This window comes from Anaerorudis cellulosivorans, from assembly GCF_025943985.1.
Taxonomy (GTDB): Bacteria; Bacteroidota; Bacteroidia; order Bacteroidales; family Dysgonomonadaceae; genus Anaerorudis; species Anaerorudis cellulosivorans.
On record NZ_JAPCWE010000017.1, the window covers coordinates 1 to 57,671 of the forward strand.

Annotated in this window: 41 protein-coding genes (1 of these 41 running past the window's edge); 31 read left to right on the plus strand and 10 right to left on the minus strand. The window is 40.4% G+C overall.

Annotated features, from left to right (window positions below):
• Positions 1 to 137: 137 nt before the first annotated feature.
• The 10 genes from OLM34_RS09570 (at position 138) to OLM34_RS09615 (ending at position 12,224) form a co-directional block, all read left to right on the plus strand.
• A complete protein-coding gene (locus OLM34_RS09570; RefSeq protein WP_264406922.1) occupies positions 138 to 1,595 on the plus strand; it encodes a UDP-N-acetylmuramoyl-L-alanyl-D-glutamate--2,6-diaminopimelate ligase in 1,458 nt (485 codons plus the stop codon).
• Positions 1,596 to 1,623: 28 nt separating this feature from the next.
• Positions 1,624 to 2,883, plus strand: a complete 1,260-nt coding sequence (mraY, locus tag OLM34_RS09575; RefSeq protein WP_264406924.1) for a phospho-N-acetylmuramoyl-pentapeptide-transferase — start codon at positions 1,624 to 1,626, stop codon at positions 2,881 to 2,883.
• A gap of 95 nt (positions 2,884 to 2,978) precedes the next feature.
• A complete protein-coding gene (gene murD, locus OLM34_RS09580; protein ID WP_264406988.1) occupies positions 2,979 to 4,304 on the plus strand; it encodes a UDP-N-acetylmuramoyl-L-alanine--D-glutamate ligase in 1,326 nt (441 codons plus the stop codon).
• Positions 4,305 to 4,328: 24 nt separating this feature from the next.
• A complete protein-coding gene (locus OLM34_RS09585) occupies positions 4,329 to 5,675 on the plus strand; it encodes an FtsW/RodA/SpoVE family cell cycle protein (RefSeq protein ID WP_413777218.1) in 1,347 nt (448 codons plus the stop codon).
• Positions 5,676 to 5,680: 5 nt separating this feature from the next.
• Complete coding sequence (gene murG / locus OLM34_RS09590) at positions 5,681 to 6,796, plus strand: undecaprenyldiphospho-muramoylpentapeptide beta-N-acetylglucosaminyltransferase (protein ID WP_264406926.1); 1,116 nt, start codon at positions 5,681 to 5,683, stop codon at positions 6,794 to 6,796.
• Positions 6,793 to 8,196 (plus strand): UDP-N-acetylmuramate--L-alanine ligase, encoded by a 1,404-nt coding sequence (murC, locus tag OLM34_RS09595; protein WP_264406928.1) that lies wholly within the window; start codon positions 6,793 to 6,795, stop codon positions 8,194 to 8,196. Before murG ends, murC begins: the two co-directional genes overlap by 4 nt.
• A gap of 50 nt (positions 8,197 to 8,246) precedes the next feature.
• Positions 8,247 to 8,978 carry a cell division protein FtsQ/DivIB gene (locus OLM34_RS09600; RefSeq protein ID WP_264406930.1) on the plus strand — a complete coding sequence of 244 codons (732 nt, stop codon included), beginning with the start codon at positions 8,247 to 8,249 and terminating at the stop codon, positions 8,976 to 8,978.
• Between the two features lie 102 nt (positions 8,979 to 9,080).
• Positions 9,081 to 10,418, plus strand: coding sequence for a cell division protein FtsA (gene ftsA, locus OLM34_RS09605; protein ID WP_264406931.1), 1,338 nt, complete (start codon positions 9,081 to 9,083; stop codon positions 10,416 to 10,418).
• Positions 10,419 to 10,454: 36 nt separating this feature from the next.
• Positions 10,455 to 11,747 carry a cell division protein FtsZ gene (gene ftsZ, locus OLM34_RS09610; RefSeq protein ID WP_264406934.1) on the plus strand — a complete coding sequence of 431 codons (1,293 nt, stop codon included), beginning with the start codon at positions 10,455 to 10,457 and terminating at the stop codon, positions 11,745 to 11,747.
• A gap of 27 nt (positions 11,748 to 11,774) precedes the next feature.
• Positions 11,775 to 12,224, plus strand: a complete 450-nt coding sequence (locus OLM34_RS09615) for a GatB/YqeY domain-containing protein (protein WP_264406936.1) — start codon at positions 11,775 to 11,777, stop codon at positions 12,222 to 12,224.
• On the opposite strand, the gene OLM34_RS09620 is transcribed toward OLM34_RS09615, so the two are convergent.
• Both OLM34_RS09620 and OLM34_RS09625 read right to left on the minus strand, forming a co-directional pair.
• Positions 12,213 to 12,905, minus strand: coding sequence for a hypothetical protein (locus tag OLM34_RS09620; RefSeq protein WP_264406938.1), 693 nt, complete (start codon positions 12,903 to 12,905; stop codon positions 12,213 to 12,215). The two genes, OLM34_RS09615 and OLM34_RS09620, sit on opposite strands and share 12 nt — an antisense overlap.
• A 147-nt stretch (positions 12,906 to 13,052) precedes the next feature.
• The gene (locus tag OLM34_RS09625) at positions 13,053 to 15,209 is read right to left on the minus strand and encodes an elongation factor G (RefSeq protein ID WP_264406940.1); all 2,157 of its coding nucleotides are present in this window, start codon (positions 15,207 to 15,209) and stop codon (positions 13,053 to 13,055) included.
• Positions 15,210 to 15,775: 566 nt separating this feature from the next.
• Between OLM34_RS09625 and OLM34_RS09630 the strand changes: the two genes are divergently transcribed.
• The 5 genes from OLM34_RS09630 (at position 15,776) to OLM34_RS09650 (ending at position 23,448) form a co-directional block, all read left to right on the plus strand.
• The gene (locus tag OLM34_RS09630) at positions 15,776 to 18,448 is read left to right on the plus strand and encodes a calcium-translocating P-type ATPase, PMCA-type (RefSeq protein ID WP_264406941.1); all 2,673 of its coding nucleotides are present in this window, start codon (positions 15,776 to 15,778) and stop codon (positions 18,446 to 18,448) included.
• 199 nt (positions 18,449 to 18,647) lie between these two features.
• Positions 18,648 to 18,917, plus strand: a complete 270-nt coding sequence (locus OLM34_RS09635; protein ID WP_264406943.1) for an OadG family protein — start codon at positions 18,648 to 18,650, stop codon at positions 18,915 to 18,917.
• Positions 18,918 to 18,923: 6 nt separating this feature from the next.
• A complete protein-coding gene (locus OLM34_RS09640; protein WP_264406944.1) occupies positions 18,924 to 20,825 on the plus strand; it encodes a biotin/lipoyl-containing protein in 1,902 nt (633 codons plus the stop codon).
• Between the two features lie 73 nt (positions 20,826 to 20,898).
• The gene (locus tag OLM34_RS09645) at positions 20,899 to 22,038 is read left to right on the plus strand and encodes a sodium ion-translocating decarboxylase subunit beta (protein ID WP_413777219.1); all 1,140 of its coding nucleotides are present in this window, start codon (positions 20,899 to 20,901) and stop codon (positions 22,036 to 22,038) included.
• Positions 22,039 to 22,554: 516 nt separating this feature from the next.
• Positions 22,555 to 23,448 (plus strand): AraC family transcriptional regulator, encoded by an 894-nt coding sequence (locus OLM34_RS09650; protein ID WP_264406948.1) that lies wholly within the window; start codon positions 22,555 to 22,557, stop codon positions 23,446 to 23,448.
• 185 nt (positions 23,449 to 23,633) lie between these two features.
• Here OLM34_RS09650 and OLM34_RS09655 read toward each other — a convergent pair whose 3' ends face one another.
• Positions 23,634 to 23,846, minus strand: coding sequence for a hypothetical protein (locus OLM34_RS09655; RefSeq protein ID WP_264406950.1), 213 nt, complete (start codon positions 23,844 to 23,846; stop codon positions 23,634 to 23,636).
• Between the two features lie 79 nt (positions 23,847 to 23,925).
• Between OLM34_RS09655 and OLM34_RS09660 the strand changes: the two genes are divergently transcribed.
• The 8 genes from OLM34_RS09660 (at position 23,926) to OLM34_RS09695 (ending at position 33,009) form a co-directional block, all read left to right on the plus strand.
• Positions 23,926 to 24,504 carry a LemA family protein gene (locus OLM34_RS09660; RefSeq protein WP_264406951.1) on the plus strand — a complete coding sequence of 193 codons (579 nt, stop codon included), beginning with the start codon at positions 23,926 to 23,928 and terminating at the stop codon, positions 24,502 to 24,504.
• A gap of 32 nt (positions 24,505 to 24,536) precedes the next feature.
• Positions 24,537 to 25,310, plus strand: coding sequence for a TPM domain-containing protein (locus OLM34_RS09665; RefSeq protein ID WP_264406952.1), 774 nt, complete (start codon positions 24,537 to 24,539; stop codon positions 25,308 to 25,310).
• A 16-nt stretch (positions 25,311 to 25,326) separates the two neighbouring features.
• Entirely contained in the window at positions 25,327 to 26,250 is a 924-nt protein-coding gene (gene miaA, locus OLM34_RS09670; RefSeq protein ID WP_413777220.1) for a tRNA (adenosine(37)-N6)-dimethylallyltransferase MiaA, read from the plus strand.
• A 125-nt stretch (positions 26,251 to 26,375) separates the two neighbouring features.
• Positions 26,376 to 27,533 (plus strand): diaminopimelate decarboxylase, encoded by a 1,158-nt coding sequence (gene lysA / locus OLM34_RS09675; protein ID WP_264406953.1) that lies wholly within the window; start codon positions 26,376 to 26,378, stop codon positions 27,531 to 27,533.
• Positions 27,534 to 27,539: 6 nt separating this feature from the next.
• Entirely contained in the window at positions 27,540 to 28,715 is a 1,176-nt protein-coding gene (locus OLM34_RS09680) for a glycosyltransferase (protein WP_264406954.1), read from the plus strand.
• A gap of 232 nt (positions 28,716 to 28,947) precedes the next feature.
• The gene (locus OLM34_RS09685) at positions 28,948 to 30,462 is read left to right on the plus strand and encodes a Do family serine endopeptidase (RefSeq protein WP_264406955.1); all 1,515 of its coding nucleotides are present in this window, start codon (positions 28,948 to 28,950) and stop codon (positions 30,460 to 30,462) included.
• A gap of 177 nt (positions 30,463 to 30,639) precedes the next feature.
• On the plus strand, positions 30,640 to 31,500 hold the full coding sequence (locus OLM34_RS09690) for a sigma-70 family RNA polymerase sigma factor (RefSeq protein WP_264406956.1): 861 nt from the start codon (positions 30,640 to 30,642) through the stop codon (positions 31,498 to 31,500).
• A 366-nt stretch (positions 31,501 to 31,866) separates the two neighbouring features.
• Complete coding sequence (locus tag OLM34_RS09695; RefSeq protein ID WP_264406957.1) at positions 31,867 to 33,009, plus strand: OmpA family protein; 1,143 nt, start codon at positions 31,867 to 31,869, stop codon at positions 33,007 to 33,009.
• Between the two features lie 74 nt (positions 33,010 to 33,083).
• Here the strand turns inward: OLM34_RS09695 and OLM34_RS09700 are convergent, their stop codons facing one another.
• From OLM34_RS09700 to dut, 4 genes are read right to left on the minus strand one after another with little or no spacing between them, the layout of a single operon-like run.
• A complete protein-coding gene (locus tag OLM34_RS09700) occupies positions 33,084 to 34,460 on the minus strand; it encodes a murein hydrolase activator EnvC family protein (protein WP_264406958.1) in 1,377 nt (458 codons plus the stop codon).
• Positions 34,457 to 35,302: a lipoprotein insertase outer membrane protein LolB1 gene (lolB1, locus tag OLM34_RS09705; protein WP_264406959.1), complete on the minus strand. Its 846-nt coding sequence runs from the start codon at positions 35,300 to 35,302 to the stop codon at positions 34,457 to 34,459. Before lolB1 ends, OLM34_RS09700 begins: the two co-directional genes overlap by 4 nt.
• A 17-nt stretch (positions 35,303 to 35,319) precedes the next feature.
• Entirely contained in the window at positions 35,320 to 37,077 is a 1,758-nt protein-coding gene (locus tag OLM34_RS09710; RefSeq protein WP_264406960.1) for a tetratricopeptide repeat protein, read from the minus strand.
• Between the two features lie 18 nt (positions 37,078 to 37,095).
• Positions 37,096 to 37,530, minus strand: a complete 435-nt coding sequence (gene dut, locus OLM34_RS09715) for a dUTP diphosphatase (protein ID WP_264406962.1) — start codon at positions 37,528 to 37,530, stop codon at positions 37,096 to 37,098.
• Positions 37,531 to 37,704: 174 nt separating this feature from the next.
• Here dut and OLM34_RS09720 point away from each other — a divergent pair, with 174 nt between their 5' ends.
• From OLM34_RS09720 to OLM34_RS09755, 8 genes are all read left to right on the plus strand, one after another.
• On the plus strand, positions 37,705 to 38,433 hold the full coding sequence (locus OLM34_RS09720) for a hypothetical protein (RefSeq protein WP_264406964.1): 729 nt from the start codon (positions 37,705 to 37,707) through the stop codon (positions 38,431 to 38,433).
• Between the two features lie 12 nt (positions 38,434 to 38,445).
• On the plus strand, positions 38,446 to 41,331 hold the full coding sequence (locus OLM34_RS09725) for a triple tyrosine motif-containing protein (protein WP_264406967.1): 2,886 nt from the start codon (positions 38,446 to 38,448) through the stop codon (positions 41,329 to 41,331).
• Between the two features lie 205 nt (positions 41,332 to 41,536).
• Positions 41,537 to 44,563 (plus strand): SusC/RagA family TonB-linked outer membrane protein, encoded by a 3,027-nt coding sequence (locus tag OLM34_RS09730; RefSeq protein WP_264406968.1) that lies wholly within the window; start codon positions 41,537 to 41,539, stop codon positions 44,561 to 44,563.
• Positions 44,564 to 44,584: 21 nt separating this feature from the next.
• Positions 44,585 to 46,054 (plus strand): RagB/SusD family nutrient uptake outer membrane protein, encoded by a 1,470-nt coding sequence (locus OLM34_RS09735; RefSeq protein ID WP_413777217.1) that lies wholly within the window; start codon positions 44,585 to 44,587, stop codon positions 46,052 to 46,054.
• A gap of 63 nt (positions 46,055 to 46,117) precedes the next feature.
• Positions 46,118 to 48,292 carry a glucoamylase family protein gene (locus OLM34_RS09740; RefSeq protein ID WP_264406969.1) on the plus strand — a complete coding sequence of 725 codons (2,175 nt, stop codon included), beginning with the start codon at positions 46,118 to 46,120 and terminating at the stop codon, positions 48,290 to 48,292.
• A 5-nt stretch (positions 48,293 to 48,297) separates the two neighbouring features.
• The gene (locus tag OLM34_RS09745) at positions 48,298 to 49,686 is read left to right on the plus strand and encodes a glucoamylase family protein (protein ID WP_264406970.1); all 1,389 of its coding nucleotides are present in this window, start codon (positions 48,298 to 48,300) and stop codon (positions 49,684 to 49,686) included.
• Positions 49,687 to 49,712: 26 nt separating this feature from the next.
• The gene (gene bglX / locus OLM34_RS09750) at positions 49,713 to 52,007 is read left to right on the plus strand and encodes a beta-glucosidase BglX (RefSeq protein WP_264406971.1); all 2,295 of its coding nucleotides are present in this window, start codon (positions 49,713 to 49,715) and stop codon (positions 52,005 to 52,007) included.
• Positions 52,008 to 52,018: 11 nt separating this feature from the next.
• On the plus strand, positions 52,019 to 53,755 hold the full coding sequence (locus OLM34_RS09755) for a family 43 glycosylhydrolase (protein ID WP_264406972.1): 1,737 nt from the start codon (positions 52,019 to 52,021) through the stop codon (positions 53,753 to 53,755).
• Between the two features lie 40 nt (positions 53,756 to 53,795).
• Here OLM34_RS09755 and OLM34_RS09760 read toward each other — a convergent pair whose 3' ends face one another.
• The 3 genes from OLM34_RS09760 to OLM34_RS09770 all read right to left on the minus strand — a co-directional run.
• Entirely contained in the window at positions 53,796 to 55,376 is a 1,581-nt protein-coding gene (locus tag OLM34_RS09760) for a THUMP domain-containing protein (RefSeq protein ID WP_264406974.1), read from the minus strand.
• Positions 55,377 to 55,593: 217 nt separating this feature from the next.
• Positions 55,594 to 56,352 carry a DUF3575 domain-containing protein gene (locus OLM34_RS09765; RefSeq protein WP_264406976.1) on the minus strand — a complete coding sequence of 253 codons (759 nt, stop codon included), beginning with the start codon at positions 56,350 to 56,352 and terminating at the stop codon, positions 55,594 to 55,596.
• Positions 56,353 to 56,534: 182 nt separating this feature from the next.
• On the minus strand, positions 56,535 to 57,671 hold the 3' portion of the coding sequence (locus OLM34_RS09770) for a glycoside hydrolase family 10 protein (protein ID WP_264406978.1). It continues 396 nt past the right edge of the window; only the last 1,137 of its 1,533 coding nucleotides appear in the window; the start codon falls outside the window, past its right edge; it ends in the stop codon at positions 56,535 to 56,537.

Below are 57,671 nucleotides of genomic sequence, written 5' to 3' on the forward strand. Positions count from 1 at the left end.
AAATATAGATTAATATGCAAGCAAATAGGATACTGATTTTAGTGCATTTTTGAAAAATTTAAACCGTCCCTTCCGGGTGTCACTGAATTGAAAATAAAAAGTCAGAGACTTTTCGGAGTGGACTCAAGGATAAAAATATGGAATTAAGTAAACTTATTGCGAATTGCAATGTGATTTCGATAAAAGGAGATGAAAAAACGGATGTATCGGCAATTACTTCCGATTCACGTCAGGTAAAACCGGGATCGCTTTTTGTGGCTGTTGAAGGCATTTGCACCGACGGGCATTCCTATATAGGAAAAGCAATTGAAGAAGGGGCAAGTGTGATTGTTTACGACAAACCGCTCATCGATGAATTCTTTTCGCGAGTTACCTATATACAAGTGGAAAACAGTGCCATTGCTTTGGCTATGATTGCTTCGCAATGGTATGGCAATCCTTCCGCTCATCTCAAACTCGTTGGCGTTACCGGAACCAACGGGAAAACCACTGTTGCAACCTTGCTCTATGAAATGTTTCGTCGGCAGGGTTATGCATCAGGGTTGTTGTCTACGGTATGTAACTATGTAAACGGAGAAAAATTTCCTACCACTCATACAACGCTCGATCCTGTGACTTTGAATCGGTTCCTCCGGATGATGGTTGATGCCGGTTGTGAATATGCATTTATGGAAGTTAGTTCGCATGCCATTCATCAAAAACGGGTATATGGTTTAAAATTTGCCGGTGGCATTTTTACCAATCTCACCCAAGATCATTTGGATTATCACAAAAATATGCAGGAGTACCGTGACGTTAAGAAATCGTTTTTTGATGATTTGCCTTCCGATGCATTTGCACTTACCAATATTGATGACAAGAACGGTTTGTTCATGATCCAAAACACCCAAGCTAAAAAATATACGTATTCGTTGAAAAATATGGCTGATTTTAAGGCGCGTATTTTTGAAAAACATTTTGAGGGTACCGATATCGAAATCAACGGAAAACCGCTTACTGTCCGGTTTGTGGGTTTATTTAATGTATATAATCTGCTGGCCGTTTATGGAGCGAGCATATTGCTTGGATTGAACGAGGAGGATGTGTTGAGAACGCTTACCGTTGTTAAGCCGGTTGCCGGGCGTTTTCAAACCATTCGTTCACCGAAGGGTTTTACCGCTATTATCGATTATGCGCATACTCCCGATGCCTTGATCAATGTACTCAATGCCATTCATGATGTTCTGGAGAAAAAAGGGAATATCATTACTGTGGTAGGCTGTGGAGGCAATCGCGATAAAACTAAACGTCCGATTATGGCTCGTGAGGCGTACCGGTTGAGCAACAAGGTTATTTTTACTTCCGATAATCCTCGTTTTGAAGAACCTCAAGATATACTGAACGATATGCTGGCAGGTTTGTCGGAAGACGAACGGCGTGATGTCCTCACCATTGCTGACCGCCGTGAAGCAATAAAAACGGCTTGTGCTTTGGCAAAACCCGGCGATGTGGTTCTCATTGCAGGAAAAGGTCACGAAGATTATCAGGAAATAAGAGGTGTAAAGCATCATTTTGACGATAAAGAGGAAGTGGAAAAATTATTTTTCGGCAATTGAGTCGTAAATTAAAAGCAAATTATTCACGATGTTATATTATCTTTTTGAGTATTTGGAGCAATTTGATTTTCCCGGAGCCGGTATGTTTCAATACGTGACGTTTCGCTCTGCTATGGCTGCTTTGTTGGCACTTTTTATTTCGATTTTTGCCGGCAAGTACATCATCCGATGGTTGCAGAAGAAACAGATTGGGGAAACTATTCGTGATCTCGATTTAGAGGGGCAATATAGTAAACGAGGGACACCGACGATGGGAGGAATTATCATTATTTTGGCCATTTTGCTTTCAATATTATTGTTTGGTAAATTGGAAAATATATACATTATTCTATTGATCGTAAGCACCCTATGGGTTGGAGCTCTTGGCTTTGCCGACGATTATATCAAAGTATTCAGGAAAGATAAAGAAGGAGTAAAAGGAAAATTCAAAGTGGTTGCCCAAGTCGGATTGGGATTAATAGTGGGAATGGTCATGTATTTAAGTCCCGATATCGTTGCAAGAGAGAATACCGAGATCCGTGTGAATAATGTTATTGAAAGTGTTCAATATGGAAATAAAGAAGTAAAGACAACAAAAACGACCATTCCGTTTGTGAAAAATAACAACTTCGATTATCGATGGTTGGTTTCCTTTATGGGTGATTTTGCCGATGAGGCGGTATGGGTGATCTTTGTGATTGCCGTGATTCTTATTGTTACAGCAGTTTCAAATAGTGCAAATCTTACGGACGGTTTGGATGGATTGGCGGCAGGTTCGTCGGCAATCATTGGCGTGGCATTAGGTATATTGGCTTATCTCTCGGGGCGAGTCGACTTTGCTTCCTACTTGAATATTATGTATATACCCGGTAGTGATGAGTTGATGGTTTTTGCTGCCGCTTTTGTGGGGGCTACCATCGGATTTTTATGGTATAATGCTTATCCTGCCGAAGTATTTATGGGTGATACCGGGAGTTTGACATTGGGAAGCATAATCGGAGTATTTGCCGTATTGATTCATAAGGAATTGCTACTTCCCATTTTGTGCGGAGTATTCTTTGTGGAAGCGCTATCGGTCATTATTCAGGTGACTTATTTTAAATATACAAAGAAAAAATATGGCGTTGGTAAACGGGTTTTTAAGATGACCCCGTTGCATCATCATTTTCAAAAACCGGGGAATGCCGGTATCGATGCGCTCATTCAAAAACCGATTGCACCTGTTGCCGAACCGAAATTAGTTACCCGATTTTGGCTTATCGGAATAATCTTGGCTGTTTTTGCAGTGGCAACACTTAAAATGCGGTAGTCAAAATAAACAGGATATAATAATTGAACAATATGAACGTTGATAATATAGATAAAACACCATCCGAATCTGCTATCGGTAAATCTAAGAAATTCATGGTAATTCTTGGCGGTGGAGAAAGTGGGGTTGGGTCTGCTATTCTTGCTCAGGTAAAAGGATTCGATGTGTTTTTGTCGGATAACGGAAAACTAACCGATGAACATCGTCAAACACTCATTGATTATCGTATCGATTTTGAAGAAGGGAAACACACGGAAGAGAAGATTTTGTTGGCAGACGAAATCATAAAAAGCCCCGGAATACCTAATACAGCGTCTTTAATTCAGAAAATCAGAGCAAAAGGCATCCCCGTGATTTCCGAGATTGAATTCGCCGGTCGTTATACTGATGCTAAGATGGTTTGTGTTACCGGCAGTAACGGGAAAACAACCACAGCCAGTCTTATTTATCATATTTTACGATCGGCAGGATTGAATGTGGGTTTAGGCGGTAATATCGGTAAAAGTTTTGCTCTACAGGTTGCGGAAGAACACTACGACTATTATGTATTGGAATTGAGCAGCTTCCAACTCGAGGATATGTATGATTTTAAAGCGGATATTGCGGTGTTGATGAATATCACTCCCGATCATCTTGACAGGTATGATCATAACATGCAAAACTATGTAGATGCAAAAATGCGTATTATTCGCAATCAGACCGTTGATGATGCTTTTGTTTACTGGGTGGATGATCCCATCGTAACCCGTGAAATCGAGAAATTGAAGCCTCGCGTTTCGCTCTATGGTTTCAGCGAAACAAAACGCAACAATTCCTGTGCTTATACTAAAAACAATAGGATATATATACATGTGAAAAACAATATGTTTACAATGGATCAGGAGTTATTGGCATTGCAGGGTATTCACAACTTGTATAATTCACTCGCATCGGGCATCGTGGCTAAATTGCTTGATATTACCGACGATAATTTACGCCAGTCGCTAAGTGATTTTCAGGGTGTTCCACACCGGTTGGAGAAAGTTGCAACCATTCGCGGTGTACAATATATCAACGATTCGAAAGCAACCAACGTCAATTCATGTTGGTATGCTTTACAAAGTATGCGATCAAAAGTGGTACTTATTCTCGGCGGCACGGATAAAGGAAACGATTATTTGGAAATCGAAGATCTGGTTAAATCAAAAGTACGAGCTTTAATTTTTTTAGGTAAAGATAACTCGAAGCTGCATGCTTTTTTTGATGGGAAAGTACCAGTAATCGAGGATGCTTGTTCAATGGATGAAGCCGTAAAAAAGGCTTACCGATTGGCTGAAAAGGGCGATACGGTATTGTTGTCGCCATGTTGCGCAAGTTTCGATTTGTTTAAGAATTATGAAGATCGAGGCGAGCAGTTCAAAGAATGTGTAAGAAGACTTTAGTTTTTAACAAACATGGATTCAACGATGGAAATTTCCGAACTTTCTTCTGTGAAGGAAACAGAGGAGAGGCAGGATAGTATTTTTTCAAAAATATTTAAAGGCGATAAGGTAATCTGGACAGTATTCATTTGCCTAAGCGTGATTTCACTGATAGAGGTGTTCAGTGCAACCAGTACTATTGTTTATCGTCAACAAAATCTCTGGGGACCAATTTTGCGTCATGCAACTTTTCTCATAGGAGGAGTAGGTGTGATCCTTTTTATCCATAACATTCCTTACCGGTATTTTTCGTCGCTGATTTTTGTTCTCCTGGCCTCTATCGTTTTGTTAATATTGACCCCATTTATTGGGACCACGGTCAATGGGGCCGAGCGATGGATTTCTTTTTTTGGATTCACAATACAGCCTTCTGAGATTGCCAAAATATCGTTGATCGGAACCATTGCTTTTTTGCTAAGCAAACAAAACGGCGAAAACGATGCGGTTCTCTTTAAATGGATGATTGGTCTTACAATCGTTGTATGCGGAATCATCGCCTTTGATAATTTGTCGACAGCTATTTTACTGTTTGTTGTCTGTTATTTGCTTATGTTTATCGGAAAAGTTAAATTCGTGAGACTGGCAAAAGTTGCACTGGCCGTGATTGGGTTGGCTGCAGTTTTTGTTTTTTTATTGAAAGTAATTCCTGAAGATTGGACACAAAAGGGAATTTTGAGTAGAGCCGGAACATGGCAAAATCGTATCGAAAATTTCAGTAACCACAAGGAGGAAACAGAGGAGTCTTATTTTACGATAACCGATGAGAATTATCAGGTAGCCCATGCGAAGATTGCTATTTCCAATGGCGGACTTTTAGGTAAGTTTCCGGGAAACAGCACGGAGCGTGATTTTCTGCCACAAGCTTATTCCGATTTTATTTATGCCATTATCATTGAGGAGTTGGGCTTTTTGGGAGGAGTGATTGTATTATTGTTGTATGTGATTCTTCTCATTCGTGGAGGAATGATTGCTCGAAAGGTCGACAAACTGTTCCCCAAATATTTGATTTTGGGGTCAGCTCTGATTCTTTCCTTTCAGGCATTTATTAATATGGCTGTTGCCGTTAATTTGATTCCCGTAACGGGTCAGCCGTTACCGCTTATAAGCCGGGGAGGTACTTCAACCTTAATAACGTGTGCATATTTTGGAATCATTTTGAGTGCGGATCGTTTTGGCTCAACCAAGAAGAAGGAAGAAGATGCGGTTTCGCAAAATGATGAGGATAACAATGCTAATGAAAATGATAGCGATGGAACGGATGTTGAGGTGAAAAACTCCGATAAATCGCTTGAATTGGAAGAAAAAGTTGAATTCGAGATTATTCGTCTTTGAATATTATGAAGGAGAAGGGACTTAGAGTTATTATCAGCGGTGGTGGAACGGGAGGGCATATTTTCCCTGCCATTTCCATAGCCAATGCCATAAAAAAACGGTGGAATGATTCGGAGATTCTTTTTGTTGGAGCAAAAGATCGCATGGAAATGGAACGTGTGCCTGCTGCAGGCTATGCGATTGTTGGACTTCCCGTTTCCGGTTTCGATCGTAAGCATTTGTTGAAGAATATCGCAGTGGCAATAAAATTGTTGAAGAGCATGTATATGGCGAATAAGATTATTGCCGGTTTTAAACCGGATGTGGCTGTCGGCGTTGGGGGATATGCCAGTGGACCCATCTTGCGTGCGGCTGCTTCGAAAGGTATCCCTACCCTCATTCAAGAGCAAAACTCTTATCCCGGAGTAACGAATAAGATGTTGGCTGAAAAGGCAGTAAAGATTTGTGTCGCTTATGAAGGTCTCGAGAAATATTTTCCGAAAGAGAAGATTGTACTGACGGGAAACCCTTGCCGCCAGGATTTGACGGTTTCAGAGGAAAATAAAATGAAAGGGATCGAATTTTTTAGACTCTCTCCCGAAAAGAAAACGATTCTCATGATTGGCGGGAGCCTTGGAGCAAAAACCCTTAACGAAAGCATTATGGCGGCTTTTCCAAAAATTGAACAAGCGGATGATGTGCAGATTATCTGGCAATGCGGTAAATATTATTACGATAACATAAAGCAGTTGCAGGACGAAGGAAAAATTCCTTCAAATGTTCGGCTTCATGATTTTATTTCGCATATGAATTATGCTTATTCGGTGGCCGATCTGATTATTTCGCGTGCAGGAGCAGGCTCCATATCCGAATTCTGTTTGCTGGGGAAACCGGTTATTTTGGTACCTTCGCCCAATGTGGCTGAAGACCACCAGACAAAAAACGCACAAGCATTGGTGGAAAAAGGCGCTGCCATCATGATTGCTGATGCCGATGCACTTTCTTTGCTTTTTGATGTGGCATTGGATGTTGTTAGAGACAAAGAGCGCTTGAAATCGTTGAGTAATAATATTGCTAAATTAGCGCAACCGGATTCTGCCGATCGTATTGTCGACGAGATTGCAAAAATTGTGGGGAAATGAACGAAAGCATGAAACAATATTCCAATTATTATTTTATAGGAATCGGTGGCATAGGCATGAGTAACCTGGCCCGATATTTTTTGGCAGAAGGGAAGACTGTTGGAGGGTATGATCGTGTGCAGACACCGTTAACAGAAACCCTGGAAAAAGAGGGTGCTTTTATTCATTATGAGGATAATATTGATGCTGTTCCCCGGCAATTTTTCGATAGAGAACATACGTTGATCGTTTATACCCCTGCTGTTCCTTCTACTCATTCGGAGCTGAATTTTTTCCGTTCGGCAGGATTTATGTTGATGAAGCGTGCACAGGTTTTGGGAGAGATTACCAAATTGAGCGATGCTATTTGTGTTGCAGGTACACATGGGAAAACTACGGTTTCGGGCATGATTGCCCATCTATTGCGGCAGTCGCATGTCGATTGCAATGCATTTCTTGGAGGAATCTCGAAAAATTACAACAGCAACCTGCTTTTGTCTGACAAAAGCCGCATTACGGTGGTGGAGGCCGATGAATACGATCGCTCTTTTCATTGGTTGCGACCGTGGATTGCCGTCATTACGGCGGCTGACCCCGATCATTTGGATGTTTATGGCTCTATGGAAGCTTATCGGGAAAGTTTCGAAATGTTTACGTCGCTTATTCGCCCTGACGGATATTTGATCCTAAAAAAGGATATTGCCGTAATGCCACGCTGCGAATCTACCGTTCAGGTTTTCACCTATTCCGAAAATAAGGGTGATTTTCATGCTGAAAATACTCGAATCGGAAACGGCGAAATTGTGTTTGATTTTGTTTCTCCTTTCGGTGTTATACCCAATATTCAATTGGGTGTTCCTGTGAAAATAAATATCGAAAATGCAATAGCTGCTATTGCAGCTGCCACACTTTCCGGTGTCAATCCCGAGGAAGTGCATGAAGCCATGCGCACATTCGAAGGTGCTAAACGTCGGTTCGATATCCGATTAAAAACGGATGATATTGTTTTTATTGATGATTATGCCCATCATCCTAAGGAATTGGCCGAATCCATCGATTCGATCAAGGCTTTGTATCCAACAAAGAAAATAACTGGGGTTTTTCAGCCTCATCTCTATACGCGTACACGTGATTTTTTTGAAGATTTTGCTCAAAGTCTTTCCAAACTCGATGAGGTAATTCTCCTGGATATTTATCCTGCACGCGAAGAACCTATTAAAGGAGTGACGTCGGAGATTATCTTTGACAAAATTACGACAGAAAACAAAGTGTTATGTAAAAAGTCGGAACTTCTTACGATATTAAAGGATAGAAATATTGAAGTATTGGTAACATTGGGAGCAGGCGATATCGATCGACTTTTGCCCGATATAGAGAAGCTCTTAAAAGAGAAATCGGAGAGAAATCATACGGTATTGTAATTTTTTACGGTTTCATTTTAAAGTGTAACTTTGCAATCATATAGCTTCGAATGAAGAAATTTCTGATTATATTGGTTTCGTTGGTGATAATGGGATACCTCGTTTTTGCGGTATTTTATTTTCGAAATTCATCGAAAAATCAGTTATGTACACGTTTTGAGGTTCTCATAAAAGATAGCTCGGAAAACCGATTTGTGCATGCCGACGATATTATCCGGTTGGTAAAAAACAAAGACTTGTATCCCGTCGGAAAACAAATGGATGAGGTGAATACACTTGATATTCAAACTGCAATTATGACCAATAAGCTGGTAAAATCTGCTGAAGTGTATTCCACTTCGAATGGTTCGGTAATAGCCAATATTTATCAACGAAGCCCTATTCTCCGCGTTATTTCTGACACAGAAGGCGATTTTTATATCGATAAAAATCGGGAAATAATGCCGACTTCGAGTCGTTTTACCGTATATGTTCCTATTGCAACAGGTGATATAAGTAAAGAATTTGCCAAAGATAAGTTGTATGATTTCGCCAAATTTTTGTATGAAAATCCCGATTGGGATGCCTGGATAGAGCAAATTGTGGTGAGAAAAAACGGGAAAGTCGAATTGATCCCTCGAGCCGGGGATTTTCGTATCCTATTGGGAACGTTGGATAATTATCCTGCTAAATTGGCAAAATTTGCACTTTTCGTAAAAAAAGGTCTTAATATAGTGGGATGGAATCGCTACTCCGAAATCAATCTTTCGTTCGATAATCAGGTAGTGTGTACAAAAAAATAATTTACATTTTCTCTTATGAAAATGAATGTGTGTGTAAAACAAAAATAAGTGCCGAAGCGTTTGATAAAAACAATCCGGTCTTATATCGTTTATAATTAAGGTATGATACAATCAGAATCAGGATTTATTGCAGCTATTGATTTGGGAACTTCCAAAATTACCGGAGTTGTCGGACGCAGAAATGAAAATAATGTCATTTCTGTATTGGCTTGTGAAACCATTCCGTCCGATCAATGCATTCGTCGCGGGTTGGTATATAATATAGAAGAGACGGGGGCTAAGGTTCGTAAGTTGATCAGTTTACTCGAGAACAGATTGAGCAGGAAAATCGGTAAAGTGTATATTCCTATAGCAGGACAATCGCTGCATACTGTTGATTTCAGGGAAAGAATGCAACTTCCTCCTTCAGGAATAGTTACGGCTGAGATAATTGCGCAGCTTCGCAAGGAAGCAGAGAAATACAATCCCGAGATGACCGGACGATATGCTATTGCTGATGTGGAATATTTTTTGGACGGAAAACCTGAAAAAAATCCTGTTGGCATTACGTGTTCTATCATCGAAGCCAATTATAAGATGATTGTCGGACGCCCCAACATCATCGCCAATATCCAAAAAAGCATTCGGGATAGAACCCAAGTGGATATTGCCGGTTATACCGTAGGAGCATTGGCTTCGGCAGCTATTGCATTGAATGAAGAAGAAAAGGAATTGGGCTGTGCTTTCATCGATTTTGGTGCGGGTACTACTACATTGTCAATCTACAAAGGGGGCATCTTGCGAAGAATGGTAGTTGTTCCTTTTGGAGGACGTTCCATCACAAAAGATATCTGTGAATTGAATTTCATTGAAAGCGATGCCGAACAGTATAAAATCAAATTCGGTAAAGCACACGAGAATCAGGATAATTTACTTTCTTCTCCGTTTTTCTCAAAACCGGATATCGATCTGGTGGAGCTCAATAAAGTCATACGGATGCGTATAGATGAGATTGTGGCTAATTTAAAGGAACAGATTGAATTGTCGGGATATAACGGACAGTTGGGTGCCGGAATCGTGATGACAGGAGGTGCCTCACAATTGAAGAATCTCGATATCTATCTCACGGAGAAATTGAAAATGCCGGTACGACAAGCATCGGCAAAAAAGTCTTTCATCAACAATTTCCCCGAATTGGCAAATGATCCTTCTTTGACACAGGCTTTGGGGTTGTTGTTGTTTGGAACAGAAGATTGCGAAAAAAAACCGGTCGTTGAAACAGCAGGCGAGAAAATTATGCAGGAGGAACGGGATTTTTCTAAAAATATGAGCGAACGGAAAAGAAAAGGCGATAAAAAGAAAACGGAGAAAAACAGTGAAGAGAAAAAGCGTACGGACGGTTTTTTTTCCAAAATGGGAAATATTCTTGGAGAGATGTTTTCCGAGGATGAAAATAATTGAGGATTAAAAAGATAAACAAGCATTTAGGGAGTGAGTATGGATGATACGATATTGGATTTTCAGTTAGAAACCCGCACGGAAGCGATTATTAAGGTAATCGGGGTTGGAGGGGGCGGTGGCAATGCCGTCAACCATATGTTTCTTGAAGGAATACACAATGTTTCTTTCGCTCTATGCAATACCGACAATCAGGCATTGATGGAATCGCCTGTACCCGTGAAAATTCAGTTGGGAGAACATACAACCGGTGGGCTGGGTGCCGGAAACAGACCCGATATCGCTCGCAGTGCTGCCGAAGAAAGTATCGATGCAATACGTGATTTATTGAGTGACGGTACACGTATGGCGTTTATCACAGCCGGTATGGGTGGAGGAACAGGAACAGGTGCTGCTCCCGTTGTGGCTAAAGTCGCTAAAGATATGGGCATATTAACAGTGGGAATCGTGACTATCCCTTTCGTTTTTGAAGGTCCAAAAAAGATTATCCAGGCATTAAAAGGAGTAGAAGAAATCGCTGCCAATGTGGATGCACTTCTCGTAATCAACAACGAGCGATTACGCGATATTTATCACGATTTAACGATGATGAATGCTTTTGCTAAGGCCGATGATACGTTGACGATTGCTGCAAAAAGCATTGCCGAAATCATTACGGTTCACGGCTATGTAAACCTTGACTTTGCCGATGTTTACACAACGTTGAAAGATGGCGGCGTTGCCATTATGAGTAGAGGCGTGGGGAAAGGGAGAGACAGGGTTGAAGAGGCTATTCGTGATGCTCTTCATTCGCCTTTACTTAACAATAATGATGTGTTTAGTGCGAAAAAAATACTCATTAATCTTTCCTTTGGTGAAAAAAACCCATTAATGATGGAAGAGATGAATGCGTTGCATGAGTTCATGTCGAAGTTTAGCCGTGAAATCGAGGTAATTTGGGGTGCGGCTTTGGAAGATGATCTTACCGATGAGGTTAAGATAACATTATTGGCTACCGGTTTTTCCATTACAAGTGTTCCCGGCATTGAAGAACATCGATTAGTAGAATCTCAAGCTGAGGAATTGGAACGTAAGATACGCGAAGATGCACGAAAAGAACAGGAAGAACAGGATAGACAACTAATTGAGAAGTACTATGGGAAAAAAGGACTGAAAGATCTTTTGACAACTAGCTATCGGATTGAGCCGATTGTGCTTACGACAGAAGAACTGGATGATGATAAAATTTTGGAAGCAATGGAGAGGATAGCGGTTTTCAAACGCGATGTAAATTTTAATCCTCGTGCATTTCGAAACGAAGCTCAAACCCCATCATCTTCTTTGTTCGATTAAAAAAAGAATTTTTATACTATTTTACTTATGAATTTATTCGAGACAATTAATGAAGAAATAAAAAAAGCAATGCTTGCAAAAGATAAAATAAGATTGGAAGCGTTGCGAGGAATCAAAAAAGAATTTTTGGAAGCAAAAGTTGCCAAGGGTGCTAATAATGAACTTTCGGATGAGGCTGCTGTGGCTATTTTGCAGAAAATGGCAAAACAACGGAGAGATAGTGCCGATATTTATTTGTCGCAAAATCGTTCTGATTTGGCAGAAACCGAATTGGCTCAATTAAACGTCATTCAGGAATTTTTGCCCCGACAGATGTCTCCCGATGAACTGGAGGAAGCAGTGAAAAAAATTATCGCCGATGTTGGAGCGACTTCCATGAAAGATATGGGTAAAGTGATGGGCGTTGCCACTAAACAGTTTGCAGGAAAAGCCGAAGGACGCTTGATCTCTGAAACCGTAAAGAAACTACTCGGTTAATTCCTTCTTCATCCGTTTGTCAATGTAATTGCTTTTACGGGCTTTCTTATCCAATTTTTCCAATGCTTTCAGTTGGTTTTTCCCGGGTTCGAAATCGCTCGACAAAAGCAAAACGGAGAGGGTTTCGTCGTCCACTTTTTTCAATCTGAAAGCAACAGTTCGGTTTTCAATGATATTGTTTTTTACCAATCTAACAAGAAAATCGCTGGTCGGATCATAAGGGAATGAAATATTATCGTATCCCATATCCGATACTTTTATCTTTTGAACTTTAGGATTCTTTTTGAAAAGAATTTTCCCCTCGCTATTGGTTACGCCTCCCTGCAGTGTTTTTCCCGATGAATTTACTAGCTCAACCAGTATTCCCGACAACGAAAAATTGCGGTTGTCTGTTACCTTGATCCCTACCGAGTCTTCTTTTGATCCCGCAAGCGGCTGGACAGTCGATTTTTCACCTGAATATTCCCCCGTCATTACCAACAAATAATCGCCCATAATTTCATAACTGCCTTCACCCACTTTGTTGGTTATCATGTTTCCCATTTCATCCATGTCGAAATATACTTTTCCATTCTCAAATTTAAGCACATCATTACCTTCCTTGAATACACCTTCATATTGTTGGGTATATGTCGGTAGAGTAATCGCAAGAAAAAACAGGATGTCACATATTTTCTTCATTTTCGACCGGTTTATTGTGTGTAATTAAAATGAGGTTTATATTATTTCTTTTGTAAAGTACACAAAGGCTTTTTATTTACTCCCCAACCGAGTAACATGTTGCTCGGTTGGGGAGTACAACGTTTCAGTATGGTTGTTTGAAAAGACTTACTCTTCTTTTTCTCCTGCTTCGTATTCTTTCAGCAATTTCTCCTGAATATCCGAAGGCACAAGTTCATAACCGGAAAACTTCATGGTAAAGGAAGCGCGTCCGCCGGTTAGCGAACTTAGTGAAGTAGAATATGAACTCATTTCTTTTAGTGGAACTTTGGCTTTGATTCTCTCGAAATGTTTATCACTTTCCATACCCATAATCATAGCCCGTCGTGTTTGAAGATCACTTATCACATCTCCCATATATTCCGATGGCACAGAAACGGTGACATCATAGATGGGTTCGAGAATTTTGGGCCCTGCATTTTTGAATGCTATGCTGAAGGCATTACGTCCGGCAAGCATGAAAGAGATTTCGTTGGAATCGACAGGGTGCATCTTGCCGTCATATACGATAACGCGAACGTCACGCGCATACGATCCCGTTAAAGGTCCTTGTTCCATGCGGCTCATAATTCCTTTCAAAATAGCAGGCATGAAGCGGGCATCGATGGATCCTCCCACAATACTGTTTACGAAAACCAATTTACCTCCCCATTCAAGCTTTATTTCCTGAACATCGCGTGTTTGAACTTTGTATTCTTGCCCGTTGAATTTATATACTTCCGGGATCGGCATACCTTCTGTATAAGGTTCTACAATAAGGTGGACTTCACCAAACTGTCCGGCTCCTCCCGATTGTTTTTTGTGCCGGTAGTCGGCGCGAGCTGCTTTGGTGATCGTTTCACGATAAGGGATTTTCGGTTCAAGAAATTCAACTTCGATTTTATCGTTATTTTCTAATCTCCATTTGAGCGTTTTCAGGTGAAATTCCCCCTGTCCGGAAACAATGGTTTGCTTCAATTCTTTCGATATTTCCGAGATCCATGTGGGATCTTCTTCGTGCATTCGGGTGAGTGCCTCGTTTAGTTTTTCGGCATTGGCTTCGTTTAATGGTTTAATGGCCCGACGATAGCGGGGTTCGGGATATTTGATGAAATCGAATCGGTTGTCGGCACCTTTTGCATTCAAGGTATCGCCGGTGCGCACGTCTTTTAATTTTACGGCGGCACCGATGTTGCCTGCCTGCATTTCTTCAACTTTAGTGCGGATTTGTCCGGCTACCGAAAAAATTTGAGCCAAACGTTCTTTGGAGCCCCGATTGGCATTGGTCAGGTCATCGCCTTCTTTTATGGTGCCCGACATGACTTTGAAGTAGGAAATTTCTCCGATATGGGGCTCAACAGTAGTTTTAAAAACGAAAAGACTGGCAGGGGCATTGGGGTCGGGTTTTACCTCCTTGCCTTCGGTGTTTTTCGGCGCAGGCATCTGATCCGGTGATGGTGCTACAGCACTCAGAAAATTCATCACCCGGTGCACTCCCATATTTTTTGAAGACGAAACACAGAATACGGGGAAAATGCTACGATCGATTAACCCCTTTTGGATCCCTTCTCTCATTTCTTCTTCCGATAGTGTTCCCTGCTCGAAATATTTTTCCATCAATCCTTCATCGTTTTCAGCTGCTGCTTCCAATAGTGTTTTATACAATTCGTCAGCTTTGTTTTTTTCACTATCCGGAATGTCCATTACGTCAGGAGCCGTAGCATCCGTTTTCCATTTATACATTTTTTGTTTCAGTACATCAACAATGCCTACAAACGAGTTTCCGCTGCCGATTGGATATTGGATTGGAATCACCTTGTTTCCCCACATTTCTTTCATGCCGGCGAGGGTATTGTCATAATCGGCTTTTTCGTTATCCATCTGATTGATGACAAACACAACCGGTTTATTCAAGTCTTCTGTATAGTGAAACTGATTAATGGTTCCTACTTCAATTCCGTTGACGGCATGAATAACCATTAATGCAGTGTCGGTAACATTGAGCGAAGTGATGACACCGCCAATGAAGTCGTCCGATCCCGGGCAGTCAATGAAATTCATCATTTTGTCTTTCCACTCAATGGAAAATACGGTAGGAAACACCGAATAGCCATATTCTTTTTCTACGGGAAAATAATCACTGACGGTATTCCCGTTTTCAACCGTACCGCGTCGTTTTATAAGACCACTCTCGAAAAGCATAGCTTCTGCGAGAGTGGTCTTTCCTGATCCCGAATTGCCTATGATAGCAATATTTTTAATGTCTTTCGTTTGATATACTTTCATGATCTGACTGTTTATAAAAATTGTTTGGAGTTACAAAATTAAAACGACTTTGCATCTTGCATAAAGCAAAGTCGTATCACAAAAATAACGCTCGCAAGTTAAAAAAAACCGGGCAATTCAAGAAATATACAATAATGTTAAAGAATTATGTTTTATAACATATAAATAGGATTGATTCTATTTTGTGTGCCTTGCTATAGGTTTTTTATATGTCGCTGAAAACTATATGTTCTATAATATATAGTATTTTTGCAATACCTTTTAAATCATATAGATTCAAATCGATTATTTTTGTAATTTTGTCGGATTAAAGAATAAATAACGCTTCTGCCCATCAAGTAAGGGTAGATGCAAAATGTGTTTCTTGGAATAAGTAGGCATGATAAGACCGGTATTTATTCAATATACATTGTTTTTGCAAAAGATAAGGTTGCTAATGATTAAGCAATTATGGATGTCAGGTGTAGATCCGGGCACCATGTAAAACCTTGTATATTTTTTGTATGCCTTAAAAAAATACCTTTCTATTCCATTTATTTATTCAACGGTTTAAAATAGTATTTTAAATGAAATATTTCTATAATCAATCTATTGAAGAGATACTTCAACAATTCGGTGTGTCTGCCGAAAAAGGATTGTCGGCTGCTGAAGTGAAAAAACGTCTCGAAACTTATGGCCCGAATCGTCTTCAATCCATAAAGCAAAAATCCACTTTACAAATCTTTCTCGATCAGTTTAAAGGATCGATGGTGATGATCCTTTTCGTCGCTGCCATTATTTCGGGAGTAATTGGTCTGCAAAACGGTGAAGGATTTTTAGATACGATAGTTATTCTTGCCATTTTGGTGGTTAATGCCGTGATCGGAATGGTAGAAGAGAAAAAAGCGCAATCTTCCTTAGAAGCGCTGAAAAAGATGAGTGCGCCGCGTTCTAAAGTGCTACGCGAGGGAGAAATTGTCGAAATTTCTTCTACAGAGATCGTTCCCGGCGACATTGTTGTGTTGGATACGGGAGATATTGTTCCTGCAGATATGCGACTCTTAGAAGCGGTAAACCTGAAAATCCAGGAATCGGCATTGACCGGTGAATCTGTTCCGGTAGAAAAAAACGTCAAGACGTTGAATATTGAGGACGTGCCGCTTGGCGATCGCACGAACATGGCGTTCTCAACGTGTGTAGTGACTTATGGTCGAGGGAAAGGGATTGTTGTGGCGACAGGAATGAATACTGAAGTTGGCAAGATCGCTCATCTCCTTCAACATGCCGAAGGAACTGAAACGCCGATGAGTAAACGGTTGGAACAGTTGGGAAAAATATTGGGATATGTCGCTCTTATCATCTGTGCTGTTATTTTTATTATAGGACTGCTTTACGGTAACAATTGGCTTGAAATGTTCATGATGGCAGTGAGCCTTGCGGTTGCTGCCATTCCAGAGGGGCTTCAGATTGTTTCTACGTTGGTGCTTTCTATTGGGGTACAGCGGCTCGTCAAGCTTCATGCCATTGTGCGCAAGTTGCCTTCGGTCGAATCATTGGGGAGTGTTACGGTGATTTGTTCCGACAAAACGGGGACACTTACCCAAAATAAGATGACGATAGTAAAAGGATGGACAGTCGGGAACGAAATCGATTTTCGTGAGAAGGGGGTTTTCGAACGTTCGGATTCAGATGGTAAAATATTGTTGCATTCAGCATTGTTGTGTACGGACGCTCATCTGAGAATGTTTCCTGACGGGAGTCACGAAAACTCGGGCGATCCCACCGAGACAGCTATTGTCGACATTGCGCTGAATTTCGGTATGAATAAGAATGAGGAAGAGAAAAAATATCCCCGGGTTGGTGAGGTGCCTTTCGATTCCGAACGGAAGCGCATGGCTACCATCAACAGAATGGAAAACGGGCAACTGCGTGTTAATGTGAAAGGCGGGGTTGATGAAGTCTTGAGTGTTACCTCTTTCATCCTTGTTAAGGGCAAGGTTCGTCCGATTACCCAAGAAGATATTGAATCAATCAGAAGACAAAATGAGAGCATGGCGCAAGATGCTTTACGTGTACTTGCTGTGGCGTATAAAGATATTGACGAACTTCCAGATAAAGTGACTGTTGAAACCGTCGAAAATACGTTGGTTTTTGCAGGGTTGATCGGCATGATCGATCCTCCCCGTCCTGAAGTGAAAGAAGCGGTGAGTAAATGCAAAATGGCCGGTATACGTCCGGTAATGATCACGGGAGATCATAAGATTACTGCTCTTGCCATTGCTAAAGAGATCGGGATTTACCGTGAAGGCGATCAAACCGTCACAGGTTCAGATTTGGAGAATATGTCCGATAGCGAATTGTATCGCAATGTGAAATCGTATTCGGTTTATGCCCGTGTGGCGCCGGTGCACAAAGTGCGAATCGTGAAAGCATGGCAATCTTATGGCGATATTGTTGCCATGACGGGTGATGGGGTAAACGATGCCCCTGCTTTAAAGCAGGCCGATGTAGGTGTTGCAATGGGTGTTGTGGGAACTGAGGTGGCAAAGGAAGTGTCGGACATAATCCTTACCGATGATAATTTTGCTACCATTGTCAATGCCGTCGAAGAGGGACGGCGTATTTACGACAATATTCTCAAAGGCATTCAATATTTGTTATCATCCAATGTTGGTGAGGTCCTGCTCATCCTTATTGCCTCGTTGCTGAATCTTGGCAATCCACTGACGCCGATTCTTATTCTTTGGATTAATTTGGTAACAGACAGTCTCCCCGCGCTGGCATTGAGTATGGATCCTGCCGAAAATGATATTATGAAACGTAAACCGCGAGATCCCCAAAAGGGAATTTTCAGTCGGGGAATGGTTTGGCGCATTATTTATCAGGGAACAACCATCGGGTTGATTTCACTGGCAGCTTATCTGATCGGATTTAACGATGGGGGTCAACCCTTAGGACAAACCATGGCTTTTGCCGTACTGGGATTTGCCCAGTTGATTCATGTTCGGAATCTGCATTCCAACAAAATATCATGTTTCAAAATCAGTCCGCTCCTCAACAAACCGTTGATAGGTGCCATTGTTGTTTCGGCAGCGTTTATGGCTTTGATTCTTCTGATTCCGCCCGTCATGAATATTTTTGGCACAGTCGTCATGGACGGAATGCATTGGACTTATGTATTACTGCTCTCGTTAGTCCCTGTTGTTGTGGTCGAGTTGATGAAATTGTTGAAATTAAACAGTTCAAAAGACGAATATTAAAATCGTGCCGTTTTTTTGTCATTAACGAATGTAAAGGGATTAAAATTCAGCTTAAATAAATGATAAATTTACACTTACCTTGTTCTTTGAATGGGCAAGGTAAATTTTTTTTTATTATTTTTGAAGCCGTAAAAAATTGATTTTTCATCAAATTACTTATTTTTCTTTTCAATTTTAAATATATTAATCGATTTATCATATGGCGAATCTGAATGAAGCTCTTTTTCTTCTGGTTGTAGGAATGCTTACGGTTTTTGTTATTCTTTTGTTGGTAGTGGCGGTGGGAAATTTTATTATAGGAGTTACTAATCGTTTTCTACCAACTCCACGTATACCAAAGAAAAACGATACCGAAGGTGATAAGGGTATACATCCCAAAAAAATGGCAGCCATTGTTGCAGCGGTGGATGTCGTTACCAAGGGAAAGGGCAGAATAATTAACATAGGGAAAACAAAAAGTACAAAATAACTAATTATGGCAAAACAGATAGGATTTAGTCTTTTATATCGCGACATGTGGCAGTCGTCGGGAAAATATGTGCCACGAGTAGATCAATTGAAAGCCGTAGCTCCTGCTATTATCGACATGGGATGTTTTGCTCGTGTTGAAACCAACGGTGGAGGGTTTGAGCAGATTAACCTGTTGTTTGGTGAAAATCCAAATATTGCAGTGAGAGAATGGGTGAAACCTTTCAATGAGGCGGGTATTCAAACACACATGCTCGAAAGGGGATTGAACGGTATCCGCATGACTCCTGTTCCTGCTGATGTGCGCCGACTGATGTTTCAGGTGAAGAAAAAACAGGGTACCGATATTGCCCGTTCGTTTGACGGATTGAACGATGTCCGCAACTTGGAGAATTCCATCAAATTTGCAAAGGAAGCGGGGATGATTTCCCAAGCTGCGCTTTGCATTACCGTTTCACCTATCCATACTGTAGCATATTATACACAGTTGGCCGATACATTGATAGAAATGGGTGCGGATGAAATTTGCATAAAAGATATGGCCGGCATAGGACGACCGGTATCGCTGGGCAAGATTGTGAAAAATATCAAAACGCGTCATCCTCACGTTCCTGTGCAGTATCACGGTCATGCCGGTCCCGGTTTTCAGATGGCATCGATTCTTGAAGTTGCACTGGCCGGCATCGATTACGTTGACGTAGCTATGGAGCCGCTTTCTTGGGGTACTGCTCATGCCGATGTGCTTGCCGTGCAGGCAATGCTGAAGGATGCCGGATTTGCTGTTCCCGATATCAACATGAAAGCCTATATGAAAGTACGGTCGCTTACACAAAGTTTTATCGACGATTTTCTGGGTTATTACATCAATCCCAAGAATCGGTTGATGAATTCGTTGCTTATCGGCCCCGGTTTGCCGGGCGGAATGATGGGGAGCCTGATGGCCGATTTGGAAAATAACCTGGAGTCGCTTAACAGATGGTTGGCAAAAAACGGCAAACAGGAACTCACGCTGGACGATTTGCTGATAAAATTGTTCGATGAGGTAACCTATATTTGGCCGAAGGTGGGATATCCTCCATTGGTGACACCGTTTAGTCAGTATGTGAAAAACCTTGCCCTGATGAACGTGATCCAGATGGAAAAAGGCAAAGAGCGCTGGTCGATGATTGCCGATAACATTTGGGATATGATTCTTGGTAAATCGGGTAAACTGCCCGGTAAGGTTGCTCCTGAGCTTGTGGCATTGGCGAAAGAACAAGGAAGGGAATTTTATACCGGCAATCCGCAGGATTTGTATCCTGATCAATTGGATGAATTCCGTGCCGAGATGAAAAAGAACAATTGGGACTTTGGCCGTGATGACGAAGAACTTTTTGAGTTAGCCATGCATCCCGAACAGTACAGAGCATACAAAAGTGGCGAAGCTAGGGCGGCATTCGAAAAAGATTTGGCCGAGAAAAAAGCAGCTGAAAAGCAAAGAAAAGGAGAGACACCTGTCGTTTCGCTTCAACAAAATAATGAGTATAAGCCGAAGAAGTTAATCATCACTATCGATGATGAGGAATATGAGGTAAATATTTCTTACTCGGATGAGGATGTGAATGATAATAAGGGAGCCGATAAATCGGCAAAGGATGTGAAACCTGCCGAAAAATCCTCATCTACTCCAAAAGGGAAAATCAAAACGCTTGTTACACCTCTCGAAGGGAAATTTTTTTTGACGAAAGATCCCTCCGAAAAACCTATTAAAGTAGGCGATAAAGTTAAAAAGGGTGATGTAATCGGATACGTAGAATCCATGAAGACCTATAATACGATTGCTGCCGAAGAGGAGGGGACCGTGGTAGAAATTTGTGTATCGAATGGTGATTCTGTGTTTGAAGATGATGTGATTATTAAATTGCAATGAGGATATGGGGGATATTTTTACGGGTTTGTCTGAAATGACGGCTTTTGGGGCTATAGACTTCAAAACCGTTGTAATGTGGATTATAGCATTTGTTCTCTTATATTTGGGGATAAGGAAGCAATATGAGCCACTTTTGCTTGTGCCAATTGGCTTTGGAGTGTTGTTGGCAAATTTGCCCGGCGCCGGATTGGGAATAGTGGATGCATCAGCTGTTCATTATGAAGATGGTACCTATATGAATCTGCTGGAAATAGCAAACGAATACGGCATCATGAATTTTCTTTACTACGCGCTCATTAAAACCGGTTTGCTTCCCCCTATCATTTTTATGGGCGTGGGTGCTCTTACCGATTTTGGGCCAATGTTGCGTAATCTCAAATTATCTTTTTTTGGTGGTGCCGCACAGTTGGGAATTTTTTCGGTGCTGATCGGTGCAGTTTTGATTGGTTTCAATTTGAACGAGGCCGGCTCGTTGGCAATCATTGGCGGAGCCGATGGGCCTACGGCTATTTATACCACTATTAAGTTGGCACCTCATTTGTTGGGGCCCATTGCGATTGCTGCTTATTCTTACATGGCACTGGTGCCGGTGATTATTCCCTTGGTTGCTAAACTGTTGATGACCGAAAATGAATTTAAAATACATATGCGCCACATGGATGAATTGTACCCTCCCAAACATGCGATCAAACATTTGAAAGTGGTGAAGATTGTTTTCCCTATCGTATTGGGTGTGGTTGTGGCTGTTTTTGTTCCTTCGTCGGCACCCTTGCTCGGTATGTTGCTGTTCGGAAATTTGGTTAAGGAAATCGGAACTTCCACAAGTCGTCTGGCTGAAGCAGCGTCAGGTCCCATCATGAATACGGCAACCATTTTTCTTGGTTTGTGTGTGGGGGCTACCATGACGGCCGAGGTATTCCTTTCGCCACAAACATTGGGTATTGTGGTCGGTGGATTTTTGGCTTTCGCCATATCGGTTGCCGGCGGCATTTTGGGAGCGAAGGTCTATAACATGTTTTCGAATAAAAAGATCAATCCGCTTATCGGGGCAACCGGTTTGAGTGCCGTACCGATGGCTTCGCGTGTGGCAAACGAAATGGCATTGAAATACGACAAATCGAATCATATTCTGCAATATTGTATGGCAAGTAACGTTTCCGGAGTAATTGGATCGGCTATTGCCGCAGGGGTATTGATTTCGTTCTTGGCATAAGAGAAGAATCGATTCCGGAGTTATTTTTTCATTTCTCAAATTTTGTTTTGGCCATCAACCGTTTTTTATTCTCTTTCAGAATTTCCGAATGGGTTGCAAGAAGTTTTTATCCTTTGCAGGAAAACGTGATGGGCGGGCAAAAAAATTTAATTCCTTGCCTGAAAAGTGGATGAGATTGCTTGAAAATTTCATCCCTTTTCTGAAGCCCGTGTTAACTGAAATAACTTAAATCCTCCATCAGAAACCCGATTTGTACGTCTTACATCTATTAGTAATATTTTGTTTTATAAACATCCATTATCGATATATTTTTCTGTCAAACAGCTAAATGTGCAACTAAAATAATATTAAAATGATATTTCATTTTCTTTGCTATAACATAAATATTCTATACCTTTGAAAGGTAGAAAGTTGTCCGATAGATAAGGAAAAACAATGAAGGCAAAAACTATTTTAAATCTGCATTTATCAGGAACACAAGCAATGAGTCCTTAATTAAAATAATAGGATGATAACATGAGATATAACGATTTGCCTATCGATTTTAAATATCTGATCGTAAATGAGAAAGACAGAAGTTTCGGCTTAACCGTAAATACGGTCGGGTTTCAGCCTGTTGCTCCCAACACGGTCTATCCTTCCACGCAACATCCCAAAAGCTATTATTTTGACCCATGTAAAGGACGAATTCTTTCAGAGTATCAGATACTGTATATCAGCAAAGGGCATGGCTCTTTTATGTCGGAAACCACCAAGAAAACGAATATAGATAAGGGGCAAATTATTTTTCTTTTTCCCAATCAATGGCATACCTATTGTCCTTCGCCGGAAACAGGATGGAACGAATATTATGTCGGATTTGAAGGACAAGTCATTGACGAAATGGTAAAAAACGAATTTATCGGCCCTAATAAACAGGTTATTGATATTGGTGTGAATGAAGATTTGGTAAATCTTTATTCTTCTGCTTTACAAGTAGCTAAAGATGACAGAATAGCGGCTCAGCAACATTTGGCCGGCATTGTTTTACATATTATCGGCATGATATTATCGTATTCGCAGAATAAAGATTTTGAAAACAACAATATGAGCCAAATTGTTGAACGTGCCAAAATCATTATGAGTGAAAATATGCATAGAGGTATTAATGTAGAAGAAATTGCATCGAAATTGGGGATAAGTTATTCGCGATTCAGAAAAGTATTTAAAGATTATACAGGCTATGCTCCTGCACAATATTTTCAGGAATTGAAATTAAGAAAATCAAAAGAATTGTTGGCTGAAACGAACCGATCTCTAAAAGAGATTGCTTATGAGTTGAATTTCAATTCTTATGAATATTTTATCTTTTTCTTTAAAAAAAGAGTAGGAATTACCCCTTTGGAATACAGAAATTTAGGGAAATTATAATACCATATCGGCTCTATCAGCCTTTTTTGAGCCTATCATGAATACTTATCAGGTTTGTATATTTTTTACCGATTCTATGCCTTTTTTACGTGTATTCCGATTTGTGGCGACAAGTCTTGTATAGATCTCAACCACCTTCTTTGTCTTTATATCGTCTTGTATTTTACATTTACTGTAAACTTATTTCAGGACAGACATACCTTCTCCGCACCAAGTCCGTACCAAGGCTGCACCATCCTCGCTCCAAGGTCGCTCCAAGATTTTGCTTTTTTTGCTGCAAAAATGCAGGTGTTTTTTACGATAAATCTGCATAATCCGATGTTTTTCTCCCTGCCTTGAAGCAAGCATGAAGCAGCCCGGAGATATTTATTTAGGGGTTGCGCTTCGATTTTGAACATAATTCTTTTGTCATCGGATGTTTTTGTATATTTGTCGAAAATTATGGACGAAAATTATTTGGTAAAATTCAACAACACAATGAGAAATATTAAAATTCTTTTTTCGGTAATCCTTTTGGGTGCTATCTTTTCCGGTTGCGGATACAACACGATGGTTGAAAAACAGGAAGCCGTAGCCTCGCAATGGGGTAATGTGCAAAATGCATATCAGCGCAGGGCCGATCTGATTCCAAATCTTGTAGCTACCGTGAAGGGCTATGCCGAACATGAACAAGAAACCCTTACGAAGGTGACCGAGGCTCGTGCCAAAGCTACTCAGATAACGATAGATCCGGAAAATCTTACGGATGAGAATATCCGGGAATATCAGCAGGCTCAGGCCGAGTTGAGTGCGGCGTTGAGCAGATTGCTTCTCATTCAGGAGAATTATCCCGAGTTGAAAGCCAATCAGAATTTTCTTGCTCTTCAGGACGAACTTGCTGGTACAGAGAATCGAATCGCTGTTGAACGGAACAGATTCAACCAACTGGTAAAAGAGTATAATGCATATATTCGCAAATTCCCTCAAATCATCTATGCCGGTTTGTTTGGATTTAAACCCAAAGCCTATTTTCAAGCTGTCGAAGAAGCTCAGACAGCTATAAAAGTTCAATTTTAGCCAAAAAGTTGGCAACTTCAGTAAATTATCTGATGAAGATATTAAGTAAAATTAAACATCGATTTTGGTTATTCATTTTGTTTTTCGGCGTAGCTGCGGTCTATGCTCAGGATATTCCTAAACCGATGTATCCTCCTTGTTTGGTAAACGATTTTGCCCGTCTTTTCTCGCCGGAAGAAACGCGCGCTTTGGAGCAAAAACTCCGTGCTTACCACGATTCCACTTCTACTCAAATTTATGTGGTTACCGTGAATGATTTGGAAGGGTATGCCGTTTCCGATTATGCTTTCAAAATAGGCGAGGAGTGGGGTGTGGGGCAAAAAGGCAAAGATAACGGAGCGGTAATCCTCATTAAGCCGAAAGTTGGCAACAGTAGAGGGCAAGTCTTTATTGCAACGGGTTATGGTTTGGAGGCACGTTTGAACGATGCGTATGTGGGTAGGATCGTGCGCGATAGGATGATTCCCTATTTTAGGGAAAACGATTATTTTGGTGGCGTTAACGCTGCTGTAGATGCCATAATAGAGCGTTTGTCGGGAGAATTCGATGCAGATGAGCAGCAGGATAACGAGGGTATTCCCATTGGTCTTATTGTTGTGTCGGTTATTGGTCTCATCGTTATTCTTCGTTTGATTTTTGGCAATAACCGGCATATAAATAATGGTGGGAGTAACCGTGGAGGGGGTCGTTTTATTTTCTTCCCGCCTTTCGGTGGCGGAAGCAACCGTACCGGAGGGTTTGGAGGCACTTTTGGTGGAGGCGGAGGCGGTCGTTTCGGAGGCGGAGGTGCCGGAGGTAGTTGGTAAATCAATGGGAAAGATAATGTTGAATATGTTGCCGCTCATTACTATTCTTGGACCTACCGCTACCGGCAAAACCTGTTTTGCCGCTCATCTGGCTTACGAACTGGATGGAGAAATTATCAGTGCCGATTCACGACAGGTTTACAAGGGTATGGATATCGGAACAGGTAAGGATTTATCGGATTATGAGATAAATGGCCGGCATATTCCCTATCATTTGATCGATATTCGTGAAGCGGGTGAAAAATATACGCTTTTTCATTTTCAACATGATTTTCATCAGGCCTATTCCGACATTCTTTCGCGAAATAAAACCCCTATTTTGTGCGGAGGAACAGGATTGTATATCGAATCGGTGTTAAAGGGGTACCGCTTACCGGATGTTCCTGAGAATCCCGAATTGCGAAAGCAATTGGCTAATAAGTCGCAGGAAGAACTGACAAAAATGTTGAGCTCGTACAAAAAATTGCACAATATTACCGATACAGATACCAGGCAGCGTACCATACGGGCTATTGAAATTGCCGATTTTCAAGAAAAGCATGACATCGATTGCGCAGCATATTTGCCTGTTGAAAGTGTAATCATCGGCCTTTCGGTAGATAGGGAATTACGGCGCAAAAAAATTTCGGAACGGTTGAAAAAACGCTTGGATGAGGGAATGGTTGAAGAAGTTGAAAAACTTCTGGCGAGAGGCTTGTCGGCTGACGATCTTATATATTACGGGTTGGAATATAAATATATAACGTTATACCTCTTGGGAATGTTGTCATATGAGGAGATGTACTCGAAATTGGAAATCGCCATACATCAGTTTGCCAAGCGACAAATGACTTGGTTTAGGGGAATGGAACGCCGCGGTTTTACCATTCATTGGATTGATGCTACATTGCCAATGGAAGATAAAATAGCCTGTGGTTTACAGTTGTTACAGCATTTATGAAAAGGCTTTTCATTTATAATTGTCCAAAAAATAGTACATTTGTAACTCAAAAAATGATTGCTCGATTTTTTTAAACTTTTCGGCAACCAATGATGTTGTTTTATTTACTGATTATACGCTAAAGAATGATTAAAGGTCAATTTCCGATTGAGAAGTTTCGTTTTCTTGAAACCCCATTTTATTATTATGATATCGATTTGCTTCGTCAAACCTTGGATATCATAAAAAAAGAAACGCAAGGGAAAAATTATCATATTCATTATGCCGTCAAGGCAAATGCCAATCCTCGCATTTTGAGGGAGATTTCCTCTTATGGCTTTGGAGCTGATTGTGTAAGCGGAAACGAAATTCTTCGGGCTGTTGAATGTGGATTTTCTCCATCGAATATTGTTTTTGCGGGTGTCGGGAAAACCGATAAAGAGATTAATTTGGCTTTGGATAGCGATATTTTTTGTTTCAATGTGGAGTCGTTGCCCGAAATGGAAACCATTGAAGGGTTGGCTTCAAAGAAAGGAAAACGAGCACGCATTGCTTTGCGTATCAATCCCAATATTGATGCTCATACACACGAATACATCACAACCGGCTTGAATGAAAATAAATTCGGCTTGAATGAACAAGATTTGCCGAAAGCGTTGAATTTTATTACAGGAGCATCGCATATCGAACTGATCGGAATTCATTTTCATATTGGATCGCAAATCACGGATTTGTGCGCTTTTGAAAATTTGTGTGTCAGAGCTATGGGTTGGAAACACTGGTTCGAAAACCGAGGTGTTCGCCTTCAGCTTATCAATGTAGGGGGGGGATTAGGAATTAACTATAAGCACCCGAATCATTGTCCCATTGCTAATTTCGAATCGTATTTTCGCCTTTTCGATAAACACATGAAGTTAAACGATGACCAATCCATTCATTTTGAACCGGGAAGATCAGTGGTCGCTCCTTGTGGCTCGCTTATTGCACAAACAGTATATGTAAAAGAAGGACTCAGCAAAAAGTTTTTAATTATCGATGCCGGCATGACCGATCTTATTCGTCCGGCTTTATACCAGGCGTTTCATCATATCGAAAATATGAGTTCGGAAGAAGAACCGACTTGCTATGATGTCGTAGGTCCTATTTGCGAATCAAGTGATACTTTCGGCAAAAACAGGGAGATCAACAAAGCAAAACGGGGCGATTTGATTGCTATTCGATCTGCCGGAGCCTATGGAGAAGTGATGGCATCGCAATACAATTGCAGGAAATTGCCCAAATCGTATTTTTCGGATCAAATTTAATCGGATATGAATTTTTTGCTTTCGTCGGTGTTTGATTTCTCCATCATCGATTGGATTATTGTTGCTGCTCTTTTGCTATTTTTTATCATTCAGTTTCTTTTTTATTTTCTTCTCTATAGAAAACCTTATTCTTATCAGTCCAAAAAAGGGAAAATTTCGCTATCGGAAAATGATTTGCCATCGGTTTCGGTTGTGATTGTTTCGAAAAACGATTCTGAAAATCTGGCAAAGCATCTCCCTGCTATTCTCAATCAGGATTATCCCGATTTTGAAGTTGTGGTTGTAAACATGGGGTCGACCGATGAAACCGATATGGTTTTAAAGCGTTTGGAACAGACGTATAACAATCTCTATCACACGTACGTTCCGCAAGAAGCCGAAGAGCTGAATGAAAAAAAACTGGCATTGACAATAGGAATTAAAGCTGCAAAAAACACTATTTTGCTTTTCACGGAACCTTATTGTCAGCCGGCATCCAATCAATGGATTAAAGAATTTGCAGAAGAATTTGCCAAAGGGAAAGAAGTGGTTTTGGGCTTTTGTAAACTCGATATTCCGAAAAAAGTTCCTATGCGTAAGTTCATTCATTACGATAACCTGATACAAGGGCTGAAATATTTATCTATGGCAATTGTTCATCGACCGTTTATGGGCATTGGAAGAAATATGGGATATATTCGAGAATTGTTTTTCAGACAAAAAGGATTTTCTTCGATCTTAAATTTCGAAGATGGCGAAGACGATCTGTTTATTAATGAAATAGCAAACGGTAAAAATACCGGAGTTGTTATATCACCCGAAAGCATGACTATAAGCGATGTTGTGACCAGTTTTTCGGTTTGGCGTGCGTTAAAATCGAAATATTTACACACAAAACGATTTTACAAGGGCTTTTTTTCTTCTATTTTCGGTTGGGAAACCTTTTCCAAATATGGTTTTTATCTTTCTGTCATTTGTGCTGTTTGTTGGGGACTGCTAAATACCAATTTTATCCTTCTTTCCATTGGAATCGTATTGTTTATTGCCAGATATTGTTTTCAGGCAATTATTATCAACCGTAATAGCAAACTTTTTGGTGCCGGTAAGCATTATCTCGATCTTGTTTTTATGGATATCTTTCAACCTTTCAACAATTTCAGGTTTAAGAAATATGCGGAGAAAAAAAGAAAAAAATTCCGATGATAAAGAATTAAACAAAATGTCAGGGAATGCGTTAAATATAAGGGAATGACAATGTGTCATTTAAACCTTTGATGATTTAAAATGTCGGTTAAAGCGGGTTAAGTGTGTAGGTATTTGGTTAAAAGTGTTAAAAACAAAGAGATATAGAGATAAGGTGTATGTTTTTTGTTATTATTTTTGAGTGCTGAATGAAGCAACGAAGCAATAGAGTGATCATTTAAAATAGAAAGATATGAAAGCAAATAATACCAAAAGAGTATTGGGCATTATTTTAATTGCCGTATTGAGTTCTGTCATAACATTGTTTGGTTATGACCAGATAAACAAAAAAAGAAGTAGAGCCGTTTCGGGAAATGTTGGAGAGTATGTGAGTTCTTTTGGACAAGATAAAAATGTTGTTCTGACCAACCTAACAGCATCTCAAGGATATTTCGATTTTACAGAAGCAGCCGAAAAAGCTGTTCATGGTGTCGTTCACGTGAAAACGAAAGCAGTGCGAGAACAAGTGGTAATTGATCCTTTCGATTTCTTTTTCGGTTTCGGGGGAAGACAGCAGATAATCCCTCGCGAGCAAGTAGGTTTCGGATCGGGAGTCATTGTTTCGAAAGATGGTTATATCATTACCAATAATCATGTTGTTGAAGGTGCTACAGAGGTATCGGTAACCTTAAATGACGAGCGTGAGTTCACAGCAAAAGTTGTTGGTGCTGATGCACAGTCGGATATAGCACTTCTTAAGATTGATGGTGATAATTTTCCTTATCTGTCTTTCGGTAATTCCGATGCGTTAAGAGTAGGTGAATGGGTTTTAGCTATTGGCAATCCGTTTAATTTGACATCGACTGTTACTGCCGGAATTGTCAGTGCAAAGAACCGGACCAACATCGTGGGTGAAAATATGGGCCTTCAATCATTTATTCAGATTGATGCAGCTGTCAATCCCGGAAATAGTGGAGGAGCATTGGTTAATACAAAGGGAGAATTGGTGGGTATCAATACCGCTATTTATTCGGAAACCGGCAATTTTACAGGTTATGCTTTTGCCATTCCGATTTCCATAGCCGGAAAAGTGGCAGCCGATCTTAAAGAATATGGAATTGTGCAACGTGCCGTATTGGGAATTCAAGTACCCAATATTGAATATCTTAAACGATATGATCCCAAGAGGGCAAGCGAATTGGCAAAGATCCAAGGCGTAATGGTCGAGGACTTTTCCGATAGAAGTCCTGCAAAAGCTGCCGGCATAGAAAAAGGCGATATTATTAAAGCCATAAATAATGTGCCGATTCGTAATTTTGGAGAATTGCAGTATCAACTGAGCAAGTATCGGCCGGGAGATAAAGTGAAAGTGACTGTTGATAGAAAAGGCAGCGAAAAAACCTTCACGGTGGAATTAATCAATATGCAAGGCAGCACCGAAATCATTAAAAGGCCGGATGCATTAAAAATATTGGGAGCTACTTTCAAAGCATTGTCCGACGAACAGAAAAGACGATTGGGAATAAGTAGCGGAGTTGAGGTTACTGATGTAACCAAAGATGGAATATTCAATAAAGAAGGCATCAAAAAAGGATTTATCATTATGAGGATAAATAATTCTCCGGTAAATAATGAGGATGATGTTGCGAGAATTGTTGCCTCTGTTGCCGCACGAGGCGTTGATGAAGACAAAGTTATTTTGATAGCCGGCTTTTATCCGCCTAATGGAAGAACGCAGTATATTGCGATTGATCTATCTAAAAAATAAGTAAGACATGATAGAAGAATTTGAAGTTTTTGCAAAACAAAAAACGGACAAAAGTGTTCTTAATGACGAAGGATTCAGTGTAAATACTGTATCCTTCGGTGCGGATCTAGGAAATATAAATAGATGAATATAAGGATATAAAAATAAAAGAATAAAAAATTATAGGATAGCTGGAGAATGAGACAATTAAAGATTACAAAATCAATAACAAATAGAGAAAGTGCTTCTCTCGATAAATATCTCCAAGAGATTGGGAGAGAGGATTTAATTACTGTTGAAGAGGAGGTAGAATTAGCACAGGCAATCAAAAAAGGCGACAGACAAGCATTGGAAAAACTAACGCGCGCCAATCTTCGTTTTGTCGTATCGGTTGCCAAGCAATATCAAAATCAAGGACTCAGTCTTCCCGATTTAATTAATGAAGGGAACTTGGGATTAATAAAGGCTGCGGAGAAATTTGACGAAACGAGAGGATTTAAATTCATCAGTTATGCTGTATGGTGGATTCGCCAATCCATCTTGCAGGCTTTGGCTGAACAATCGAGAATCGTGCGATTGCCTCTTAATCAGGTAGGTTCATTGAACAAGATAAGCAAAGCATTTCAGAAATTTGAGCAGGAAAACGAGCGACGTCCTTCTGCTGAAGAGCTTGCCGAGGAATTGGATGTGTCAGTAGATAAAGTTTCCGATTCACTGAAAGTGTCCGGACGTCATATATCGATGGATGCGCCTTTTGTGGAAGGTGAAGACAACAGTTTGTTGGATGTTTTGGTGAACGATGATGCGCCGTCTGCAGACCAAACGTTAATGAAAGAATCGCTTCACAAAGAAATCGAACGTGCCTTATCTACGTTAACAGAACGGGAAAGTGATATCATTAAAATGTTTTTTGGTATTGGTTGTCAGGAAATGACGCTCGAAGAAATCGGAGATAAATTTCAATTAACCAGAGAGAGGGTTCGTCAAATTAAGGAGAAGGCGATCAGGCGACTTCGCCAAGATTCCAGATGCAAATTGCTGAAAAGCTATTTAGGATAAACAGGGATAGTATAAAAAAAAGTGAATAATATGTAGAATTGTAAAATTGAATGCTCTAACATCTGTTTATAAGCATTTTTTTTGCTGAAAATATTATTTACTTAAAATTTAATTTTATCTTTGCATGATATTCGGTATTCATGGGGAAAAATGTCGTATGAGTACACGATTTTAAAATGATGAGAACCGAAACGGAAGATATAAATTTATCATATTTTTCTAACAGTATCGAACATTTTAAAAAGGTATATGTTATATATATTGGAACAAATAATGAAAATCCCGCTCAGACGGGTTTGTAGATGAAAATAATTATCGAGTTATTGAAATTAAGAATTCAATTGTTCAAATTTAAATTTTAAATTTATGAAAAAGTTTGGTTTACTTTTAATCTCTGCTCTTGTAGCATTTGGAATAAGTGCTCAAGAAGCTCAGAATGTTTCTAACGGTACTGTTTACCTGAAGAATAAGGCTAGTGACAACTGGTTTATGGGATTGTCAGGTGGTATTAACACCTACAATATGAAGGATTTTGACAATTTCGGCGATCGAATCGGATGGATTGGTCAACTGACATTTGGAAGATGGAATTCGCCGATTTGGGGTTTCCGTTTTGGTATTGACGGTGGAGAACCGGTAATCGATTACGAGAACGACACAAAAATGAAATGGATTGGCGGTCATGCCGAAATCATGTATAACATGACCAATGCCATTATGGGTTATAAACCGGATAGAGTTTATAGTTTCGTACCTTATTTGGGTATAGGGTACATGTATGGCATGGAAGATTGGTTTGAAAAGCCAAATCCTGATAATGATCTTTTTAAAGATCAAAATCAATCGTTAACTTTCAATGCCGGTATCATCAACAATTTCCGTGTAGGTAAAAACGTAAATCTTTTCCTTGAAATCGGTTACCGATTGATGAACGAATCTTTCGATTTCGGTGCTACTCCTGAGGGAGATTGGGAATATGATGCTATGTTGTCAGCATTGGCAGGCGTTCAATTCGGCCTTGGTGGAAAACAAGACTTCACACCTGCTGAACTGATGGATTATAGCCTAATCAACGATTTGAATAGTCAAATCAATAGGCTGCGTGCTGAAAATGAAGAGCTCGGTAAACGTCCCGTATCGTGTCCGGAATGTCCGGAATGCCCGGAAGTACAACCGGAAGCAACCGTTTATGTGCCTAATGTAGTATATTTCCGTATCGATTCTTATAAGATTGACAGAGCTCAGCAAGTAAGCATCTATAATACGGCTGAATATCTGAAACAAAATCCGGATGCTAAGGTTAAGATTGTTGGTTATGCCGATAAATTGACCGGTTATCCCGAATATAACTGGAAACTATCCGAAAAACGTGCTAAAGCTGTAGCTGATGCATTAATTAAAGAGTACGGAATTGACAGCACCCGCGTAAGTGTTGATTGGAAGGGTGATACCGAACAACCTTATCCGCAGAATGACTGGAACCGCGTAGCTATCTTTTTCACTGAATAAGCATTAATTTGGACGAAGAGGGGAAATTCCCCTGAATATATAAAAACCGTCATATTGAAAAATATGGCGGTTTTTTAATGTCTAAGCCACGGTTGAGGATCTAGTTTGTTCGTCTTTTGCCAGAGCTGAAAGTGCATAGTGGAAATGCCTGTGTCCGGATCGGTATAGATCTTTCCTAATGCTTGGCCGGTTTTTACTTTATCTCCTTGTTTTACATAGGGATCAATGATGTTGGCATAGAATGTATAATAGTCTCCGTGGCGAACAATCATACAGGTGTTTGATCCGGGGAACGAGAATACTTTTGATACTTCCCCCTCAAATACTGAACGAATAACGGCGCCTTGTTGTGCTTGAATATCGATTCCGTTACTATTGATAGATACATTCCATTCGCTGCTTCTGTTAATGCCGAAGTTCGATACAATGGTCGATATTCCGGTTACGGGCATAGGTAATTGCCCTTTATTGGCTGCAAAATTTTTAGAAAGATTAAACGTCTCGGCCGAAGCAAGATGTGCCTCTTCAGTATGGGATTTTTGTGTTGGAGATTTTAATTCTTCATGTTTTTCCTGCGACGTTGTTTTTCCTTCTTCGCTTTTGGCTTTGCTGTTTTTTGCTATTTGTTCCGGTTTTTTCCGCTTTTCTTCGGTTTTTTTTGCTTCGAGAACACGCTGCTTTTCGGCTTCTTCGGCACGGCGACGAGCTTCGGCTTCCCTTTCCTGACGGGCAACTTCTTCGGCTATTAATTGTTCGATTCGGGCATTCAATTTAGCTGCTTGTTGGCGTTTAGTTTGAAGAGTTTTTTGTAATTCCCGTTGTTTGCTTTTCGCTTCAGCCATTTCTGTTTGGCGCATTTTTTCTTCGTTGATCAGTTTATTTTGTTCATTTTGCAACGCAAGCAACGCATTTTGTTTATCGGCTTTAGCTTTTGCAAGTTCACTTTTTTTCTCTGCCAGTTCTGCTTGTTTCTTTTTGATTTCTTCTGCTTGTTTTTTTTGCCATTTTGAATAATCTTTCAGATATTGCATCCTACGCAGGGATTCTCCCAACGTTTTTCCGGAAAGTATATAAATCAATTTGTTTTCCGCTCGTTGGTTATTCAGCATTCCTTTAATTGCTTTTGCATAGTTCTTTTGTTTTTTCTCTAATTCATCATTGAGTTTTGCAATTTCCTTTTCCAATTGTTTTTGTTCTTTCTCAAGAGCAACAATTTCGTTTTGATATACCGTAATCAGTTCTCTCCTTGTTGTGAGTCGTTTATTGATAAGATTGATGCGTTGCAGAAGGGTTGTGGTATGTTTTTTAACGTCGAGAAAAAGCTTATTTGTGTTTTGAATTTCTTCCTGTAACAATTCTCGTTGTCTTTGTAGCGTTTCGATTTGTTTAGTTTGAGAAAATAAAGGAAAGCTGAGAAGAAACAGAAACGGTATGATAACGGTTTTTTTCATGAATTGTTTGCCGTAATGATTTTTTCGATTTCAGAAAAATTAACTTGAGTATAATTATTGGGTATGGTAATCGATAATTCTATAGGTTCGTCGAGTACTATATTAGAATAGTTGATTTCGATATCTAATTTGCGTTTCGGAGAACTTACTTCAATTTTCATATTATAAGGGAAAATTTGTGATCCAACTCGTGCAAAATCACTATAGCTCCATTGCAGCGAATAATTATTTATAGGATCGAGCAAATGACAAAATGTGATTCGATCATCGGCATTTACAGAGAAGAAATGTTCGATATTCGTCTCTTCATTTATTGATTGCAGGTAATAATTGGTTGTAGTTTTTTTATACGCAAATTTGGTATAATCGGTTGGTGAAGTAATGTAGTCTGTTTCCGAAAAAAGCCGGTTTGTCAGCAATGATTGTAATGTATGATAATTGAACCCTGCTAAAAAGTGGTTTTCAAGTTCTTTTAGCGATTCTTTTACATAACGTTTGTTCATTCGATCGAGAATAATAAGGGTATCCGTATCTATATAAAAACGAAATATTTCTACTCCAAAAAGCGGTTGAACAGATAGTTGAAGCATTTGATCATTTATAATTTTCAAATGTGCTTTTGAAGCTAAGGTGCGTTTCCCATTGCTTAATGAAATGTTCAAGTTTGATGAAAAAGAAGAAAAAACCAATTGTTTAGACAATATATCTGAAAAGAGTTCACTATCGGCTTTTTCTATGGTATGCAATGAGGGACGGATGATTTCCTTTTTGGTTTTGCACGAATTTACGCTCAAGAGAATTACGCTTGATAAAAAAATAAGGTAATAATTGGCTGCTTTCATTTTTTGAAAGTAAGAATTCATTTTGCTTCGATATATTTTCCGGTTCGAATCTTTTCGTCAAGAGTTTTGGAATCGCTCCCTAATTCTTTGGCTTTTTTCCATTGCTCCACCGCTTTTTCGGGTTCTCCCGTCATATACAGCACATCGCCATAATGTTCAAAGATTTCGGCAGAAGGCTCTTCTTTACTGTATTTAACAGCATTTTCTATATAAATCTTAGCCGTAGTATAAGCTCCCTGTTTAAAGAGAACCCATCCATACGTGTCCAAGTAAGTAGGATTTGTCGGCTCCGCTTTCACTGTTATGCTGCTCATTTGTTCGGCTTTATCCAGATCTTTTCCTTCTAAGGACAAATAATAACTGTAATTGTTTAATACCGGCAGATTCCGAGGATTGAGTTTTAACGCTTTTTCGTAATTCTTGAACGCCGCTTCTTTGTTCCCGAGAAAATAATTCAAATCACCTATTTGGCCATAAAAATCGGATTTAAGCATTGGATTTTCAATTTTTGCCGATTTCAGCCCTTCTTCAAATACTTCCAATGCTTCTTTATATTTTTTTTGTTGGTATTTTGCGCCTCCCAAGTAAAAGTAAAATTGAGGAGCTTCGGGAATATGTTTTATAGCTTCAGTGGTAATTTCTATCACTTTATCGATGCTGTCGGGTAAGACAATGCGTAGCATTTGTTCGTATCCGGCCGGATCGGTTGGATTGGCTTTTGTATAAATTTCAAATTGCTTCATCGCTTCTTCTTTATTCTCTTGCAGCAACAATACGTTTCCATAAATAAGGTTTAGTAGTGTATTACGAGGATACTGATCGAATAATGTTTCGAAAAGAGAGTTTACCAATTGCATATCGCGTTTGTTTTGCCGAAGGATATCAATGTAGCGGGTAAGCAATTGAACTTTCGTATCCACATCTATTTCAGTACCCATAATGGCTTTTCGTAGTTCTTCTTCAGCAGCTTCTTCATTCCCCGTTTTTTCATAATAATTGACCATAGAATGTATCAGATTGGGATAATCCGGGTCAATTGCTTTTGCCTGATTGTAATAATATATGGCTTTATCCGGTTGGTTATCCTGCAAATACAGATCCCCTATAAGAACAATATAACGAGGATCGTCAGGATTTTGAGCGATGATATTTTCAATTTCCGTGAAAGCTTTTTCTTTTTGGTTGAGCATGGAATACAGCTGAAATTTATTGAGGGCTGTAGTTTCTGAAACTCCGGAAATTTTTTCCAATTCGTTTAGTACTTCTACGGCTTTTTGCAGCTCACCACTGTCGGCATATGCCTGCGAAAGTTGCATATAGAGCTCCAATTTGGAAGGGTATTCTTTTAGCAAAAACTGATAAATAGCTATTGCTTCCTGATTATTACCCGATTCTTTGCTCAAACCGGCAAGCATCGTGTTATAGTAATAATTTTTCGGATCGTATTTTACGGCTTTTTTCAAAAAAACCAATGCTTTGCTCTTTTCATCGAGCACATTATAAAAAGTTCCCAATTCTGTCAACACATTAGCATTGGTTGAATCGATCGAATAGCAATGCTGTAAATAGTCAAATGCCTCATCGTATTTGCCTTGCACTTTGGCATTGATCCCTTCATAAAAATAATAATCGAATTTTCTTTGTTCTTTTTCGTTCAGAGCTATTCCTTTCTTTTCGTTGGCAGGTTGTGTAGATTGAGCAGTTGCAAAAAGGGCACAAAAAAGAAAAAAAGCAAGGGTAAAACTAGTTAAAAAGAATAATTTTCTTTGATGCATTATGTAAACAATATAGCGTTAATTTTTTCCTGTATGACCAAATCCTCCTGATCCTCTATTGGTTTCTTCCAATTTGCAAACCTCTCGCCATTCAACTCGTGAATGTTCAGTGATGACCATTTGGCAAATGCGATCTCCATCGTTAATCGTGAATTCTTCATCCGATAAATTAATTAGGATTGCACAGATTTCCCCTCGGTAATCGGCATCGATGGTCCCCGGTGAATTAACGACTGAAATGCCGTGTTTAATAGCCAAGCCGCTTCTTGGACGAATTTGTGCCTCATACCCTTCCGGTAGTTGGATGAATATACCCGTTGGTACCAGTGCACGTTGTAAGGGCTTCAAAACAATAGGTTTATCGATATTGGCACGGAGATCCATTCCTGCCGAATGAAGGGTAGCATATTCCGGTAAAGGATGTTTGGATTGATTGACAATTTTGACCTGCATTTTTTTGATATTTCTCTAACAGTGAAAAAAGATAAGATTTTTTATTATGCGAATTTAGGTATTTCTACTCAAATAATTATCAATTTGATGAAATTTAAGGAAGTTCATTTTCTCTTGCTCCTTTTATGGCACTTATTTTTCATGAAAATATAAAAATGCTTATCTTTGTGAGAGATGAATGATCAAGACGATATATTAGGCAGATTGCGTCAGACATTGAATGAGCAAGGGATTGATTCTTTTCATATTCTTGAGGAGCTTGTTCCAATTGAGGAACAAATGGAGTATTTTCGTCATTTCGAAAGATTGAGAAGAGAAAATGCACCTTTTGTTTGTGACGAGGAAATCGCGATACTTTTTTCACCGGATGCCTCCATTGAAAGAAAAAAAAGAAGTCTTTCGTTATTAGCATCCATTCCCGATGTTGCAGCATATCGTGCCATTGAAACTTATCATAGCAGCCCGTTAGAACCCGAGCTGAAAAACTGGTCGGCAATGGCATTGGTTAGCAGTCGCATTGTCCTTAATTCCAATCTTTCGGGTAAACAGCAGGTGTATATTTCTTCCGGTTTGGGAGGACACGATAAAAAGCTTCGTTTTTTTGGGCTGTTTACTACGCCAAACAGAGAAAATTTTACCGAGCTTCAGAAAGGGATCGTTGAAAGCGAATTTCGTTTCCAATTGGAACAAGCCAATGTTGATATTGAGAAATTCGAAATCAAAGATCATTATTTTATCATTTTGATGCTTGTTCCTTTTGAAATCGATATAAAGTCGATTCTTCAAGCTGCTATAAACGAGTGCAATCAATATGGAAATTTTCTGGATACAAAGTTCTTGTTCACTAATGTGAAAATACTGGGTGACGAAGAAATTGCTAATTTGCTGAAGAAAAAAGATTAAGGAAACCGTTACATGTTGCCATTTTTTTCGTATAAAAAACAATATTTTGTTTGTTTAGCAATATTTTTTTTATTCCTTTTTACTACCGTGCAGGCACGAATTCCTTCATTTGTGCCGCCCGTTTATAATTACACCAGCACTATTTATAATGCAGAAAATCAAAATTGGGCAATAGCTCAGGGTAAAGATGGTGTGATTTATATTGGGAATAACAAAGGCTTGTTGACTTTTGACGGCGTTAACTGGAATTTATATCGTTTGCCGAATAATTTGGGAATTAAATCGATCTTTATCGATAAAAACCGCAATCCCGAAAGAATATATGTAGGGTCTTTCGAAGAGTTTGGTTTTTTTGAAAGAAATGCAGCAAATCGTTTTATTTATCATTCGTTCAAACCTTTAGTGAAGAACTATCAATTTCATAATGATGAGGTTTGGACCATTCAACAATTAAACGATACCCTGTTTTTTCAGACTTTTTCTTCTTATTTTGTTTACAATGAAAAATGGCCGGAAATTAAATATTTCAAATCTGATCCTGCACCTTTGTACTTTTTTTCGATTAAGGACACATTGTATGCTCAATACATTAATGAACATTTCTATCGATATAACGGTAATGATTTTGAACTTTTGTTAACCCACGAACAACTCAAAAATGATGAGATTGTATCGGTACAACCTTTTGGAAAGAATTTGCTTCTTTTTTCTTCGAAAAGCGGGATATTGGAATATTCGATTCATTCGAACACGCTTTCTGAATGGAAAACAGCTGTGGATAAAGAATTGAAGAGAGCAAGAATAAATAGGGTTGTATCGATAGCCGATTCAATTTATATTATCGGAACGTTAAGCGACGGAATTTTTGTTTTAGATATGAAAGGCCAACTGAATTATCATTTAAACCGAAACAACGGGCTTAACAATAATACTGTTCTTGGCCTTTTTTGCGATAATGAAAACAACGTATGGGTGGCATTAGATAACGGGGTAGCCTATGTTCAGACAAAATCTCCCATCTCCTTTTTCGAACCCGTCGATATTCAGATTGGACTGGTTGAAGATTTGCTTATCGATAACCATACGTTTTATTTGGCCACCAACCAGGGAATTTATAAGTATTCCGAAACATTGGATAAAATAATTGCTTTGCCGGGATTTGAAATTCAATCTTGGTTTATTCGGAAGTTTAATGACCAAATTATTATAGGTAATAATGAAGGAACTTCATTCCTAAAAGATGACAAGAATATTCCTGTGATAAATTCGAGTGGCGGAGGGATGGACATAAAAGCAGTCAATCTTTATGGTCGCGACCTGTTGTTAGAGTCTACTTATTCCGATTTACAGATGTTTAACCAAATTAACGGGCAGTGGGTATTCAGCCATAAACTCGATAATTTTTCCGATCTGATCAATCGTATTGAGGTTGATCATACCGGAAATGTTTGGGCTGGTCACATGTACAAAGGCGTCTATCGATTACGGATTGATGAGCAATTACAAAAAATTGTCGAAAAAGAATATTTTTCCACGCTCGATTCCCTGCAAAATTATCCAAATCCCATTCGGGTAATGAAATTGCGCGGGAGAATTATATTTGCCGATGGGCATGCTTTTTATACGTATGATGATATTGCACAAAAAATCACTCTCTTTGATCAATTAAACCAAGATCTTTCGGAATTGGCCGATACACATCGAGTGGTTATGGTGAATGACAGTTTATGTTGGTTTGTTCGAAACAATGAATATTCCCTTATTCGTTATAAAGACGGGCATTATAAGATCCAGGAAAAGATCCCTTTCAGTATCCTGAATAATCCTCCGAATATGGGACGCGGTAATGTTTATGTAGATGATAACGGAATATCCTATTTTTGTTTGAACGGCGGAATAGGGAAATATGTTCCCGTGAAAAAAACAGATCAAAAAATGTGGCCTCGTTTTGCTTTGTCTTGGGTGTCTTGTTATAATCGCAAGAGCAATCAAGTAACCTATTTGCCTCTTACTAAAAAGAATGCAATTTCTTATAAAAATAATAACCTGACTTTCCAATTTCAATATCCGGACTATTCGAGGAAACCCATTAAAATTGAGTGCCTTCTTGAGGATTATGACTCGGAGTGGATGACTCTTCCTCCCGACTTGAGTGTAAATTATGCGAATCTTCCCTCCGGAAATTATATGTTGAAAGCAAGGGTGATAAGCGAGGACGGTCGCGAGTTATCCCAATATACGTTTCCTTTTCAAATAACAACTCCTTGGTATAAAACAGGTTGGGCTATTTTGTTTTATGTCTTGGCGTTTATGATGCTTACCGGTTGGATTATTAATCAATATCTGAATACCGTTATTCGACGCAAAAATAAAGCTTTTGCCCAACGGGAAAAAGAAAGGATTGCACAAGTGGAAAGACAGGAGAAAATCATAACCGCTTTGAAAAACGAACAGTTACAAGCCGATTTAACCCATAAAAGTAAAGAATTGGCCAATGCCACAATGCTTATCATTAATCATGAGGAATTTCTGAATAGTCTCAAAAAAGAGATTCAGCATAATATCCTTTCAGGGAAGATTCAGCGAACCCAAGGAAACGAACTGATTAAAATGATTGAAAGTAATTTTTCGGAGAAAGATGAATGGACGGTTTTTCAGGATAACTTTGATCTTATTCACGAAAATTTTTTCAGAAAACTTAAGGAGAGATATCCGTCGCTTACTTCTTCCGACCTTAGATTATGTGCACTTCTTCGGCTGAATTATTCATCTAAAGATATTGCAAAGATGTTGAACCTTTCCATTAGAGGCGTTGAAGCTGCCCGATATCGCCTAAGAAAAAAATTAGCCCTTGAAGAGAAAGACGACTTGATCGCTTTTATGATTAATTTCAAATAAAACACTTCGTTTTCGAGTCAAGGTTTAACTTTTCAAAAAATCTAATAGACAATGAATTATAAGCTTTTGTGAGGTGATAAAGTATACTTCAAAAACATGTTATATAACATATAGTATTTTCAACGAACCATAAATTTTGCTTTTGGAATATGCAATCATTTTCTTTGTTTCGAAAAATTCAGTTAACAAGTAAATGATTGAACTTATGAAATTCAAATTAATTTTTATTTTCACATTACTTCTCGTTCCTCTATGCTCTTTTGCTCAACAGCGCATAAGAGTTTCCGGAGTAGTGACAGAGAAGGCTACCGGTAATCCTGTTATCGGGGCTACCGTAATGGTTAAGGGAACAACTATTGGAACGGTTACCGATATGGACGGAAATTATACATTGGAAAATGTTCCCGAGAATGCCACGATTGTATACAGTTATATTGGCATGCTCACAGTGGAAGAGCAAGTAAATGGGCGTTCCACGATAAATGTTGCTTTAGCGGAAGACGTTCAAGCATTGGAGGAAGTGGTGGTAATAGGGTACGGCACCAGTAAGTCAAAAGATCTAACAGCTCCTATAGCGGTTGTAAAGTCAGAAGACATTATTAAACATGCTACAACTTCTCCCATGAGTTCCCTGCAAGGAAAAGTTGCCGGTGTTTTGATAAATAACACCGGCCAACCTGGAGCAGGACCCGATGTCAAAATTCGCGGAATAGGTTCATTTGCCGATACCCAGCCTTTGTATGTGGTGGACGGCATGTTTTATGATAACATCAATTTTCTGAATAACAGCGATATTCAGGATATATCTATTTTAAAAGATGCTTCCGCCGCTTCTATTTATGGAGTTCGGGCTGCGAACGGTGTTGTTATTGTGACAACCAAAAAAGGCATACTCAATGCAAAACCTACGATTACTTACGATGGATATTATGGCGTTCAAAGTGCCACAGATGTTCTTAAAATGGCCAATTCGCAACAGTATGCCACTATGCAGCTGGAAAAAGGAAGCGAAACGGATAAGGCTGTTCTGCTTAAATCTATCGAACTGTATGGCGGAGACAAAACTAATATCATTCCTGCTGTAAGTACCGACTGGTACGACGAATTGCTGCGGACAGCACAAATGCAAAATCATTCGTTGGATATTACGGGAGGATCGGATAAAGTAGCCTATTCTGTAGGTCTGAATTATTTATTTCAAGAAGGGATAATGGATGCCGTAAATGATTATGAACGTTTTAATATTCGTACCAAATCAGATTATTTTGTATCGGATTGGTTAAAGGTCGGAGCTAATCTGATTTACAGCAATGCAAAGAAAAGGGATCCCAACAATTTTGCATGGGAATCGGCTTTTATTGCTCCTCCCATATTCCCTGTTTATGATGAAAAAAATACGGCAGCTTATCCTGAGAAATTTGCTGCACCTGCACAAGTAGGATACTCGTCTTATTTCGGTAATCCTGTTGCTGCTGCATATTATAATAATGCAAAAAGCAATAAAAGTCAGTTTTTACCTACTTTCTACGCAGAATTGTATCTTTTACCTCAAAACAGGTTAACTTTTAAAACCTCTTATAGTCAGGATATTTCTTTTGAAAACGGAAGAACATATACCCCGGAATTTCGTGTTGGAGGAGGTCAAGAAAACACAGTTTCTCGTTTAAACAAATACAACAATAATGTAAGGAACTGGATTGTTGACAACACGTTGACTTATATGCAGGATTTTGATAAACACAATGTTACTGCAATGTTAGGTCAATCTTTTAGAAGCGAAAGTTATCGTAATTTGTGGGGTGAAGCAACTGGTGTGCCCGGCGATTTTGAAGAATATCTTTATCTTTCTCAGGGGAATGCCGATGGAAGAAAAACAGGTGATGACGGTTATACCTACAAAGGGCTCTCTTATTTTGGTCGTGTAACCTATAATTATGCTGGCAAATATTATCTTTCTGCCACTATGCGGGCTGATGGAAGTTCCAAATACCAGGAAAAATGGGGGTATTTTCCGTCTTTTGGTGTTTCGTGGAATGTGAGTGAAGAGGATTTTATGAAACAACAAAATTTCATTGATTACCTTAAACTTCGTGCAAGCTGGGGAAAATTGGGTAACGACAAAGTACCGGCAAGTGATGGGTTTGCCTCAGTAACCCAAAACTTGAGTACCTCGGGTGTTTTTGGCAACGGCATCATTCCCGGATATACTAACCTTATTTATTTCAGTTGGTTGCGATGGGAAGTGATAAACGAAACCAACATCGGTTTTGAAACCAATATGCTTGCCAATCGTTTACACCTTGAAGCCGATTATTATTACCGTATGACCGAAAATGCCGTTATTGATGCTCCACTTCCCATGGGTGCCGGCTCGTTGTTGGGAAATTATGGAAGAATCCTTAATTCAGGTATAGAATTGACATTGAATTGGCAGGATAAAATCAACCCCAACCTCTCTTACTTTGTGGGAGGAAATATCACAACCATTAATAATAAGGTGAAAGATTTCAATGGCTTGCCTTACCTCTATGGCGGATCTGCCGAATTTAGGACGATTTCAAAAGTGGGAGGACCATTGAATGCTTATTATGGCCATAAAGTTGTGGGAGTTTATCAAAATCAAGAAGAGATTAATAATGATCCTATTGCTGTGGCAAACGGTTTGAATCCCGGCGATTTTAAGTACCAGGACATCAATGGAGATAAAAAGATCAATGATGAAGACAGGGTAATTCTTGGTTCGTATATTCCTGATTTTAATTACGGTTTGAATGCAGGGTTAACATATAAGAATTTTGATTTCTCTGTGGTTATGCAAGGTGTTTACGGAAACGAAATTGTTAATCAGAAGAGAGGACTCAGAAGATGGCAAGGAGATATTAATTATGATGCCGATATGGTTGTAAACAGATGGACCGGTGAAGGTTCTACGAACAAATATCCTTCGGCGAAAGGGACAGTCAATCCTTGGAATATATCGAAATTCAACTCATTTTTCATTGAGGATGGATCGTATTTTCGTATTCAAAATATTCAGGCAGCCTATACTTTCCCGAAAAAAGAAATGGGATCGTTCACCATGCCGACCATCCGTATCAGCCTAACGGCTGAAAGACCCTATACCTATTTCACTTCCAACGGATTTACACCTGAAGTTGGCGGAATAGGGTTCGACCGTCAGGTATATCCTTTATCGGCAACATATACCGTTGGCTTGCGAATTGTTTACTAATCATTAAAAACTTGAATAACAATGAAAAAAATTATATCGATTAAGGGAATATTCATCGTTGCGTTCGTTTCCCTTATCCTATTCATGAGTGGATGTTCCGATTTTTTGGACAAGTTGCCCGAAAATACGGTTGCACAGGAAGAAGTGGATTATACCAATCTGAACAACATGTATATGCCTGTTTCCGGCGTATATGCGGTAGCGGCTTTCAAGTTTTCTTTTTGGGGTGCTTATGGCTTGATTGCAATAAGGGGTGATGATGTGAATAAAGGTTCGGCCCCAAATGATCAGATAGAATTCAATTATGCCAAACAGTTTCAATACGATAGGATTAGTGGTTTTTGGGCATTAAATGCCACTTGGGAAGGGCTTTATAATGTGGTTACTACGGCAAATGCTGCATTAGAATCGTTGGACAGATACAAGGAAAACATTACAAGCAGCTCCGATATGGAAAAATACAATCAATATACGGCTGAAGTGCGTTTTTTAAGAGCAATGGCTTTCTACAGGATAACCCAATATTGGGGCGCAGCACCTATATTGATAGATAATCAGGCTTTGACTATTGAAAAAAATTCGATAGAAGAAGTACGGCAATTCATTCAAAATGAAATGGATTATTGTATTGCTCATCTTCCTAATCTTCGGCCGAATGAAGTTCCCAATAAACCGGGTGCGGTTACCAAATATTCGGCATTGATGCTGAAAGCAAAAGTGGCACTTTTGGATGGCGATTATACTACTGTGCTGAATGCAACTCAAGAGATTATCGATAGCCAGAAATTTAGCTTATATCCCGATTATTATCAACTGTTCAAGATCCCGGGCAAATTATCGAATGAATCTCTTTATGAATTGCAGTTTACCGATTTTGGCGCTGGCAGTGGGGATGCGGTGACTTCCGATGCGTGGTTTGCTTTTCAAGGACCAAGAAACGGCATCAGTCCGATTCAGGGATGGGGATTTATGGTCCCGACGCAAGAAATCCGCTCGTTTATGGCTGAAAGGAATGATTCTGTTCGTGCAAAGACGACTTTCCTTTATGCCGGTCGGCGCACGCCTTCGGGCGATACCATTCCTCCTGGAAATCCGGGTGAACCCGATTGCTATAACGGCAAGGCCTATACACCTGCTAATCAGATGACACCCGGAAGAAATGCATACGGCATGAACAACAATATCCGGGTATTCCGTTATGCCGATGTGCTCTTGATGAATGCCGAAGCAAAAGTTCGCACCCAACAGAATGGCGATGAGCCGTTTAATTTGGTGCGTGCCAGAGCAAAATTGTCCCCCATTGCCAATGTAACGCTCGATCAGATATTGGATGAACGTCGTGCGGAGTTCGCTATGGAGTGGGGCGAACGTTTCTTCGATCTTGTTCGTACAGGCAAAGCTCCAGACGTCCTTCCGGGATTTGTACACGGAGAAGGCGAATATTATCCTATTCCGCAGAATCAAATCGATTTGAATCCGAATTTAAAATAATATTATCCGAAAGAGAGTGATGCCTACAACAGGCAGGCTCTCTTTTTCTTTTTTTTATGTTTTATGAGGTTATTTTTTTGTGTACTATCGGGTTTATTGCTTTTCCCTGTTTTTTTGAAAGCCTGCGAACCATTGTTCGACTATGTTTTTTTCGACAACAGTCTGATGAAGGGACGTTATTATTACTCTAAAACCGATTATCAATCCCCTTCATGGTTAAAAAATGCACAACAGAAGTTACTCGTGAATGAGGAAGAGTTTTACTCACCGGGAAATTCACTGGAATTACAATATGTGTCGGCAGAAAATGGAGATTGGTGCGCTGAGGTGCAGTATCGTCCTGTAAGGGGAAACGATCATTTCAAAAAACCGGCTGTTTTGTCTTTTCAGCTGAAGATTGACGGATGCTTTTCTTCTTTGGTGTTGCCGAAAATAGGGTTGCGTTATAAAGACAGCTCCTTGACAAATTTTGTTTCGTTGGAAAATTATATTCCGCATGTAGAGTCAGGTAAATGGCAGAATATTTCCATTCCATTGATCGATTTAGGATGTAGCGATATAGATAGCAATCGCATCAAAGACTTAGCGGCAGTTGTTTTCCGTCAGAATCAATCCGACAATCAGACACACCTGCTTTATGTTGACGATATCGAATTTTTACCCGTGAGAGGAGGATATTTTTTTCCTTTGAAAATACCCGAGCTGAAAGGAATCAAGGCTTTTGAAAGGCATATCGATTTATGGTGGGAGGCAGAGAACATCGAAAACATAAAATATATTCGCATTTATCGTTCTTTCGACGGGCAAACTTTTGTACCCATCGGTATTCAACGTCCTCGAATAGACCGATTTACAGATTTTATAGGCGAGACCGGCAAAAAAGCTTTTTACCGGATTTCGGCTGTCGATTATGCGTTGAAAGAAACGTCTTTATCTTCCGTTTTATCAGCAGAAACGAGGAAAATGACCGACGACGTTTTTTTGGACATGATCGAGGAGGCCCATTTTCGTTACTATTGGGATGGTGCCGAAAGGTATAGCGGATTGGCAAGAGAAAATATTCCGGGAAGGTCGGTGATGATCGCTGCCGGTGCATCGGGCTTTGGAATAATGGCCAATCTGGTTGCCATTGAACGAGGGTTTATAACAAGAGAAGAAGGTGTTGAACGATTTCTTAAAATCACTTCTTTTCTCGAAAATGCGGAAAAATATCACGGTGCTGTATCTCATTTCATGAATGGGCGAACAGGGAAGACCATTTCTTTTTTTGGACCGAAAGATAATGGAGGAGATTTGGTGGAGACCGCTTTTTTGACGCAGGGGCTATTGGCTGCACATCAATTTTTTGACAGAAATTCGTTCGAAGAGAAAACCATACGGGAAAGAATCGATACTTTTTGGAGAAATATCGAATGGGATTGGTACAAACAAACTGAAGACAGTCCGTTTCTTTACTGGCACTGGTCGCCTGATCAGGGTTGGATTATCAATCATCCGCTCATCGGTTGGAACGAAACGATGATTGTCTATTTGCTGGCTATCATGTCACCCACTCACCCCATTGAGCCGGAAATGTATTATACCGGATGGGCCAGTCAAAGCAAAAGGGCACAAGAATATAGGAAGAATTGGGGAAAAACAGAAGACGGCTCCCTGTATGTGAACGGGAAGACCTATTACGGATTGCCTTTGAAAGTGGGCGTATCCAATGGTGGACCGCTGTTTTTTATTCATTATTCTTATTTGGGATTGAACCCCCACGATTTTACCGATAAATACACCAATTATTTCGAAAACAACAAAACCATTGCCCAAATTAACTATCGGTATTGTGTGGAAAATCACGGGAAATATGTTGGCTACGGAGAAAACTGCTGGGGAATTACGGCTAGCGATTTTGCATGGGGGTATCAAGCCAATGAGCCGGTCATTTCAAGGGATAACGGAACCATTGCACCAACCGGAGCATTGGCTTCTTTTCCGTATACCCCTTCGCAATCAATGCAGGCTTTGAGAAACTATTATGATCATTACGGCCATTTTTTGTGGGGTGAATATGGATTTAGGGATGCCTTTAATTTGACCGAAAACTGGTGCTCTACAATTTTCATGGGATTGAATCAGGCTCCCATTACCGTGATGATCGAGAATTATCGCAGCGGTTTTGTATGGGACTTGTTCATGAGTCATCCCGACGTACAACGGGGAATAAGGGAAATTAATAACATCGAACATTAATAACAATGAAAAAAAATCATCTCGAATATTCGAACTCCATTTTTGTTTTACTGATTGTTTGCGTTGTCTCCTTGTCGTCATGTAACGATAATAATTCAAAAGGGAAAGCATCTTCACAAGTAGCTGATCATCCCACCGATTTTGCTTCGGATGACGAATTTTTGGATTATATTCAGAAAACACATCTCAATTATATGTGGGAAGGTGCTGAAAAAACTTCAGGATTGGCGCCTGAACGCATTCATATGGACGGTATTTATCCGCAAAACGATGCCGAGGTGATAACTACCGGAGGAAGCGGTTTTGGTATTGCCGGACTGATTGTAGGTATCGAGCGTGGGCTTATTCCGCGATCGAAAGGCGTTGCCCGCTTTCATCAAATCGTGGATTACTTGGCCAAAGCCGACCGTTTCCACGGTGTATGGCCGCATTGGATGTATGGTCCTACAGGAAAAGTTAAGCCTTTCAGCACGAAAGACAATGGGGGGGATTTGGTGGAAACGGCTTTTCTCACGCAAGGACTGCTTTGTGCACGCGAATATTTTAAAAACGGTAATGCAGAGGAAAAATGGCTTGCACAAAAAATCGACACGTTATGGCGCGAAATAGAGTGGGACTGGTATCTCAACGGTCAAGATGTGCTGTATTGGCATTGGAGCCCCGAATATCAATGGGAAATGAATTTTCCGCTTGAAGGCTACAACGAATGTCTCATTACCTATATTTTGGCAGCTTCTTCCCCTACGCACCCCATCCCCGCTTCGGCTTATCATAATGGATGGGCTCGCGGTGGTGATATAAAGAGCGATGCCGTAGCCTATGGTTATCCGCTCATTCTTAAGCACAACGGGGCTGAAGAGTACGGAGGCCCGCTATTCTGGGCGCATTATTCGTATATTGGATTGAATCCAAAAGGCCTATCCGATAGATATGCCGATTATTGGGATGTAAATTACAATCAGACCATGATCAATTACACTTATTGTGTTCAGAATCCTAAAGGTTTCAAAGGTTATGGTGAATCATGCTGGGGATTAACGGCAAGTTATTCGATTGACGGATACTCGGCTCACATGCCGATGAAAAACGATAAAGGGGTGATTGCTCCAACAGCGGCATTGTCGAGTTTTCCTTACACACCGGAGGAGTCGATGAGAGCACTCCGTTATTTCTACAACGAACTCGGTGACCGCATCTGGGGGAAATATGGGTTTTACGATGCTTTCAGTATTCATCACAACTGGTATCCAAAGCGTTATCTTGCTATAGATCAATTAACTATTGCCCCCATGATCGAAAATTATCGGACGGGGCTTCTCTGGGAATTGTTTATGCAAGCTCCGGAAATTCAGGAGGGGTTGAAAAAACTCGGTTTCATTTCAAATCCCTTATAACGGTAATCTCTATAAAAATTCGAAAAATGAAAAAAATTATACTTGTTTTTTTATCGCTGATCGGCCTTTTCTTTTTATCCGGATGTAATCAAAACAGTAAAGAGTCAGCATCGGTAAAATGGAAAAGTTTCAGTGGAGATAAACGCATCGAACAGCGTGTCGATTCGGTTCTCAAACTTATGACATTGGAGGAAAAAATCGGTCAGATGACCCAATTCTCGGCTAATTGGTCGATCACAGGACCGGTTATGTCGGACGATTTCAAACCCTATCTATATAAAGGTCTAATTGGAAGCGTTTTCAACGCCACATCGGTTGAAGGGATCAAAAGGATGCAGCAGATAGCAGTCGATTCCACACGATTGGGAATCCCCATTCTCTTCGGGCTGGATGTGATTCATGGTTACAAAACCATTTTTCCCATTCCATTGGCTGAGGCCTGTTCATGGGATTTAGATCTCATGAAACAAACGGCTCGCGTTGCAGCTATCGAAGCCGCTTCGGACGGTGTCAACTGGACGTTTGCGCCAATGGTTGACATTTCTCGCGATCCCCGATGGGGAAGGGTAATGGAAGGAGCCGGAGAAGATCCTTATCTGGGAAGTCGCATTGCCGAAGCTCGGGTAAAAGGATTTCAAGGTGAGAAAGGATGGAAATCCTTGTCGGATGTCACAACGCTTTTGGCTTGCGTGAAACATTTTGCTGCCTATGGAGCTTCCGAAGCGGGAAAGGATTATAATCCGGCCGAATTATCGGAACATACCCTTCGGAATGTGTATCTGGAACCTTATCGGGCTGCAATAGAGGCAGGCGTAGGTACGGTCATGGCTTCCTTCAATGAGGTAAACGGTGTTCCCGCAACGGCAAGCCGATGGTTGCTGACCGATATCCTTCGCAAGGAGTGGGGCTTTACGGGTTTCGTAGTGAGCGATTATACGGGTATCAACGAGTTGGTTCCACACGGTGTGGCAAAGGACGAAAAACAGGCGGCCGAACTTGCAGTCAATGCCGGAGTGGATATGGATATGACCGGCGCCACATATATCAAGTATCTTTCGAAGCTCGTTAAAGAAGGCAAAGTATCGGAAAAAACCATCGACAATGCGGCATGTCGTATCCTTGAAATGAAGTTTCTGTTGGGTCTCTTCGACGATCCTTACCGATATCTGGATGAGAATCGGGCAAAAGAAAACATCGAAAAACCTGAATTTATAGAAACGGCACGAAAGGCTGCGGCGGCATCGGTCGTTCTGCTCAAAAACGACAACAATCTTCTTCCGATAAAAAAAGATTGCACTGTGCGCATTGCACTCATCGGACCCCTTATGAACGATTCTATCAATCTGAATGGCGAATGGGCAGGCTCGGGTGACCGCAATAAAAGCGTTTCGATTCTCAAAGGACTTACGGAAGCATACAAAGGCACAAACGTGAAATTAAATTATGCGAAAGGATGTACCATTACCGAATCGAGTCCCACAAGCATCGCTCAAGCAGTATCTGTTGCACACAATTCCGATGTTATACTGGTGGCCGTAGGCGAAGATTTCAACTGGTCGGGCGAAGCAGCTTGTCGCACCGACATCCGACTGCCCGAAGCACAGCGACAATTATTAAAAGCATTAAAAGAAACAGGGAAGCCTATTGCTCTGATCGTGTTAAGCGGACGTCCGCTCGATTTGTCGTGGGAAGACTCACAATTCGACGCTATCCTCCAAGCCTGGTTTCCCGGAAGAGAAGGTGGAAATGGAATTGCCGACGTTATCTCAGGTGAATATAATCCGTCGGGACGTCTGGTCATGTCTTTCCCGCGCAATGTCGGACAAATTCCCATTTACTATAATCACAAAAATACCGGTCGCCCGGTTGATCCGGCTAATCCCGATGTGGATTACAAATCGCGCTATCTGGATGTTGCAATCACTCCGCTTTATCCTTTCGGTTATGGATTGAGTTACACGACGTATGCCATTAGCGATGCGAAGATCGATAAATCGACAATGAAGTCGAAAAACGACAAAATTATCGTTTCGGCAACTGTCGAAAATACCGGTTCGATGGATGGCGAAATGGTAGTGCAGCTCTATGTACGCGATCTGGTAGGAAGCGTTACGCGACCTGTAAAGGAATTGAAAGGATTCAGGAAAGTGGTTTTGAAAGCCGGTGAAAGCAAAACAATTGCATTCGAACTTTCATCTGAGGATTTGGCTTTTTATGGTATCGATATGAAGAAAAAGACAGAGCCCGGCGAATTCAAGTTGTGGGTTGCACAAAACTCGGCCGACAATTCGAATGAACTTTCATTTTCGGTTACAGAATAATATGAACTAAAATGAAGAAAAAGAAAATTGCTTCTGCATTGATTATCGCTTCATTTGTCGGGATTTTCGATATCGGACTTCGTGCACAACAAACCCGATCGACCACGTATTGCAATCCGCTTGATATAGATTATACCTATATGATCTACAATTCTGACCGTGATATTTCTTACCGTTCGGGTGCTGATCCGGCTGTTGTGGAATTTCGAGGCGAGTATTATATGTTCGTAACCCGATCGATGGGATATTGGCATTCGTATGACCTGTTACATTGGAATTTCATCAAACCCGAGAAATGGTATTTTCAGGGAAGCAATGCTCCTGCGGCTCACAATTACAACGATTCGGTGCTTTACGTAACCGGAGACCCTTCGGGGTCGATGAGTATTCTCTATACCGACAATCCGAAAAAAGGCGATTGGAAAGCGGTTCCTGCAATTTTGCACGATTTGCAGGATCCCGATTTGTTTATCGACGACGATGGTTCTGCTTACATGTTTTGGGGATCGTCCAATCTTTATCCTATTCGAGGAATGCGGTTAAACAAAAATCATCGTTTTTTGCCTGTCGGTAATCCGGATTCTTTGTTCAATAAGAATATGGAACGGCATGGTTGGGAACGTTTCGGAGAAAACAACAGCGATACCATACCGGGTTATATCGAAGGTCCTTGGCTTACTAAACACAATGGCAAATATTATATGCAATATGCAGCACCGGGGACAGAATTCAATGTCTATGCCGACGGTGTATACGTGGCCGATCACCCAATGGGGCCTTATGTGTATGCACCTAATAATCCTATCAGTTTTAAACCGGGAGGATTTATGAATGGAGCGGGACATGGGAGTACGGTGCTTGGACCGCAAAACACCTATTGGCATTTTGCGTCGATGGCTTTATCCTATAATGTCAACTGGGAAAGACGTCTTTGCATGTTCCCTCTTTTTTTCGATCGCGACGGGCTGATGTGGGCAGACACCTCGTATGGCGACTATCCACATTTTGCTCCGTCGGAACCCGGGAAAAAGGGTGAATTTTCCGGATGGATGTTGCTTTCGTATAAAAAACCCGTTAAAGTCTCTTCTGCTGTTGAAGATCATACGGCGCAAATGTTAACAGACGAAAACGCAAAAACCTTTTGGCTTGCCGACAGCAACAACAATAGTCAGTGGGTTGAGATCGATCTGTTGCATCCCTGTACGGTGAGAAGTATTCAGATCAATTACTTCGATTACAAATCGGATCTTTACGGTCGCATTGACGGATTACGACATCGATATACGGTAGAAGGTTCGTTCGACGGCAAAACGTGGCAAACTTTGATCGACAAAAGCAATAGCTATCGCGATGCTCCAAACGATTATGAGGAACTTGCCGTGCCACAACGCGTGCGTTATGTTCGTTATAAACACATCGAAGCACCCACACCCTATCTGGCAATTTCCGACATTCGCATTTTCGGAACCGGTGATGGCCAAAAACCGCATAAAGTAAGCGGATTCAAAGTCGAAAGAAAAGATGACCGACGTGGTGCTCTCTTAACCTGGGATGTGCAGGAAAATACTCAGGGATACAACATACGATGGGGAATCGCGCCGGATAAATTGTACAATTCTTGGCTGGTTTACAACGACAATCAATTGATGATGCGCTCACTTACGGTAGATCAACAATACTATTTCACCATCGAAGCATTTAACGAAAACGGGATTTCGGAACAATGCACACTTGTTCACGTCAAATGAAGACTTCACTATTATGAAAGAACAAAAGAGTGGCTGGCGGTCACTCTTCGTTCTTTTTGGGAGATGATGTTCCTGAAGATTTTCTATCGGAACGGAACGTTTTCTTTTCGCCTTTATACGTTTTTCCCTTTTTCTCAAATCGTGTGTTTGATGAAGATTTTTCGTCGAATCTATGTCTGGGTGGAAAATCGTTTTTTGGTCGATATTCGCGTTTTTCCCGATCGTCTTCCGACAATTTTTCCCGACGTCTGAATGGCTTCTTTTCGGTTGTCGAATTGTTATCGCGATTTCTCGCCTCGTACGATCTTTTATACGGCCTTTCGCCATCCTTTTCCGAAAACCGTTTTCCCCGATTTGATGAAAAGTCTTTTCCTTTGAAATCTTCATGAGGATTCCTTCGTGCTACCTCTGTCGTTTTCCGCTCTTTGTGTTCGCGACGAAGATCATATTCGGTATGTTCGTGGCGAACGTGATCTTCTCGCTTGCCCGAGAAAATTTCATATTCTCGCATTTCGCATTCCAGTTGACCGTTGAACAGCGGGAATCGCCTGCTTGCTTTCAGTCCGATTTTATCGAACAATTCTTTTTTGTAACTCAAAATATAAGCACGGTATCCCATAAAAACGTGCTTAAGCCGTTCGCCGATTAGCGCATAGAGTTCGTCGATATCTTCAACCTTGATGCGTTCTCCATACGGAGGATTGGTCATTAACACGCCTGCCGGTTTAGGTGCTTCAGTGTATTGCTGTAATGCTTTCACCTCCAAATCGATATATTTTTTCAATCCGGCATTTCGAATATTCTTTTCGGCAACTGCAATAGCCTTTGGAGAGATGTCGGAACCAATGATGCGATAGCGAAAGTCGCGTGCGCAGGAGTCATCATTGTAAATTTCGCTAAAAAGTTCTTCATCGAAATCGCTCCAGTTTTCAAAGGCGAAATGTTTTCGATGAATACCCGGAGGAATACCCAAGGCAATCATTGCCGCTTCAATCAGTAATGTTCCCGATCCGCACATCGGGTCGATAAAGGTGCTTTCTCCATGCCATCCCGATTTCAGGATCATGCCGGAAGCCAGCACTTCGTTAAGAGGTGCTTCGGTTTGTGCTACTCGATAGCCGCGCTTGTGCAGCGATTCACCCGAACTGTCGAGCGACAGCGTGCAGGTTTTGTGAGTTATGTGGATATTGAATACCAAATCGGGATTACTGACACTTACCGATGGACGTTTGCCGTATTTTTCCGTAAAATAGTCGGCGATGGCGTCTTTCACCCGATAAGCGACGAACTTGGAATGGGTAAAAATGTGTGAATTAACTACCGAATCCACGGCAAAAGTTTTGTCGAGCGAAAGGTATTCTTCCCAATTCATTTTTTTCACTTCATCGTACACTTCATCGGCATTTTCGGCTTTGAAGGTATAGATGGGTTTCAATATTCTCAACGCAGTGCGGCAATGGATATTTGCCTTGTACATTAAGGCTTTGTCTCCTGTAAAAGATACCATGCGGGTGCCGATTTCCACATTTTCGGCTCCAATACCGATAAGTTCTTCTGCAAGTACATCTTCGAGTTCTGCCATTGTTTTGGCAATCAGGGGGAATTTGTCGGATTCGTTCATTCGCGGAATTATCAATTATTTCGGGTGCAAAGATAGGAAATCTTTGGTTATGAGCGATATTAAAATTGGTTGAGGAAATCGGTATAGAAGAAAAGGTGCGGTTTCAAAAATTAACCGCTGAGAATTGAATAGTCGAAATTGTTTCCCGTTAAAAGAAGAAAGACAAAAAGGGTGAAATCACATTGTGATACACCCTTTTGCTTGTGTTTAATAGGTTTTAGAATCGGTATCCGATAGAGAATGAGCCGCGAATAAATGCCCACGGCCCCTTAATCTTGACATGAGCCGAATGATCGTTAACTGTAACTTCGCTCTTGATGATAGGGATGTCCAATGCGTCTTCAATATCTTCTTTTATTTCTTCTTGATCTTGTGGAGAGATTGTCTCCTGCGTTAAACCATTAAAATTACCCGAGCTTATTCCTCCATGAATTCCCAGAATAGACCAGTCCAATACAATGTTTTTTCTCGATCCCACCAACCATTGACAACCCAGAACGATTCCCCCACTGTGTGTTTTGAGTGAACCGTCGAGATCGATCGTATGTTCTTCTTCATCGGCATCAAAAGTTGTCGATAGTTGATAGAGGGAAAAACGTTCGAACCGGTAATAAGGGCCGATGTAAAAACCTCCGCCGTATCCCGAAGCCAAATAAAATCGGAGTTCGGGCGTGAACGAGAATGTGCCCACTTCAAGTGTTTTCAACGTTTCATCGTCTGTAAAATTTTCGAGATAAGGTACGCCTCCTCTCGGCATGAAATTGCAACCGAGGATTAAACTTACCTTTCTGCTCAGCATACGTTCGCCATAAAAAGCGTAATTCCTTATAGCAGCACCCAACAGATTAAATTTTATGATGTTCTTCCCATCTGTCGGCCCATACGACAAATACATGGGTTTCGTAGTCGGTTTGCCTTGCGAAAACAAGGCAAGTGAACACGTTGCTGCTAACCATAAAGCAACAAATTTTTTCATACCGCTTTGAATTTAAAGGGTGAATTCAAAGCAAATATACAGCATTATTTTCTTTTTCGGTTTAAAAATTTAATTTATTTTTCAAATTAATGGAAATATTTTGTTCGCGGTTTTATATCAGTTGTTTTGGTTAAAATATATGCGCCTTACAACGACTTTTTAATCATATTTTTTATCAAATATTAGAGCTTTACTTTTATCTTTTTTGCTTTTGATTCATTCTTAAAAGCATCTAATGCGGTAACCACATACGTGTAACTGTTTTTTCCTCCTTCGTAGGGAAGAATATAGAAATTGTCCGGCGTAACTTCTAGTATATTTTCAGCTTTACCAGTATCTGTTTTTTCGCCTTTGCGAAACCGGTAGACCACAAAATACTGAGCAGCTTCGGGATTATCCGATTGTTTTTTGTGATCCCATGTAAGAAAGTGCATATCTTCGGTAAAAACCTCGGTAAGGTTTTTAACTTTATCGGGACGTCCGTTGTGCATGTGGGTATAAGGAGGAATAAGCGATTTTGCCGGATGAATGCGGCTTTTGAGGATATCGGCTGCCTCATTGGTGTTTTCGGTGATCAGATAACCGTACCAGTAACAGTTTCCTTCCACAAATGCCATTTCACGTGATTGACGAATTTTGGTTAGCAGTTCATTTTTATCGATACTGCGTTTCAAATCCTGTCCGATATAGAGCGGGCGATCAAAACTGTTGGCGTTCCACCAGTTGAGTAAAGTCTGGTAATCGGCATTCTTGTGGCCTATTTCCCAATACAGCTGTGGTAAATTATAGTCGACCCATCCTTTTTTCACCCACAGTTGAATGTCGGCATACAGATCACCATAATTTTCCAGTCCGTTTGTTTCGCTTCCCGAACCGTCAGGCGTGTTTTTCTTGTTGCGGTAAATGCCAAATGGGCTGATTCCGAAACGCACCCAAGGTTTTGCTCCTGCAATCGTATATTTAATCTGCTGAATAAGTAAATTGACATTGTTTCTGCGCCAATCGTCGCGCTGATTTTGCGAGAATCCTTGCAGCGCAGCGTATTTATTGAAGCTTTTATCGTCGGGGAAAGGTTTTCCAGCAATGGGATAAGGATAAAAATAATCGTCCATGTGGATGGCATCCACATCGTATCGTGATACGATATCTTTCACTACACGACAAATAAATTCGCGGTTTTCGGGCAAACCCGGGTCGAAAAACAATTGGTTCCCATATTGAATGAATCTTTCCGGGTATTGCCAATAGATATGGTTGGGAGCAAGCTCGTAGTTGACGTTTGTTTTTACCCGGTAGGGGTTAAGCCAGGCATGGAGTTC

Coding starts and splice junctions, on each gene's coding strand:
- OLM34_RS09765 (WP_264406976.1), bottom strand. CDS start 56,352: ATGAAAAAATTTGTTGCTTTATGGTTAGCAGCAACGTGTTCACTTGCC.
- OLM34_RS09745 (WP_264406970.1), top strand. CDS start 48,298: ATGAAAAAAAATCATCTCGAATATTCGAACTCCATTTTTGTTTTACTG.
- OLM34_RS09585 (WP_413777218.1), top strand. CDS start 4,329: ATGGAAATTTCCGAACTTTCTTCTGTGAAGGAAACAGAGGAGAGGCAG.
- lolB1 (WP_264406959.1), bottom strand. CDS start 35,302: ATGAAAGCAGCCAATTATTACCTTATTTTTTTATCAAGCGTAATTCTC.
- lysA (WP_264406953.1), top strand. CDS start 26,376: ATGATTAAAGGTCAATTTCCGATTGAGAAGTTTCGTTTTCTTGAAACC.
- OLM34_RS09740 (WP_264406969.1), top strand. CDS start 46,118: ATGAGGTTATTTTTTTGTGTACTATCGGGTTTATTGCTTTTCCCTGTT.
- OLM34_RS09685 (WP_264406955.1), top strand. CDS start 28,948: ATGAAAGCAAATAATACCAAAAGAGTATTGGGCATTATTTTAATTGCC.
- OLM34_RS09640 (WP_264406944.1), top strand. CDS start 18,924: ATGGCAAAACAGATAGGATTTAGTCTTTTATATCGCGACATGTGGCAG.
- ftsA (WP_264406931.1), top strand. CDS start 9,081: ATGATACAATCAGAATCAGGATTTATTGCAGCTATTGATTTGGGAACT.
- OLM34_RS09620 (WP_264406938.1), bottom strand. CDS start 12,905: ATGAAGAAAATATGTGACATCCTGTTTTTTCTTGCGATTACTCTACCG.
- OLM34_RS09665 (WP_264406952.1), top strand. CDS start 24,537: ATGAAGATATTAAGTAAAATTAAACATCGATTTTGGTTATTCATTTTG.
- mraY (WP_264406924.1), top strand. CDS start 1,624: ATGTTATATTATCTTTTTGAGTATTTGGAGCAATTTGATTTTCCCGGA.
- OLM34_RS09635 (WP_264406943.1), top strand. CDS start 18,648: ATGGCGAATCTGAATGAAGCTCTTTTTCTTCTGGTTGTAGGAATGCTT.
- OLM34_RS09570 (WP_264406922.1), top strand. CDS start 138: ATGGAATTAAGTAAACTTATTGCGAATTGCAATGTGATTTCGATAAAA.
- OLM34_RS09695 (WP_264406957.1), top strand. CDS start 31,867: ATGAAAAAGTTTGGTTTACTTTTAATCTCTGCTCTTGTAGCATTTGGA.
- OLM34_RS09680 (WP_264406954.1), top strand. CDS start 27,540: ATGAATTTTTTGCTTTCGTCGGTGTTTGATTTCTCCATCATCGATTGG.
- OLM34_RS09645 (WP_413777219.1), top strand. CDS start 20,899: ATGTGGATTATAGCATTTGTTCTCTTATATTTGGGGATAAGGAAGCAA.
- OLM34_RS09690 (WP_264406956.1), top strand. CDS start 30,640: ATGAGACAATTAAAGATTACAAAATCAATAACAAATAGAGAAAGTGCT.
- OLM34_RS09600 (WP_264406930.1), top strand. CDS start 8,247: ATGAAGAAATTTCTGATTATATTGGTTTCGTTGGTGATAATGGGATAC.
- murD (WP_264406988.1), top strand. CDS start 2,979: ATGGTAATTCTTGGCGGTGGAGAAAGTGGGGTTGGGTCTGCTATTCTT.
- OLM34_RS09730 (WP_264406968.1), top strand. CDS start 41,537: ATGAAATTCAAATTAATTTTTATTTTCACATTACTTCTCGTTCCTCTA.
- OLM34_RS09625 (WP_264406940.1), bottom strand. CDS start 15,209: ATGAAAGTATATCAAACGAAAGACATTAAAAATATTGCTATCATAGGC.
- OLM34_RS09720 (WP_264406964.1), top strand. CDS start 37,705: ATGAATGATCAAGACGATATATTAGGCAGATTGCGTCAGACATTGAAT.
- OLM34_RS09655 (WP_264406950.1), bottom strand. CDS start 23,846: ATGTTCAAAATCGAAGCGCAACCCCTAAATAAATATCTCCGGGCTGCT.
- OLM34_RS09710 (WP_264406960.1), bottom strand. CDS start 37,077: ATGCATCAAAGAAAATTATTCTTTTTAACTAGTTTTACCCTTGCTTTT.
- OLM34_RS09660 (WP_264406951.1), top strand. CDS start 23,926: ATGAGAAATATTAAAATTCTTTTTTCGGTAATCCTTTTGGGTGCTATC.
- miaA (WP_413777220.1), top strand. CDS start 25,327: ATGTTGAATATGTTGCCGCTCATTACTATTCTTGGACCTACCGCTACC.
- OLM34_RS09650 (WP_264406948.1), top strand. CDS start 22,555: ATGAGATATAACGATTTGCCTATCGATTTTAAATATCTGATCGTAAAT.
- murC (WP_264406928.1), top strand. CDS start 6,793: ATGAACGAAAGCATGAAACAATATTCCAATTATTATTTTATAGGAATC.
- OLM34_RS09755 (WP_264406972.1), top strand. CDS start 52,019: ATGAAGAAAAAGAAAATTGCTTCTGCATTGATTATCGCTTCATTTGTC.
- OLM34_RS09760 (WP_264406974.1), bottom strand. CDS start 55,376: ATGAACGAATCCGACAAATTCCCCCTGATTGCCAAAACAATGGCAGAA.
- OLM34_RS09735 (WP_413777217.1), top strand. CDS start 44,585: ATGAAAAAAATTATATCGATTAAGGGAATATTCATCGTTGCGTTCGTT.
- dut (WP_264406962.1), bottom strand. CDS start 37,530: ATGCAGGTCAAAATTGTCAATCAATCCAAACATCCTTTACCGGAATAT.
- bglX (WP_264406971.1), top strand. CDS start 49,713: ATGAAAAAAATTATACTTGTTTTTTTATCGCTGATCGGCCTTTTCTTT.
- OLM34_RS09725 (WP_264406967.1), top strand. CDS start 38,446: ATGTTGCCATTTTTTTCGTATAAAAAACAATATTTTGTTTGTTTAGCA.
- OLM34_RS09630 (WP_264406941.1), top strand. CDS start 15,776: ATGAAATATTTCTATAATCAATCTATTGAAGAGATACTTCAACAATTC.
- OLM34_RS09700 (WP_264406958.1), bottom strand. CDS start 34,460: ATGAAAAAAACCGTTATCATACCGTTTCTGTTTCTTCTCAGCTTTCCT.
- OLM34_RS09615 (WP_264406936.1), top strand. CDS start 11,775: ATGAATTTATTCGAGACAATTAATGAAGAAATAAAAAAAGCAATGCTT.
- ftsZ (WP_264406934.1), top strand. CDS start 10,455: ATGGATGATACGATATTGGATTTTCAGTTAGAAACCCGCACGGAAGCG.
- murG (WP_264406926.1), top strand. CDS start 5,681: ATGAAGGAGAAGGGACTTAGAGTTATTATCAGCGGTGGTGGAACGGGA.